52 protein-coding genes and 1 tRNA gene (2 of these 53 cut by a window edge) are annotated in these 57,671 nt (G+C 35.0%); 19 read left to right on the top strand and 34 right to left on the bottom strand.

Features of this window, described 5'->3' with window-relative positions; genetic code table 11:
* The 5 genes from lysS to H3S88_RS02850 form a co-directional block, all read right to left on the bottom strand.
* Nucleotides 1–430, bottom strand: partial view of a lysine--tRNA ligase gene (lysS, locus tag H3S88_RS02830; RefSeq protein WP_198227662.1) — the start only. The gene continues 1,085 nt to the left of window position 1, outside the view; only the first 430 of its 1,515 coding nucleotides appear in the window; the start codon lies at nt 428–430; the stop codon falls past the left edge of the window.
* A 31-nt stretch (nt 431–461) separates the two neighbouring features.
* Nucleotides 462–1,560 (bottom strand): peptide chain release factor 2 gene (gene prfB / locus H3S88_RS02835; protein ID WP_143422390.1). Its coding sequence is split into 2 segments (ribosomal slippage): nt 462–1,484 and nt 1,486–1,560, totalling 1,098 coding nucleotides; the frame shifts between segments, so codons are not numbered across the junction.
* A gap of 296 nt (nt 1,561–1,856) precedes the next feature.
* Complete coding sequence (locus H3S88_RS02840; protein ID WP_198227660.1) at nt 1,857–2,483, bottom strand: Fe-Mn family superoxide dismutase; 627 nt, start codon at nt 2,481–2,483, stop codon at nt 1,857–1,859.
* Between the two features lie 134 nt (nt 2,484–2,617).
* A complete protein-coding gene (locus H3S88_RS02845) occupies nt 2,618–3,442 on the bottom strand; it encodes a VanW family protein (RefSeq protein ID WP_198227658.1) in 825 nt (274 codons plus the stop codon).
* Between the two features lie 27 nt (nt 3,443–3,469).
* A complete protein-coding gene (locus H3S88_RS02850; RefSeq protein ID WP_198227656.1) occupies nt 3,470–4,195 on the bottom strand; it encodes a type 1 glutamine amidotransferase in 726 nt (241 codons plus the stop codon).
* 504 nt (nt 4,196–4,699) lie between these two features.
* On the opposite strand from H3S88_RS02850, the gene H3S88_RS02855 reads away from it, so the two are divergent.
* The 9 genes from H3S88_RS02855 to H3S88_RS13330 all read left to right on the top strand — a co-directional run bounded on the left by H3S88_RS02855 (nt 4,700) and on the right by H3S88_RS13330 (nt 14,615).
* Nucleotides 4,700–4,927 (top strand): hypothetical protein, encoded by a 228-nt coding sequence (locus H3S88_RS02855; protein ID WP_086326255.1) that lies wholly within the window; start codon nt 4,700–4,702, stop codon nt 4,925–4,927.
* Between the two features lie 156 nt (nt 4,928–5,083).
* The gene (locus tag H3S88_RS02860) at nt 5,084–6,004 is read left to right on the top strand and encodes a hypothetical protein (RefSeq protein ID WP_198227654.1); all 921 of its coding nucleotides are present in this window, start codon (nt 5,084–5,086) and stop codon (nt 6,002–6,004) included.
* Between the two features lie 41 nt (nt 6,005–6,045).
* The gene (locus H3S88_RS02865) at nt 6,046–10,080 is read left to right on the top strand and encodes a toxin VasX (RefSeq protein ID WP_198227652.1); all 4,035 of its coding nucleotides are present in this window, start codon (nt 6,046–6,048) and stop codon (nt 10,078–10,080) included.
* Between the two features lie 15 nt (nt 10,081–10,095).
* The gene (locus H3S88_RS02870) at nt 10,096–10,908 is read left to right on the top strand and encodes a DUF6708 domain-containing protein (protein WP_198227650.1); all 813 of its coding nucleotides are present in this window, start codon (nt 10,096–10,098) and stop codon (nt 10,906–10,908) included.
* Between the two features lie 52 nt (nt 10,909–10,960).
* On the top strand, nt 10,961–11,788 hold the full coding sequence (locus tag H3S88_RS02875; protein WP_198227648.1) for a DUF6708 domain-containing protein: 828 nt from the start codon (nt 10,961–10,963) through the stop codon (nt 11,786–11,788).
* Nucleotides 11,789–11,840: 52 nt separating this feature from the next.
* Complete coding sequence (locus H3S88_RS02880; protein WP_198227646.1) at nt 11,841–12,662, top strand: DUF6708 domain-containing protein; 822 nt, start codon at nt 11,841–11,843, stop codon at nt 12,660–12,662.
* Between the two features lie 52 nt (nt 12,663–12,714).
* Complete coding sequence (locus H3S88_RS02885) at nt 12,715–13,539, top strand: DUF6708 domain-containing protein (RefSeq protein WP_198227644.1); 825 nt, start codon at nt 12,715–12,717, stop codon at nt 13,537–13,539.
* Nucleotides 13,540–13,591: 52 nt separating this feature from the next.
* Nucleotides 13,592–14,428, top strand: a complete 837-nt coding sequence (locus H3S88_RS02890) for a DUF6708 domain-containing protein (protein ID WP_198227642.1) — start codon at nt 13,592–13,594, stop codon at nt 14,426–14,428.
* A gap of 52 nt (nt 14,429–14,480) precedes the next feature.
* Complete coding sequence (locus H3S88_RS13330) at nt 14,481–14,615, top strand: hypothetical protein (protein WP_255519009.1); 135 nt, start codon at nt 14,481–14,483, stop codon at nt 14,613–14,615.
* 231 nt (nt 14,616–14,846) lie between these two features.
* On the opposite strand, the gene H3S88_RS02895 is transcribed toward H3S88_RS13330, so the two are convergent.
* From H3S88_RS02895 to tyrA, 18 genes are all read right to left on the bottom strand, one after another.
* Nucleotides 14,847–14,922 (bottom strand) — tRNA-Asn (locus H3S88_RS02895).
* 106 nt (nt 14,923–15,028) lie between these two features.
* On the bottom strand, nt 15,029–15,619 hold the full coding sequence (locus tag H3S88_RS02900; protein ID WP_198227640.1) for a YiiX/YebB-like N1pC/P60 family cysteine hydrolase: 591 nt from the start codon (nt 15,617–15,619) through the stop codon (nt 15,029–15,031).
* Nucleotides 15,589–16,179, bottom strand: coding sequence for a biotin transporter BioY (locus tag H3S88_RS02905; RefSeq protein WP_086326248.1), 591 nt, complete (start codon nt 16,177–16,179; stop codon nt 15,589–15,591). Before H3S88_RS02905 ends, H3S88_RS02900 begins: the two co-directional genes overlap by 31 nt.
* Nucleotides 16,180–16,288: 109 nt before the next feature.
* The gene (locus H3S88_RS02910; protein WP_065738215.1) at nt 16,289–16,921 is read right to left on the bottom strand and encodes an MBL fold metallo-hydrolase; all 633 of its coding nucleotides are present in this window, start codon (nt 16,919–16,921) and stop codon (nt 16,289–16,291) included.
* Nucleotides 16,922–16,941: 20 nt separating this feature from the next.
* A complete protein-coding gene (locus H3S88_RS02915) occupies nt 16,942–18,330 on the bottom strand; it encodes an MFS transporter (RefSeq protein WP_198227638.1) in 1,389 nt (462 codons plus the stop codon).
* Nucleotides 18,331–18,457: 127 nt separating this feature from the next.
* The gene (locus H3S88_RS02920; protein WP_198227636.1) at nt 18,458–19,423 is read right to left on the bottom strand and encodes a bile acid:sodium symporter family protein; all 966 of its coding nucleotides are present in this window, start codon (nt 19,421–19,423) and stop codon (nt 18,458–18,460) included.
* Nucleotides 19,424–19,467: 44 nt separating this feature from the next.
* Nucleotides 19,468–20,265 (bottom strand): TatD family hydrolase, encoded by a 798-nt coding sequence (locus tag H3S88_RS02925; RefSeq protein WP_198227634.1) that lies wholly within the window; start codon nt 20,263–20,265, stop codon nt 19,468–19,470.
* A gap of 8 nt (nt 20,266–20,273) precedes the next feature.
* Nucleotides 20,274–23,474 carry an exodeoxyribonuclease V subunit gamma gene (recC, locus tag H3S88_RS02930; RefSeq protein WP_198227632.1) on the bottom strand — a complete coding sequence of 1,067 codons (3,201 nt, stop codon included), beginning with the start codon at nt 23,472–23,474 and terminating at the stop codon, nt 20,274–20,276.
* Between the two features lie 280 nt (nt 23,475–23,754).
* Complete coding sequence (locus H3S88_RS02935; RefSeq protein ID WP_039128292.1) at nt 23,755–24,180, bottom strand: F0F1 ATP synthase subunit epsilon; 426 nt, start codon at nt 24,178–24,180, stop codon at nt 23,755–23,757.
* 26 nt (nt 24,181–24,206) lie between these two features.
* Nucleotides 24,207–25,589, bottom strand: a complete 1,383-nt coding sequence (atpD, locus tag H3S88_RS02940) for a F0F1 ATP synthase subunit beta (RefSeq protein WP_025314341.1) — start codon at nt 25,587–25,589, stop codon at nt 24,207–24,209.
* 47 nt (nt 25,590–25,636) lie between these two features.
* On the bottom strand, nt 25,637–26,506 hold the full coding sequence (gene atpG / locus H3S88_RS02945; protein ID WP_025314342.1) for a F0F1 ATP synthase subunit gamma: 870 nt from the start codon (nt 26,504–26,506) through the stop codon (nt 25,637–25,639).
* Nucleotides 26,507–26,520: 14 nt separating this feature from the next.
* Nucleotides 26,521–28,062 (bottom strand): F0F1 ATP synthase subunit alpha, encoded by a 1,542-nt coding sequence (gene atpA, locus H3S88_RS02950; protein WP_086325972.1) that lies wholly within the window; start codon nt 28,060–28,062, stop codon nt 26,521–26,523.
* A gap of 11 nt (nt 28,063–28,073) precedes the next feature.
* Nucleotides 28,074–28,607: a F0F1 ATP synthase subunit delta gene (gene atpH / locus H3S88_RS02955; RefSeq protein ID WP_025314344.1), complete on the bottom strand. Its 534-nt coding sequence runs from the start codon at nt 28,605–28,607 to the stop codon at nt 28,074–28,076.
* 13 nt (nt 28,608–28,620) lie between these two features.
* Nucleotides 28,621–29,091, bottom strand: coding sequence for a F0F1 ATP synthase subunit B (gene atpF, locus H3S88_RS02960; protein ID WP_065603189.1), 471 nt, complete (start codon nt 29,089–29,091; stop codon nt 28,621–28,623).
* Nucleotides 29,092–29,115: 24 nt separating this feature from the next.
* Entirely contained in the window at nt 29,116–29,346 is a 231-nt protein-coding gene (atpE, locus tag H3S88_RS02965; protein ID WP_034901511.1) for a F0F1 ATP synthase subunit C, read from the bottom strand.
* Between the two features lie 36 nt (nt 29,347–29,382).
* Nucleotides 29,383–30,165 (bottom strand): F0F1 ATP synthase subunit A, encoded by a 783-nt coding sequence (gene atpB / locus H3S88_RS02970; RefSeq protein WP_065603191.1) that lies wholly within the window; start codon nt 30,163–30,165, stop codon nt 29,383–29,385.
* Between the two features lie 253 nt (nt 30,166–30,418).
* The gene (gene glmM / locus H3S88_RS02975; RefSeq protein ID WP_198227630.1) at nt 30,419–31,756 is read right to left on the bottom strand and encodes a phosphoglucosamine mutase; all 1,338 of its coding nucleotides are present in this window, start codon (nt 31,754–31,756) and stop codon (nt 30,419–30,421) included.
* A 140-nt stretch (nt 31,757–31,896) separates the two neighbouring features.
* Nucleotides 31,897–33,018, bottom strand: coding sequence for a bifunctional chorismate mutase/prephenate dehydrogenase (tyrA, locus tag H3S88_RS02980; protein WP_086325970.1), 1,122 nt, complete (start codon nt 33,016–33,018; stop codon nt 31,897–31,899).
* A 116-nt stretch (nt 33,019–33,134) separates the two neighbouring features.
* Here tyrA and xthA point away from each other — a divergent pair, with 116 nt between their 5' ends.
* The 3 genes from xthA (at nt 33,135) to H3S88_RS02995 (ending at nt 37,214) form a co-directional block, all read left to right on the top strand.
* A complete protein-coding gene (gene xthA / locus H3S88_RS02985; RefSeq protein WP_198227628.1) occupies nt 33,135–33,941 on the top strand; it encodes an exodeoxyribonuclease III in 807 nt (268 codons plus the stop codon).
* Nucleotides 33,942–33,972: 31 nt separating this feature from the next.
* Nucleotides 33,973–35,322, top strand: coding sequence for an exodeoxyribonuclease VII large subunit (xseA, locus tag H3S88_RS02990; RefSeq protein WP_198227626.1), 1,350 nt, complete (start codon nt 33,973–33,975; stop codon nt 35,320–35,322).
* A gap of 221 nt (nt 35,323–35,543) precedes the next feature.
* Complete coding sequence (locus H3S88_RS02995; RefSeq protein WP_086325967.1) at nt 35,544–37,214, top strand: molecular chaperone HscC; 1,671 nt, start codon at nt 35,544–35,546, stop codon at nt 37,212–37,214.
* A 70-nt stretch (nt 37,215–37,284) separates the two neighbouring features.
* On the opposite strand, the gene H3S88_RS03000 is transcribed toward H3S88_RS02995, so the two are convergent.
* Nucleotides 37,285–39,963, bottom strand: a complete 2,679-nt coding sequence (locus H3S88_RS03000) for a hypothetical protein (protein ID WP_144092106.1) — start codon at nt 39,961–39,963, stop codon at nt 37,285–37,287.
* Nucleotides 39,960–40,658, bottom strand: coding sequence for a DUF1266 domain-containing protein (locus H3S88_RS03005; protein WP_086325965.1), 699 nt, complete (start codon nt 40,656–40,658; stop codon nt 39,960–39,962). The genes H3S88_RS03000 and H3S88_RS03005 overlap by 4 nt, the downstream gene beginning before the upstream one ends.
* A gap of 238 nt (nt 40,659–40,896) precedes the next feature.
* Here H3S88_RS03005 and dolP point away from each other — a divergent pair, with 238 nt between their 5' ends.
* Nucleotides 40,897–41,478, top strand: coding sequence for a division/outer membrane stress-associated lipid-binding lipoprotein (gene dolP, locus H3S88_RS03010; protein WP_065738229.1), 582 nt, complete (start codon nt 40,897–40,899; stop codon nt 41,476–41,478).
* 63 nt (nt 41,479–41,541) lie between these two features.
* On the opposite strand, the gene csdE is transcribed toward dolP, so the two are convergent.
* The 4 genes from csdE to H3S88_RS03030 all read right to left on the bottom strand — a co-directional run bounded on the left by csdE (nt 41,542) and on the right by H3S88_RS03030 (nt 45,215).
* A complete protein-coding gene (csdE, locus tag H3S88_RS03015; protein ID WP_144092110.1) occupies nt 41,542–41,937 on the bottom strand; it encodes a cysteine desulfurase sulfur acceptor subunit CsdE in 396 nt (131 codons plus the stop codon).
* A 69-nt stretch (nt 41,938–42,006) separates the two neighbouring features.
* Complete coding sequence (gene csdA, locus H3S88_RS03020; protein WP_198227624.1) at nt 42,007–43,218, bottom strand: cysteine desulfurase CsdA; 1,212 nt, start codon at nt 43,216–43,218, stop codon at nt 42,007–42,009.
* Entirely contained in the window at nt 43,187–44,065 is an 879-nt protein-coding gene (locus tag H3S88_RS03025; protein WP_086325962.1) for a U32 family peptidase, read from the bottom strand. Before H3S88_RS03025 ends, csdA begins: the two co-directional genes overlap by 32 nt.
* A 154-nt stretch (nt 44,066–44,219) precedes the next feature.
* Nucleotides 44,220–45,215, bottom strand: coding sequence for a peptidase U32 family protein (locus tag H3S88_RS03030; RefSeq protein ID WP_065603214.1), 996 nt, complete (start codon nt 45,213–45,215; stop codon nt 44,220–44,222).
* Nucleotides 45,216–45,599: 384 nt separating this feature from the next.
* Between H3S88_RS03030 and suhB the strand changes: the two genes are divergently transcribed.
* Nucleotides 45,600–46,403 carry an inositol-1-monophosphatase gene (suhB, locus tag H3S88_RS03035; protein WP_086325961.1) on the top strand — a complete coding sequence of 268 codons (804 nt, stop codon included), beginning with the start codon at nt 45,600–45,602 and terminating at the stop codon, nt 46,401–46,403.
* Between the two features lie 93 nt (nt 46,404–46,496).
* Here the strand turns inward: suhB and H3S88_RS03040 are convergent, their stop codons facing one another.
* Nucleotides 46,497–46,883, bottom strand: a complete 387-nt coding sequence (locus H3S88_RS03040) for a helix-turn-helix domain-containing protein (protein ID WP_065738234.1) — start codon at nt 46,881–46,883, stop codon at nt 46,497–46,499.
* A 356-nt stretch (nt 46,884–47,239) separates the two neighbouring features.
* Here H3S88_RS03040 and H3S88_RS03045 point away from each other — a divergent pair, with 356 nt between their 5' ends.
* Nucleotides 47,240–49,441 (top strand): cation-translocating P-type ATPase, encoded by a 2,202-nt coding sequence (locus tag H3S88_RS03045; RefSeq protein WP_198227621.1) that lies wholly within the window; start codon nt 47,240–47,242, stop codon nt 49,439–49,441.
* A 54-nt stretch (nt 49,442–49,495) separates the two neighbouring features.
* Here the strand turns inward: H3S88_RS03045 and tilS are convergent, their stop codons facing one another.
* Together tilS and metC are read right to left on the bottom strand one after the other, a co-directional pair.
* Complete coding sequence (gene tilS, locus H3S88_RS03050; protein ID WP_198227619.1) at nt 49,496–50,809, bottom strand: tRNA lysidine(34) synthetase TilS; 1,314 nt, start codon at nt 50,807–50,809, stop codon at nt 49,496–49,498.
* 11 nt (nt 50,810–50,820) lie between these two features.
* A complete protein-coding gene (metC, locus tag H3S88_RS03055; RefSeq protein ID WP_144092120.1) occupies nt 50,821–52,038 on the bottom strand; it encodes a cystathionine beta-lyase in 1,218 nt (405 codons plus the stop codon).
* A gap of 98 nt (nt 52,039–52,136) precedes the next feature.
* Between metC and H3S88_RS03060 the strand changes: the two genes are divergently transcribed.
* Nucleotides 52,137–52,754 carry a 4'-phosphopantetheinyl transferase superfamily protein gene (locus H3S88_RS03060; protein WP_039127752.1) on the top strand — a complete coding sequence of 206 codons (618 nt, stop codon included), beginning with the start codon at nt 52,137–52,139 and terminating at the stop codon, nt 52,752–52,754.
* Nucleotides 52,755–52,898: 144 nt separating this feature from the next.
* Here H3S88_RS03060 and H3S88_RS03065 read toward each other — a convergent pair whose 3' ends face one another.
* Complete coding sequence (locus H3S88_RS03065) at nt 52,899–53,663, bottom strand: tyrosine-protein phosphatase (RefSeq protein ID WP_198227618.1); 765 nt, start codon at nt 53,661–53,663, stop codon at nt 52,899–52,901.
* Nucleotides 53,664–53,764: 101 nt separating this feature from the next.
* Between H3S88_RS03065 and pepB the strand changes: the two genes are divergently transcribed.
* Both pepB and H3S88_RS03075 read left to right on the top strand, forming a co-directional pair.
* Nucleotides 53,765–55,045 (top strand): aminopeptidase PepB, encoded by a 1,281-nt coding sequence (pepB, locus tag H3S88_RS03070; RefSeq protein WP_232352491.1) that lies wholly within the window; start codon nt 53,765–53,767, stop codon nt 55,043–55,045.
* 66 nt (nt 55,046–55,111) lie between these two features.
* Nucleotides 55,112–56,161, top strand: a complete 1,050-nt coding sequence (locus tag H3S88_RS03075) for an SEL1-like repeat protein (protein ID WP_198227616.1) — start codon at nt 55,112–55,114, stop codon at nt 56,159–56,161.
* A 72-nt stretch (nt 56,162–56,233) separates the two neighbouring features.
* Here H3S88_RS03075 and H3S88_RS03080 read toward each other — a convergent pair whose 3' ends face one another.
* Nucleotides 56,234–56,800, bottom strand: a complete 567-nt coding sequence (locus H3S88_RS03080; protein WP_198227613.1) for a peptidylprolyl isomerase — start codon at nt 56,798–56,800, stop codon at nt 56,234–56,236.
* A 290-nt stretch (nt 56,801–57,090) separates the two neighbouring features.
* On the opposite strand from H3S88_RS03080, the gene H3S88_RS03085 reads away from it, so the two are divergent.
* On the top strand, nt 57,091–57,671 hold the 5' portion of the coding sequence (locus H3S88_RS03085; protein ID WP_039127738.1) for a phosphoribosyltransferase family protein. 91 nt of this gene lie beyond the right edge of the window; only the first 581 of its 672 coding nucleotides appear in the window; the start codon lies at nt 57,091–57,093; its stop codon lies off the right edge, out of view.

Raw genomic sequence — 57,671 nt, forward strand, 5'->3', positions numbered from 1 at the left:
GACGAATTTCTTCACAGTGAATTGACAGTTCGCCAGTTTTTGTTTTAAACAAATACCCTTTAGCTCCAATGATATCCCCAAGATCCCACTTTTTAAATTGTTCATTATAAAAGTTTTCAGGTAGATCATCACGAGTAACATAAAGTTGGATTTGCCCAGCAACATCTTGTAATGAAACAAACGATGCTTTCCCCATAATACGGCGCATCATCATTCGACCAGCAACAGTAACGGTAATTTTATTTTCAATTAACTCTTCGTTAGTTTTATCGTCATATAATTTATGAAGATCGCTTGAAATTGCGTCACGGCGAAAGTCATTAGGGAACGCAATACCTTGCTCGCGAATATGTGCAAGCTTTTCACGACGTATTGCAAGCTCGTTATTTAACTCTTCAATATGATTTTGTTGCTCTTGCTGTGTTGACATAATTTTACCTTTTATTTATCACCAAGCAGGGTTATAAACCTGCTTTTAAGCTTTCTTCAATAAATTGATCTAAATCACCGTCTAAAACGGCTTGAGTATTACGTGTTTCTACACCAGTACGTAAATCTTTAATCCTTGAGTCATCAAGGACATAAGAACGAATTTGACTGCCCCAACCAATATCGGATTTATTGTCTTCCATCTGCTGTTTTTCGGCATTCTTTTTCTGCATTTCAAGCTCATACAATTTAGCTTTCAACTGCTTCATGGCTTGATCTTTATTACTGTGCTGAGAACGGTTATTTTGACATTGCGTTACAATGCCTGTTGGAATATGGGTAATACGTACCGCTGATTCAGTTCTATTAACATGCTGACCACCCGCACCGGATGCACGATAAACATCAATACGAAGATCGGCAGGGTTAATATCGATATCAATATTATCATCAATTTCAGGGTAGACAAAGACAGATGCAAATGATGTATGACGACGGTTACCTGAATCAAATGGACTTTTACGTACTAACCTATGAACTCCTGTTTCGGTGCGCAACCAACCATAAGCATAGTCGCCAGATACTTTAATTGTTGCTGATTTTATACCAGCAACATCACCATCTGATACTTCCATAACTTCGGTGGTAAAACCTTTTGATTCAGCCCAACGCAAATACATTCTGAGTAGCATTTCTGCCCAATCTTGCGCTTCAGTACCGCCTGAACCTGATTGAATATCTAAATAACAGTCAGCACTATCGTAATCGCCAGAAAACATACGGCGGAACTCAAGGCCTGCTAATTTTTTTTCTAATTGTTCAAGTTCTAGATTGGTTTCATTAAAGGTATCTTGATCTTCGGCTTCAATAGCAAGCTCAAGTAAACCTTCGACATCGTCAAGTCCTTGCTCTAATGAATTAATGGTATTGATGATATCTTCAAGTGCTACTCGTTCTTTACCTAAAGCTTGTGCTTTTTCAGGATCAGCCCAGACTTCAGATTGCTCTAATTCGGCGTTGACTTCTTCTAGTCGTTCTTTTTTTAGATCATAGTCAAAGATACCCCCGAATCACAGCAGTGCGTTCGGTAAGTTCTGCGATCTTTGATTTAACCGGATTAATTTCAAACATGTTTTAAATTGGATGCTCAGTTTATGATTTTTAAATAAGCATTCATTGTAGCGGATTTAAGTATAATTTAGCAATTACCAATTTAGGCTTGGTGCATTGTGATTCAATAATTTTATCCAACAAAGTGAGGGATAAAGTAACATTATTAAAAAGAGGTGAACATTGATAAAAAAATGGTTCAAATTTTACAAAATAAATTAAACGTAATATAGCCACAATGGTAAAGAATAATTACTCTAAAACGATAATGACGCACAAGGCGCCATTATCAGATAGTTTGGATAAAGTTATTTAAATTATTTTTTAGCTTCTGCGTATAACTCGGCGACTTTATCCCAATTAATAACATTCCAAAATGCCCCAATGTAGTCAGCACGACGGTTTTGATATTTCAAATAGTAAGCATGTTCCCAAACGTCAAGAGCCAAAATTGGTGTGCCAGATACACCAGCAAATTTTTCACCCATAATTGGTGAATCTTGATTAGCGGTGGAAACAACTTCAAGCTTACCATCTTTAAGCACTAACCATGCCCAACCTGAACCAAAACGGGTTGCAGCAGCAGCAGAAAATTTCTCTTTAAATGCATCAATCGAACCAAAATCTTTTTCTATGGCTGTTTTCAGCTCACCTTTAAGTTCAGTTCCAATTTTTAACAATTCCCAGAAAAGAGTGTGATTAACATGACCACCAACATTGTTTTTGATGCCAGTAACTTTGTCTGATGGGACTTTATCTAGGTTTTTTAGTAATGTTTCAGGACAAAAGTCTTTAACTTCAGCAGGTAATGATTCTAATAATGCGTTAGCGTTATTTACATAAGTTTGATGATGTTTATCATGATGAAGATGCATGGTTTCAGTATCAATATAAGGCTCTAAAGCATCATAAGCATAAGGTAGAGGGGGTAATGTATAAGCCATGAAATTGCTCCTTTCATTTATTGGTTTTTTACTTTTTATGTTAAAAGTATACGAGCTATTACTAGTGTCCACAAACTATTATTTAGATAGTTGATGACTATCTAATTAATGTAATTGCTGTACGATTTTTACGGTTAGTTTTGCTGAGTTAAATAAGGTGTATACATCATAATTGCATGATTTTCACTAATAAGATTTTCCTCTATCTGTTTATCAAGCAAATGCGTTTTACGTTGCCATATCTTATTGTGTCTCGTGTATCCACCCCACCATTGTTGCTCAATGACGTGATCAGTTTCGAATATTTCATAGTGATAAGATAGTGGTGTATTGGCTAGCAGTTCACCATGTAAGTATTCATCATCTAACCAAAGGTTAAGTCGGTAGGTTGTATTTGTTTTATTGAGCAATTGTAAATCTATATAGTTATAAGATAATGTTGCACCACAAGCAAATGGAATAGTACGATTAACATCAGGAAAAACATCAAAACTATGTCGCCACCGTTCAATAATTGTTAAATCAGAGTGTAGTACAATCCAGTAAATTAAATTGCCAAGTTGACATAAGCCACCACCAATATCTTTACCGATTTGACCATTATGCAGTGAGAGACCTTCTAAAAAACCACGTTCTTTAGACGGCCGCCCCACTTTTTGCCAAATTGAAAATCGTTGATTGGGCTTAATTATCGAACCGTTAATCTGTTCAATCGCTAAGCGAAGATTAGTGATTTTGTTATATTGCAAATACATATCAACATCTTTTAGTTGTCTTAACAATACAGATTGATGTTTTTTATGAGAATAGCAGCAAGTATTATTATTCTTATCTATTACGCAATAGGCGTGGCGGTTGCGCCACCAATCTAATTTACGCTTAACGATAAAATACTCTTTACCTAATTTTAATCTTAACTGACTGCGTTTTTTAGGTTTTTCTACAATAGTGTTTTGCATACAACTCCATCCTAACCACTGAATTGATTATTTTTTTAGTGATAAATAATTAATGCTTAACTTATCAAGAAAAACAAAAAGCTTTAAATTCATTTGGCTATAATCATGTTCCCGTAACATTTCGGGTGTATCAACAAAACGATAATTTGCAGCTTGATTCAGATCGTTTAGCGAATGAGAAATGAGTTTTTCAACGACTTCATGTGTTAATTCTAAATGACACTGAAAACCATAAACCAATTTACCATAAGCAATAATTTGCCGCGGACAACCTTCACTATACGCAATTATTTGAGCATCTTTTGTTAATCCCGGCATATCATTGTGCCAATGACCTACCGCTAATTGATCACCAAAATGCGTAAATAAAGAGTGATGTTTTCCAACTTCAGTTAATGTAATTGGGAATTTGCCAATTTCTTTTTCTGGGCTATGTTCATGAGTTGCACCTAATGCCTCACCAATCAATTGTGAACCTAAGCAAACACCGATAACGACTTTCCCTGCTTCAATGGCTGACAAAATGACTGCTTGTTCAGCTAATGAATCAAAATGTGCACATTCTTGCTTCGTCGTTGCTGGTGATTGCGGCCCACCCATGATAATTAAAAAGTCAATGTGATTGATATTATCAGGTAGTGCTTCACCAAGATAAACCCGCGAATAACTAATAGTATGTTGATGTATTTTCGCCCATTGCTCATAAGCACCTGGTGCTTCAAATTCTTCGTGGACTATAAAATGTATATGCATGGGTTCCTAATTCCTAATGTATTAAAATTATTATATTAATTGACAATAAACTCAGTATTAATTATCTCAAAAATACTCAACAATATATTAAGCAATAACAGTTATAAAAACAAAATATTTGTATTTCAATAATTATCATTTGCAATGATAAATTCAATTAATACCATTATCGTCATCTTTAATCACATTATTTTAAATAAATGCTAATTTTTAGCATTAAAATTAAATGAATAAGTGTTACAGTTAATTGACATTTTGTATCCATTATTTAGCTTGCTAACAGAGTAATTTTAATCATGCTAATAATGGTTATTTAACTATAACTTGATAAAAAAACACACATAATTAAGTTAAAAAAAATATAATAACAGATTGAAAATCATACAAATAAATTATATCCTTTTATACAAAACGTAATGTACTTATATTAAAGTTAATACTGGGAATATTTCATTTTAAAAAATAATAAATAAAATTTAGCTTGTTAGGATATGTAAGGAAGTAATGGAAACATCTTTTTTAAAAACAACATCAGCCGGTGTTAACGCACTTTCTAAAACGGTTTTAAAAAATCGTGATTCGCTTGAAATTGATATTATAACCAATAGATTAATTTCTATTTTTCCAGTTGCAATAGACGAACAATTAAATCAATCTTGCGATTATTCAATTATTTCCACTTTCAGCTACAAAAAGTTATCGGTCAACCCAATGTTAGATCTAATTGATTGATTTATTAAAATCAACGAAAACAACATTGAGTTGAGAATCATCGATAATGTCTACTTAAAATGTAACGCGATGAAAAAATGAGCGTTAACCAAAAAGAACTATTTTACTAAAAATGAGTGAAATTAATGATAAACGCTGTACGAAAAAAGGTTAAAAATGTTCAATGAACTAAATCGGTACGATAATTTTAGACGATATCGTTATCTTTTAATTGATAATAGGGTTGTACTTCATTGGGCAAATCCGTTATCACTTGAAAAACTAACTCAACAATTTGGCGAAAATAAAGCTTTTGGTGAGAAAAAACTAACAACAGTATTACGTACTGATCTAGATTACGATCCGAGTGTTTGCCCGACATTGATTCAATTGGCAGAGCCAAGTATATTGACCGATGATGTCATTATTGATGACATTAGCCGACAAGCCACATTAGAGCGTTTTTGGTCACAACGTTATATCTGTGCTTATCTGGTTAGTGACCAAAAACCGTCAGCGTTGGCAAAACAATTAATCGATATTGGTAATTCAATTGGTCGAACTTTAAAAGGATCGTATTACCCATTTTTTGAGCCTTTTCGGATGCAATTTTTAGATGAAGTGGGCTCAAATCAAAGTAAAGCGTGGTTAAAAGCGCAATTTTCTCAAATTTACAACTATTATTATCCTTCAATTCATAATGGTAAATTTATTCAATTTACTGCTAATAAAGAAACTATACCAGAAAATAGTTGGGATGTTGATGACAATCTGCCTATTAAAAATATTCGAATAATCCGTACTTTGGTTAATGCTTGGGCAAATAACCGATTACAATTTGAAGAGCAACAATCTTTACCATTATCAAAAGATGTTATCACTGAGGCGACACAATTGGTTGAGCAAGCCAAGCAATTAGGTTTAGTTGATGCTGGTGATATCTTATTTTGGGGAATTTGTGGCTTAAGGTACCATCAAGCCTTTACCCAAAATCCAAAAGTTTTAATGCTAACTGAGCTTGCTAAAAAAACACCTGGAACACTATCAACACAAGTTAATAATGCCAATATTATTATTGAAAGTACAAACATTAAGTAAATTAGATAAATAAAACAATAAAATAATAAGGAATAGCCAACATGCAAAAAGAAATAAATACCGCCAATCAAAATAAAAAACAAGCGGCTGGTAAATGTCCTGTATGTGAGCGGAAAGGGATTCCGGTGTTTTTACTGCGTCAGGCGGTAATTAAGTTAGCTCCGTTTGACGGCGCAAAAAGTGATCTTGATTATCAATCGTTAGCTAATTATGCACAAAAAATAAACTTTAAAAATCGCATGCCTGACGAACAGTTAAAAGATTATGGCTATATTTTGCGTACCCTGCGCAATGGTTATGTTTATGTGATGCAACAAAAAGGGGATGATATTAATACACGAATGCTTGAAGCTTATGAGTGTATTGATGGTGCATTACGTTTAAAAGATGCTTATAGTTTAAGTGGTACAGAACCAAGACCATTATCAAAAGCGTGTTACAATGCCTGTCACTCCATTCCAGCTTCATTTATTAATTTAGATGATCGAGTCTATACCAATGCATGGGTAGCGTATGTATCACAACCTTGGTCTAGCGAAACAATTAATCAATATATTAAAGAACAAGACAAACTGGCGCTGTCTCGTTTTACCCATATTGATATAACCAAATTGAAAGACGATCCCGATCAAGCAACTAACAATCGAGCAGTACCTTTTGCGGATATTTTTGGTAAAGCGGATGATACCGAAAGTGTCAGTAACGTACTTGAATTTAGAATAAAAAAAGACCCATTGACAAACTTCAAATCGGCACATCCATTTGTCAGTCTTTATAATCAAAAACGTTTATTTGCCTACCATGTCAATCAATTATCAGATTCCTCATGTGGTGTCGTTGTGGAAGACACCTTTGGTATTGCTGAAGAGTTAAACTCTCAGCGGCTTTCGCATTTGCATATATTCAATGAAAAACCGCTGACCGATGACGAATTAAAACTTGCTGAAGAAAGTATTGATAATTTGGATGACATCGATAAAGAAACCAAAATTTATGAACAACGTGCCAAAAATATGCTCAAAACAATCAATCCAGATTTGCAACAACGCTTTAAATATTATGAAGCTGGAATGTTAAAAAAACGAATGATATTTGAATTGATGACTCAGTACCGTCAGTCAATTGTAACGTCTTATGATCGTGAAATTGCTAAAGTAGAGGAAGAGATTGAAAAAGTTGTAAATTCTGGTAATGATCATGTTGGCTATAACGGTATTCCCGTATCAGCAGGAATGCGAGCTAGAATAGGCAGACTATCGTCAGACAAAAAGCAAGCATTAGACGATTTTGATGATTGTGTTAATCAAGATACAATTCAGAATTTTACTAGCGAATTAGAGTCAGCTTATAACGAAGTCGTTAATTATTGTCGAGAATGGTCACAAGATTATTATACTTATGTTCGCTGGTTGTTTGGTAAGCAAGAGTTTATATCGGACTATGGTGAATCAAAACCAAGCAGTTTTAACCTAGTCCATTTTTGGCAACGTGAATTTGATTTTTCGGTTGAAACAGCCTTGATGGCGCATGTAACAGAAGTTACGCAAATACTATTAGATTCAACCCATTCAGAAATAAAATTTGCTAATGATAGTGCCTTGTGGGATGAGCTGCTTAGCAATCCAGAAAGTATCTATTACATTATTGACTATAATAATCCTAAAGGTATTGATCGTGATGAAGAAGTGTATGTTGAACTGACGGATAATCGACTGCTCAAACCTAACGATATAATATCAAATGTATTGAATTTTACACCTGTTGTAAATAAAGTAATTGAAGAAGTAAACAAAGAAGCACTAAAAAGAAAACAATATATATTAGAACAGAATAAAGCACAGTTAGAAGCTGAAATTAAAATCAATCAGCAAAAAATAGAACAACTGGAAAGCAAAAAAAAGAGTATTCCAGTCCATAATCAAACTGAAATTCAAGAATTGATAAAGGCAAAAAGAAAGTACAATGCTGAAATTCAAACATTAAATAAAGAGCTTGAAAAGGTTAATCAACAAATGTCAGAAATGGCTCAACCAAATGTGTCAAACTTAGGGCAGAGCGCTAATAGAAATGATTTATTAAATAATACCGCTCTTAAAAAGCAGGCTGTACTAATTAAAGATAAATTACATATACCTATAAAATCACAGTGGATGCGACTTAACGCTTTTGATCAACTAGCCAGAATCGGGGCGATGCCCGTTGAAATTAATATACAGATAAAACCTGAGAATATCGCTAAAATCCAAAATTTAATTACTCAAATGCAGCGAGGTTTTTTTAATCGAGGTCTTTATCATCCACACGAACAGGAATTTTTGCAAAATTTTGACATTGATGAAAAGGTAACCAAAACAGGTACAACTAAAACCAGAAAAGCCAAATTTACGCTCTGTTTTCCAGACAAAGTAACAAGAAGTTTATTTGTCGAGTTTATTAAGAAAACCAATGGGATATTAAAACCCTACGAATTAAAAAAATTTATTGAAAGTGCGTATAAAGACTATTTTAAGCTAATTTATAAACAAAAAAATCTTCAAGCACAGCTTGAGAATGCAACCAAAAATAAAACGTCAATCAATGAAAAAATAAATCAAGGTAGTAGCAAAAATACTAGCAATAAAACCACAAAAATCAACCATAAAATAGAAAAGATAGGAGATCTTTCAAACAAAAATAAAATTGATTTAGAAACAGTCATTAATAAAATTGAGCTAGAAGGCGTTAATAGCGAAATTAAAATTGGAAAAATAACATTTGCCATTAATCTGGCAGTGGATGCAATATCATGTGTTGTCACTTTGATGAATATAAAAGACACTCTCAAAGAGTGGGGAGTTGCTAAAGAGGGCAGTGGCGAACAAAAAGTAAAAGTACAACTAATAAAAGATGTGGTATCACTAGCTTTAATGAGTATTGATTTAACCAATCAATACCAAAATATTAAACTCAATAAGCAGTTAGAAAATGCTATTGATACCAATAAGAATAAGCAAGCCATTCGTAGTCAATTAAAATTAAATACTCTAATTAGTAAAACAGTTTCCAGAGTAACAACAGTAATCACCGTTCTTGAAGCCATTGGTGAGTTAAAAAGTGCCTTTGATATGGTGGATATGGAAGATCAAGATTATTTTCAAGCAAGATTTTATGGATCACTTGCTTTAGTTTTTGGGGTTATCGTAGCATTAGCAGGGACATTATTAACCATTATTATTGGTGCTATTTTTATGATTGCGGGCGGAATTGCCATTTTGTTTAGTAAAAAATATGATAAATACACGCCTATTCAGCATTGGTTAAATCGTTGCTATTTTGGCAAACAAGCAGAGCTAGAATATTTAGGTTATGATGCTTACCATGAAGAAGATCGCTATTCACACAGTGGTTTTGGTTTAGCGCTCAATGACTATACAGTTATGATCTATGGCATTCAAACCTTTATCCGTTTGCAATCGCTTTATAATGGTGCCCCTGTAGTACCAATGCCTGATTCATCCAATATCTTTCAACGTCACATCTATTTTTATGTGGATATTCCCGATTTTGCCAAAGCCAATCCTAACGAAGCGCTAACGGCTTCCATTCGTTTATATCTTTATAACTGGGAACATCTTGATAACCAATCAAGTGTTGTAACCGATAAATATATCGATTTAAAATGCCGCGTAACAACCAACGGTATTGAAGTTTTAGAGATTAAAAGTGATCCAGTAACCGACAAATATATTTGCACCGATAAAAAAATGTTTTTCAATAAATATGAACTGCCGTCATTGATAAGCAAGTTTCCTTCTTCAATTGGGGAGCGTTATATCGATGAACCGGCTGAATTTCAATTAACGCAAACTCTAGCAAATGGAACAAAAGTGATCGAAAGCAAACCAAAATTTAGTGATATTAAAAATGTTATGGTTAAACAGGGTGATAGTATTGAAAGTGATGGGTTAATTATTAACAAATGGATTGCAGGCACAATTGCCGCTAATAGTATTAAAAAATACCATATAATCATTGAGTATAATAACCGTGAAGCAGTCCCATTAATCATTACCAAAAAGTCTAACAAAATTAATTAACGAAAAGGAGCAACAATGCCATCACAATATCGTCCACAAATATTAGGTTGGATAGGGGATTTAGATAAAGGGTCAAAAAATATTTCAGGTGCCGATGATCGTTTACTGTATGCTAACGATAATTATTGTGCTTTTCTTCGCAAAACATCTTCTGATCAGGTTTTTTATTTTTGTATAAGTTTTATTTGTACAATTGCAAGTATTTTTTTAATACCCTCGTTAAGTTATGCGCTTTCAAGTTGTAATAGTAAAACAGTTTACTTTTTATTATTAACATTTTTATTTTGTTTTATTTTAGTTTTATATCTAATGATTCCTGAACTATATCAAAATCTTTTTACACGTCGAGGATGTCCAATAATCTTTAATCGTAAAACTAATAAAGTGTATATTAATGAAAGTTATTTCTTTAATTTTACTTCGTTTAAAAATCCCATTCATTTTTTACAGCCTAATAAAAAACGAATAAAAGAGTATGATTGGGCCGATTTACATGGGGTTGTGGTGCATAACTTTTCCACCTATTCACTCAATACTACTATTTTAATGGTGTGTGAGCCGGGTACGCATAAAACTATTGACCATGTGCTATTAGATCCACTGCGTTATGGTATTGGTAGTTATCAGGTCTGGGGATGGGTTAATAATTTTATGTGCTTTAACGATCTAATCAGTTTAAACGACGGAAAATATACGTGGGAGCAAGAAACGCCTTTTAAAAAGGACATCATCCAAGATCAAGGTTGGCCGGAATGGATGGTGGAAGCGTTTAACGCCCTGTCGCCCGAACACCTTACTGAGATTAAGCAAAAATATCATGTGCAATAACTAGATTACTCAAGAAATAAAAATAAAGAAAAAGGAATAATTAGGAATAACAATGCCATCACAATATCGTCCACAAATATTAGGCTGGATAGGGGATTTAGATAAAGGCTCAAAAAATATTTCAGGAGCCGATGATCGTTTACTGTATGCCAACGATAATTATTGTGCTTTTCTTCGCAAAACGTCATCTGATCAGATTTTTTATTTATGTGTTTTTACTATTGCTTTTATTCTTTCAATACCTTTAATTTATTTATCTATAACTATAATTTTAGATTTAGATTTAGATTCTGATGAAGATACTTTAATATTTATCACTTTTATTGTTATGTTAATTGCTTCTTTTGTTGGATTATACCTATCTATACCCGAAATTTATCAAAATCTTTTTACACGTCGAGGATGCCCAATAATCTTTAATCGTAAAACCAATAAAGTGTATATTAATGAAAGTTATTTCTTTAATTTTACTTCGTTTAAAAATCCGATTCATTTTTTACAGCCTAATAAAAAACGAATAAAAGAGTATGATTGGGCCGATTTACATGGGGTTGTGGTGCATAACTTTTCCACCTATTCACTCAATACTACTATTTTAATGGTGTGTGAGCCGGGTACGCATAAAACTATTGACCATGTGCTATTAGATCCACTGCGTTATGGTATTGGTAGTTATCAAGTCTGGGGATGGGTTAATAATTTTATGTGCTTTAACGATTTAATCAGTTTAAACGACGGAAAATATACGTGGGAGCAAGAAACACCTTTTAAAAAGGATATCATTCAAGATCAAGGTTGGCCGGAATGGATGGTGGAAGCGTTTAACGCCCTATCGCCCGAACACCTTACTGAGATTAAGCAAAAATATCATGTGCAATAACTAGATTGCTCAAGAAATAAAAATAAAGAAAAAGGAATAATTAGGAGCAACAATGCCATCACAATATCGTCCACAAATATTAGGCTGGATAGGGGATTTAGATAAAGGCTCAAAAAATATTTCAGGTGCCGATGATCGTTTACTGTATGCTAACGATAACTATTGCGCTTTCCTTCGCAAAACATCTTCTGATCAGGTATTTTATTTATGCATTTTTACTATAGTTTTTATTGGATTAATACCGACAATTTATTTAATTTTTTCATTACTATCTGATTTACTATATAAAAATGAAAGTTTAATGTCACTTATTATTATTATCGCACAAATTGCTTGCTTTCTTGCTATATATATATCCATACCCGAAATTTATCAAAATCTTTTTACACGTCGAGGATGCCCAATAATCTTTAATCGTAAAACCAATAAAGTATATATTAATGAAAGTTATTTCTTTAATTTTACTTCGTTTAAAAATCCGATTCACTTTTTAAAGCCTAACAAAAAACGAATAAAAGAGTATGATTGGGCCGATTTACATGGGGTTGTGGTGCATAACTTTTCCACCTATTCACTCAATACTACTATTTTAATGGTGTGTGAGCCTGGCACGCATAAAACTATTGACCATGTGCTATTAGATCCACTGCGTTATGGTATTGGTAGTTATCAGGTCTGGGGATGGGTCAATAATTTTATGTGCTTTAACGATCTAATCAGTTTAAACGACGGAAAATATACGTGGGAGCAAGAAACACCTTTTAAAAAGGATATCATCCAAGATCAAGGCTGGCCGGAATGGATGGTTGAAGCGTTTAACGCCCTGTCGCCCGAGCACCTTACTGAAATTAAGCAAAAATATCATGTGCAATAACTAGATTGCTCAAGAAATAAAAATAAAGAAAAAGGAATAATTAGGAGCAACAATGCCATCACAATATCGTCCACAAATATTAGGCTGGATAGGGGATTTAGATAAAGGCTCAAAAAATATTTCAGGAGCCGATGATCGTTTACTGTATGCTAACGATAACTATTGCGCTTTTCTTCGTAAAACATCTTCTGATCAGATATTTTATTTATGTATTAGTGGTATTATTACATTTTTATTGATTTTCATTATACCAGTATCAATATATTTACTTACACTAATAAAAATAGATTCTAATAGTCATAAAGCTATATTTCTGATTCCGTTAATTATTATTTTGTTTGTTATTACTCTATATTTAATGATTCCCGAATTATACCAAAATCTTTTTACACGAAAAGGTAGTCCAATAATCTTTAATCGTAAAACCAATAAAGTGTATATTAATGAAAGCTATTTTTTTAATTTTACTTCGTTTAAAAATCCGATTCATTTTTTACAGCCTAATAAAAAACGAATAAAAGAGTATGATTGGACCAATTTACATGGGGTTGTGGTGCATAACTTTTCCACCTATTCACTCAATACCACTATTTTAATGGTGTGTGAGCCGGGCACGCATAAAACTATTGACCATGTGCTATTAGATCCACTGCGTAATGGTATTGGTAGTTATCAGGTGTGGGGATGGGTCAATAATTTTATGTGCTTTAACGATCTAATCAGTTTAAACGACGGAAAATATACGTGGGAGCAAGAAACACCTTTTAAAAAGGATATCATTCAAGATCAAGGCTGGCCGGAATGGATGGTGGAAGCGTTTAACGCCCTGTCGCCCGAACACCTTACTGAAATTAAGCAAAAATATCATGTGCAATAACTAAATTACTCAAGAAATAAAAATAAAGCAAAAGGAATAATTAGGAGCAACAATGCCATCACAATATCGCCCACAATTATTAGGCTGGATAGATGATTTAGATAAAGGTACGAATTACCTTTCAGGAGCCGATGATCGTTTACTGTATACCAACGATAACTATTGCGCTTTTCTTCGTAAAACGTCATCTGATCAGATTTTTTATTTATTTATTTCCTTAATATCAATATTATCCCTTACTTTTTATATAATTTTTTATTTTTCATTTAATTTTAGTTTTAGTTTTGAAATCTCAATTGATAATGATGAAAAAATTATAGATATTTTATTATCATTAGGCGTTATTGTCAGTTTGTTTGCCATATATCTAATGATTCCCGAATTATACCAAAATCTTTTTACACGAAAAGGTAGTCCAATAATCTTTAATCGTAAAACCAATAAAGTGTATATTAATGAAAGTTATTTCTTTAATTTTACTTCGTTTAAAAATCCCATTCATTTTTTACAGCCTAATAAAAAACGAATAAAAGAGTATGATTGGGCTGATTTACATGGGGTTGTGGTGCATAACTTTTCCACCTATTCACTCAATACTACTATTTTAATGGTGTGTGAGCCGGGCACACATAAAACTATTGACCATGTGCTATTAGATCCACTGCGTTATGGTATTGGTAGTTATCAGGTGTGGGGATGGGTCAATAATTTTATGTGCTTTAACGATTTAATCAGTTTAAACGACGGAAAATATACATGGGAGCAAGAAACACCTTTTAAAAAGGATATCATTCAAGATCAAGGTTGGCCGGAATGGATGGTGGAAGCGTTTAACGCCCTGTCGCCCGAGCATCTGAATGAGATTAAGCAAAAATATCATGTGCAATAACTAGATCCCCCAAGAAATAAAAATAAAGCAAAAGGAATAATTAGGAATAACAATGCCATCACAATATCGCCCACAAATATTAGGTTGGATAGGGGATTTAGATAAAGGCTCAAAAAATATTTCAGGAGCCGATGATCGTTTACTGTATGCCAACGATAATTATTGTGCTTTTCTGCGTAAAATGTAATGGCTATATCTAAGATTTGCTTAGTGATCTGCTAAGATAACAAAAAAGCGTGATTGATAATTTTATTTTTTAACATATTGAATAAATTTAATTGTAGTATGGAGTAAGTAATTTTTATTTACTCGTTTATTTATGATTTTTAAAAAATAGATTAATAATGAAAAGTTAGAATAATAGCAAATGATAATTGAAATTTAGTGTTTTTATGGCATATAAAATGATGTGAGAAGTTGGCTCCTCCAACAGGACTTGAACCTGTGACATACGGATTAACAGTCCGCCGTTCTACCGACTGAACTATGGAGGAACCGAAATGTAGCGCGCATATTATAGATTTAATGTCGTTATGTCAATAGTTAATTATCTGAAATTTCTTTTTTGTTCAATTTTTAACTTATTATCGTTATTTAATATTATTTAAGTGTCAGGATTGTCTTAAATAGTTCTTTTTGTCTTAATAGCTGTTGTGGATGTGAGCCGAGCTCTCCTTGAGGGATCGGTTGTTTTAATTCTCGATAATAATTGATCCAATAAGGGAGAATCTGGTCAGTGGTTAAATTCTTAAAATTCATAGGATAGAGTTTAAAATAATCTTTACCTGATTCATACTTAAAAGCATAAGTAATAAGTTGACTACAGTAAAACCCTTTAGCATCCGAACGAAAACTGTGGTTATAGGGCAATCCTAAACAGTCTTGAACACGAATTAATGCATTTTTAATGATAGTTTTATTGCCAATCGTTGCAACCACATTATATTGGGCGGAGTCTAAAAAAGATTTAAGTGGTTGCTTGATTACTCCATGCTTTTGGGTCGCCTCAATCACCAGATCATTGCCGATATATAAGCCGACATGGCTTATTTGATTAATTATATCGTTTGAACTAGGCAGGAAACCAGAATGAGTAATTGCCTTATTAAATTCGCTTTCCTCATTCTGAGATTGAAAAATGATATCGCCAACTTGCATCTTTATTGATGTTTTTTCGCGTGATAACGCCATAATGAAAACATAACACAAGTCGCAATGATAAACTTGAGCGCATCAACACCAACGAAAGGTAAATAACCCACTTGTAATGCTTCGGTAAGTGAAATATGAAAATAACCCATTAAATAAGTTACACCAAATACAAAGATTAATTGATGAGCGCAAGCAAAGGCGATTAATCCTAAAAGGAAGCGACGATCATAACCTTTTTCGGCAGCAAATCCAGCGATATAAGCACTAAATGCATACCCATATAGGTAACCAGCAGAAGGTGATACTAGCGCCATAAATCCACCACTACCATTAGCAAACATTGGTAAACCGAGCGCACCTAAAAACAGATATTGGAGAATCGCTAATGCACCTAGTTTACGACCTAGACAAGCACCAATCAGTAAAACACCTAAAGATTGTAAGCTAAAAGGTACTGGGTACGTGGGAATGCTGATATTCGCCGCAAGGCCTAGCAATAGTGCTGCACTGGTGGTTGTACATAATTTGCGTTGCCAAGATGATAAATTGAACAGCGTGTTAATGAATGTAGGGTAATATGTTGTTAATTGTTGTTTCATTATTTTCTACCATTAAAAAATAAACAGTAGTGCCATAATAATACAAAAATTTATAATGTAAACTATTTTTGAATAAAAAAGTTTACATTATTGTTTTCAACATTTTTAATTAAACTAAGAAAGGATTGGTCATTCGTTCATTTCCAAAACTTGACATTGGACCATGACCAGGAACAAATATAAAGTCATCGCCAAGAGGAAATAGTTTATGGGTAATTGATGAGATGAGATCGGCATGATTCCCGCGAGGAAAGTCTGTTCGTCCAATACTGTTTTTGAAAAGTACATCCCCAACAAAAGCAATTTTATCTTTTACATTGATAAATACAATATGCCCAGGAGTGTGACCAGGGCAAAACAGGACATCAAGCGAGATATTGCCAATCTGAATTTTATCGTTCTCTTTTAACCAACGATCAGGTAAAAAACTTTCGGTATAAGGAAAACCAAATTGCATAGATTGTTGAGGTAAGGCTGTAAATAAGAACTCATCTTCTTGGCTAGGACCAATGATTTTGACATCATAGTGTTTAGCTAATTCAGCAGCTACGCCAACATGATCTAAATGCCCGTGTGTTAATAAAATTTGTTTAATATTAACCCCAAGTTTTTCAACTGCTTTTTTGAGTAATTCTGGCTCGCCACCGGGATCAATAAAGGCAGCCTCATTTGTTTCATCACACCAAATAATACTGCAGTTTTCTTGAAAATCCGTTACTGGAATGATTTGATATTGAAACATAATTGTTATCTCCTTGTCGCTTAATGCCGAGCCGTTAAATTCTCACCATCTTGTTTTTTCAATTGAGCAAAAATCATGCTTGATAGCATGGTTACAATACCCAGTATAACAAAGGTTAGTTGAAATGCGTGAATAGTCGTTGTTGTGTAACCAAATAATCTTACCAACAAAGCACCAAAACCAGTACCAAAACTGATCGCTAACTGTTGATTGACGGCCATCAAACTATTGCCACTACTTGTGCTTTCTCCTTGTAAGTTTGCTAACGTTATACTGTTCATTGAAGTAAATTGCATTGAATTGACGCCACCAATACAAAATAGCAAAATCCCTAATATCAAAAGTGGAGTACTTAAGTTTAATAACGACATTAAAAGGATTAAAATTCCTGCCAAAATGGTATTTGCTATTAACACGAAACGATAGCCTAAACGACCAAGAATCCGAGTAATAAAGAACCTTGTACAAATTGATGCAATTGCCATTGGCATTAGCATCATTCCTGCAAAAATTGCCGAATAACCGAATCCAACTTGTAGAAATAAAGGAATTAGAAAGGGCACACCAGAAATACCTAATCGACAAACTAAATTACCAATAATTCCTATTTTAAATGTTCTTATATCAAATAAAGAGAGTGGAAATAAGGGGGCTTGTTTCTTTTTCGCATAGCTGCGATAAATAAATAAAAAAGCAAGGCTAATGACAGCGAGAGCCAGAGGTAAATAATATTGTTGACCTTGATTTAAACATTCAACACTAAGGGTTGCACTAATAAAAGTAATAACGATAAATATAAATCCAAATGAATCAAAAGGCATATGTTCGCCTTTTATGTTCGGCATATATCTTAAGCTAATCATTACCCCAATAATACCAATTGGTAAATTAATAAAAAAGATCCAGTGCCAACTTACCATATCAACAAGGTAGCCGCCTAAAACTGGTCCTAGTACTGGGCCGATTAAACCCGGAATTGTTGCTGTGTTTAACGCTGCTAAGAACTCATTACGTTTGAATGCTTTAATCAAAACCAAGCGTGAAACAGGTACCATCATTGAACCACCAATACCTTGAATCACCCTTGATATATCTAAAAAAACTAATGAATTGGACAAAGCACAAAGCAATGATCCTAAGGTAAAAAGTGATACGGCCATCACAAAAATATTTCGTGTGCCGAATTTATCCGATAAAAAACCACTTACTGGAATAAATAATGCCAATGTTAGCGCATAACATATTACTGCTGATTGCATGTTCAAAGGTGATTCATTAAGGTCTTTAGCCATCGTTGGCAGAGCAGTATTTAAAATTGAGGTATCAAGTGATTGCATAAAAAATGCAAATGCGGCAATCCAAGGTAATATTCGATAAACAAAGGGCGGTAACTGTAATTCGCTATTCATTTTTTCAGCCTAAAATTGATTGATATGCTGGGGGAGAGATGGATCATAGTAAATCCTAAAGTTATACTCTCTTACGTGTGATTAGTGAGTAAGAGAGTGAATGAATTCTATTTTACAATATTCACGATTAATTTTTAGATTTTTTCTTATTTTTAACGGGTTTTCCTTGCCAATAACCAGCCAGAATCGAACCTGAAATATTGTGCCAAACAGAAAATACAGCAGCGGGTAATGCTGATAGAGCTGAAAAATAAGTTGTGCCTAAAGTAGCGGCTAATGCGGAGTTTTGCATACCCACTTCTAATGACATAGTTCGACAAGTTGATTCATCGAAGCCAAATAATTTTCCTCCCCAATAACCACCAAGTAAACCAATACCATTATGAATAATCACAGCAAAAATAACCGTTATACCAACTTGGCCAATTAGATCATGACTACCAGCGACAACAATACAGATAATTAATAAAATACAGATCATTGACATCAATGGTAAAAATGGTTCGCATTTTTTTACTATTGAATATAAGAAGTGGTGGACAATCAAGCCTAGAATAATAGGAATTAGAACAATTTGGATAATATGCACTAACATATTCCAAACCGGAACTTCAACAGTTGTACCAACGAGTAAAAGCGTAAGAATCGGGGTAACCACTACACCAACAAGGGTTGAAACCGACGAAATGGTCACTGACAGTGCTACATCACCTTTAGCTAGATAAATCATCACGTTGGAGGCAGTTCCACTCGCTACGCTACCAACTAGAACCATCCCTACTAATAACTCTGGTCGCATAGTAAATAACTTAGATAAGATTAAAGCGGTAAGTGGCATAACAATGTAATGCAGTAGGGTACAAATTATAACTGCTTTAGGCTTAGTCACAACTCTTTTAAAGTCATTAATACTTAACGTTACCCCCATAGTAAACATTACAAACATCAATAAGTGTGATGTATGTGGTTGTACTGGAACGAATGTATTTGGTGAAAAATAGGCGATTATTGCACAAAGAATTGCCCATAACGGAAATAATCGAGTAAGTGAAATGATGGATTGCACAAAAAGCTGACTATGACGTTGAGACATAAAGCACCACCTTGTGGCTTATTAAACTATTAATAATTAAATGGTTAATAGTGTATTTGGTTTTGGATTTTCATTTTATTAATTCTATTAAATAGCGTCAAGGTATTTGTTAGGATCGTTCTAGCGATTTGTTTAGAATTTTCAGTACGTAATTGACAAAGAATATTAAAAATATCGACAATGTTTTCTGGTCGATTTATTTGCCCTTGTCGACCACTTAAAGGCATATCGGGGGCATCGGTTTCTAATACTAGGCTTTCGAGAGGTAACTTTGCAATGGTATGGCAAGTTTTATTTGCTCTAGCGTAACTTATTACGCCACCTACACCAATATAATAGCCTAATTTAATAAATTGCATTGCTTGTTGATAGCTACCAGAAAAACCATGGATCACCCCACGACAAGGTAAATTAGCTTGATGTAATTCATGATAGATAACATCATGAGTTTTGCGAGAATGAATTAAAACAGGTAATTCATAACGTTTAGCTAAAGCCAGTTGAGCTCGAAAAAAAATAAGTTGCTGTTGCCAATCAACAGAAATGTCATATCGGTCTAAGCCGATTTCGCCAATGGCAACTAATTTGTTAGGAGAAGTACTAACGATATCCGATAATTTTTCAAGATCAGCATGGGAATGTTGATAGATAGGGTGTAAGCCCAGCGCAGCATAAAGCTCATCATACTGTTCAGTTAGTTTCAGAATTTGACTGAAATGATCTACTGATACAGCAGGTATAATTAAACTGGCAATTTTAGCTTGTTGAATACGACTTATTGAGTTGTCTAAATCTGTAACAAAAGCAGGGAAATTGAAATGGCAATGCGTATCTATAAACATAATGCCTCCTATTCTACTGTTACTTGATGTAATAAAATTGGTAGTAAAAATTGTTTAGCAAAATGGATGATCTGTTCTATCAGTTCATCGGTTAATTCAGGATACAAACGTTCATAGTAACTGTCGCACTCGGGTGATTGAAATGCGCCACCTTGCCAAGTATTTATAAGCTGACTTTTAGCTCTATCATTAGCAACAATTTCACCAGTTTTTTTATTATAAGCCGAAGTTAACCAACTCCATGCACTTTGGATTGGCATTAATAAAGGTTGATTGATACCTTGCAAAAATCCTTCAACTAATGAGGTTAAGTAAGTTAATGCCTCGTTGGCTTCTAAATGCGAAAATCGCCATTCTTGCTCATCACGACCGTAAATGCGACTTTGGTTATCAACTTTCTCAGGGTATAAAATACAATAAACTAAATGATCTATCCATAATGAGATACCATCACGAATTGAGAGTTTTGAGGGGCGCCAAGTTAAAATGCCATCGGCTTGTACATGTGTTAACCACCCCTGAAGTGGGTAATATTGCTTATCTGTGTTAATTGTTAAATTGACTTCCTCGCTGGTCATCTCTAACCGTTCTTGACGGATTTTATCTGCTAAAGATTGCATTGCTTCAGTTTGTTCATCATAAATGATCTCACCAAAAGCGCCATCAGGTAATTCACCCGTTAATCTTAATTGTTGATACAGAGCCTCTGAATCTTGGGCGGTTTGAGTAATTAAATGATTTAAAATTTGCACATTAAGTTGATAACGTTTTAAGCTATCAAGATTAAAGTTTTCTGCATCAGGTAAAGTATCATCAAGGTAACTGACATAAAAATTAAATCGTTTTTGTAAAAATAACCGAATAGAGTGCTGAAAGAATCGTTTTAATTCATCAAGATTAATATAATCAACACTTATAGCGGGTATTTGACTAATAAATGTTTGGCTTTCCCCTTTTTTCAATGCAGCAGGTAACCACTCATCAGCATAACTTTTCGGCTCTTGTAAAAAATTTAGAGGATTAAATGGCGTTCTGGTATGCAAAACCCTTAAAAAATTGAGATTTTTTTCTAAATTTTTGGTTGATTTACCATAATATTGAACAATATATTCCCAAAGTTCATCAACCAGTACTGACGGGTAACGTTCGCTATTATCTTTTATATCCCGCCCGACATAACTGATGTATAGTTGATATTGTGTGGATAAAATAGCTTCTAAAAATAGATAGCGATCATCGGTTCGACGGCTACGATCGCCTCGTCTTGGGTATTTGGCGATTAAATCAAAATCCAGCGGTAGTGATGTTCTTGGATAGTCACCATCATTCATACCTAGCAAACAAACTACTTTAAATGGAATGGATCGCATAGGCATCATAGTACAAAAATTGATTTTACCCACTAAAAAACGGTGTGCTAAATGATTTTGTTCTAAACGTGCCTGCATTGCATCATGTAAAACAGTGATTGAAATAAGGTCGGTAAACTGAGCTGTTAAACCACTATTAATTAATTGTTGCCATTCATCTTCTATCATTAATAAAATAGCATCGCGTTGCTGATTGTGCATAAAAAAATCATTAATTAATTCAAGGCAACAACCTTGCCAATCAGACAATGATTTTTCTTCATTTAAAATCGTAAACCATTTACGGACAACTTTAATAAACTCAGCTAATTGACCAATAAGTTCCGCATCTAATCCTGTTGCACCATCATAAGGTAAAATTTGTAACCATCCACCTTGTTCACTATTCATGGTATAACCCAGCAATAACCGTTCAAGGCCAAATAACCAGCTGTGTGCACTTTCAAGACCAAAGCGGATACCAGACTCAATAATCCAAGTTCGCAGTAATATTAATTGTGATTCATTTATGGAAAATTTTTCAGCTACGGCTGGAATTTCCAGTAAATTAAATAACTCTTCTGCGGTGAATCGACTATTTGGGAAGTTTAAAATAGCAAAAAAACCTTGTACGATGGGATCAATATTTCGAGCTTTTTGATCAGAAATGGTAAAAGGTAAATAGCGTTCATTACTGGCATTGCCAAAGACAGCACGAATATAAGGTACATAGCGATCAATATCTGAAACCATAACAATACAGTCGCGTAGTTCAAGATCGGGGTTTTCATCAAAAACAGATAATAGATAATCGTATAATACTTCGACTTCCCGTTGTTCACTATGGCAAGCATGGAATGAGATAGATTTATCAGAATCATCAATTTGTTTATCGTTTAAATCATTTTGATAAAGCTCTAAAATGTCTTGCTGAATTGCGTGCAATAGACATGTCCGTTCTTGATCAACAAATGCCTCAATATCCTGTTTACTATTAAATTCTTGCAATAAAAATAAATTGTCGCGGCCTAGTTTTCCCCACGAAGTTAATAGTGGATTAGGAATTTTATCGGGAGTATTTAAAATATCGGATAGTTGTTTTTCAACAATATCGCCCCAGTACCATTTACAAGGATTGTTAAACATCAAATGCACATCGATGTGTTGACCAAGTGCTGAGAGTAATGACAGATAAATAGGTGGAAGAGAAGTGATCCCAAAAATATAAACTCGTTTAGGTAAAGAATTTAACCGTAAACGATCAAAGTCTTTATCTAACAAAATATCTAATATTTGCTGATAAATATTGGCTCGGTGATAGGGTAGGCTGATTGAAATCAGTTGCCGCCATAATTCTGCTTGCCAAATTTCATCAGGATGATGATTTAATTCACTTACGGTTTGATTGGCTTCCCATTTTGCTAACCAATCTGGACGATATACCAAATATTGGTCAAATAATCGTGCTATCCGCGTTGCTAATTGATAGTTTTTGCGTTCTTCTTTATCAATATTTAGATAATGTTTGATTGTCTCAAATTCAGGTCGTTCAATGATCTTAGGCAATAAATAGTATAAACGCCAAGTCATTGATTCAACGTCATAGTTATTTTCAGTTGGTGAATCCGGTAAAAGGCTTTGATATATTTGCCAAATAAATTGACTGGGAAAGGGAAAATCAACATTGGCAAGAATACCAAGATCGTTGGCCAATTCAATTTGTAACCACTGTGCCATACCTTGGCTTTGTACAATTATCATGTCGGGCGTAAAAACCTGTTCTATGGGGTCTCTGCGCATTAATTCACTGACTAGGGACTTGAGTAAATCGACTTGATTTGAATGATAAATAGTAAACATAGTTACATTAATATTAATATAATTAGTCAGATTATCGCTGATTGTTATAAATAAATCTAGCTACGATTAGGTTGTGCATTTTTACAGCTAAATAATTTTATAAAATCCAAATAGATTTTAAAAAAATGTTAAAGAATATTTTTGAGATAAAAAATCGTGATTTTTAGATAGAATTATTTTTCAAATAAGTAGTTAAAAAAACAGTTAAGTAAAAATTAAAAAGGTTACAATTTATTAAGTTGTAACCTTTTATGGGTTTATCTAGTGATTAACGTATTTTTTATTGACCCATGCGACGAGTTAATTCAATAACACGAATTTTTGCCAAAGCTTTTGATAGTTCAGCCGATGCTTGAGCAAATGTCATATCATCACTTGGGTGATTAATATGTTCTTTTGCTTGTCTGACTGCTTCTTGTGCCCTGGCTTCGTCTAAGTCTTCACCACGAATTGCCGTATCGGCTAAGATTGTGACGATGTTGGGTTGAACTTCTAAGACGCCACCAGAAAGGTAGATAAACTCTTCTTCACCATCCGCTTTTACAATACCTACCATACCCGGTTTAATCATTGTAAGTAGAGGAGTGTGACCTGGATAGATCCCAAGTTCACCTTCTTGACCTGTGACTCTGATTCGCTGAACATCACCCGAAAACAGGTGAGATTCAGCACTAACAACTTCTAATTGATAGGAAGTTAGTGCCATAATACTATCTCCGTTCAATGAATCTCTTAGAGAGATTTAGCTTTCTCAATTGCTTCGTCGATTGAACCAACCATATAGAATGCTTGTTCAGGAATGTGGTCGTAGTCACCGTTCATAATTCCTTTAAAAGCACTGATGGTATCTTTCAATGGTACATATTTACCAGGAGATCCTGTAAATACTTCTGCAACGAAGAATGGTTGAGATAAGAATCGTTGAATTTTACGTGCACGAGCAACGGTTAATTTATCATCTTCTGATAATTCATCCATACCAAGAATTGCAATAATATCTTTTAATTCTTGATAGCGTTGTAAAATTGACTGAACGCCACGAGCACAATCATAGTGTTCTTGACCAACAACAAGTGGATCTAATTGACGGCTGGTTGAATCTAATGGATCCACCGCAGGATAGATACCTAATGAGGCGATTTGACGACTCAATACGATTGTTGCATCTAAGTGAGCAAAGGTGGTTGCTGGCGACGGGTCAGTCAAGTCATCGGCAGGTACATATACCGCCTGAATTGAGGTGATTGAACCTGTTTTAGTTGAAGTGATACGTTCTTGTAATAAGCCCATCTCTTCTGCTAATGTTGGTTGGTAACCTACCGCAGATGGCATACGACCTAATAATGCAGATACTTCAGTACCCGCTAAGGTGTAACGGTAAATATTATCGATGAATAATAATACGTCTTTACCTTCGTCTCGGAATTTTTCAGCCATGGTTAAACCAGTTAACGCTACGCGTAGACGGTTTCCTGGTGGCTCATTCATCTGACCGTATACTAACGATACTTTATCAAGTACGTTTGATTCTTTCATCTCATGATAGAAGTCATTACCTTCACGGGTACGTTCACCCACCCCAGTAAACACTGAGTAACCAGAGTGTTCAATAGCGATGTTACGGATTAATTCCATCATATTAACGGTTTTACCCACACCCGCACCGCCGAATAGACCAACTTTACCACCTTTAGCAAATGGACAAATTAAGTCGATAACTTTGATACCTGTTTCAAGTAACTCAGTTGAGTTAGCGAGTTCTTCATAAGTTGGTGCTGCGCGGTGAATTGCCCAACGCTCTTCCTCACCAATTGGACCTGCTTTATCAACAGGATCACCTAGTACGTTCATAATACGACCAAGTGTTTTAGTACCTACGGGTACTTCAATACCGTGACCTGTGTTTACTACTTTAAGTCCACGTCTTAAACCATCAGATGATCCCATTGCGATACAACAGACAACGCCACCACCTAATTGTTGCTGAACTTCCAGAACTAATTTTTCAGTGCCAGTTTCCACTTCTAATGCATCATATACCTTCGGTACTGCATCTTCTGGGAATTCGACATCAACCACCGCACCGATGATCTGGACAATCTTTCCAGTAGCCATTTTTAATCCTCTACGTCTTTTTCTTAACTATAAGCCAATATTTAGCACTAACCTGAAACAGCGGCTGCACCGGATACAATATCAATCAATTCATTTGTGATAGCACCTTGACGTGCTTTGTTATACACAATTTGTAATTCATTAATTAGGTTTGCACCGTTATCTGTTGCTGCTTTCATGGCCACCATTCTTGCCGCTTGTTCACTCGCTAGATTGTCAACCACAGCTTGATAGACTTGTGATTCAATATAACGACGTAAAATCACATCTAATAGTGATTTAGCATCTGGCTCATAAATATAATCCCACGATGAAGCTTTAAGTGCTTTATCTTCTGATGGTGGTAATGGTAATAATTGCTGTATTGTTGGTTTTTGCGACATAGTATTAATAAATTTATTAGTAACAATATATAATTTATCAATATTACCTTTGTCATATGCCTCAAGCATTGTTTTTACCGGTCCAATTAAATCGGATAAAGTTGGTTCATCACCTAAATTCGTGACTTGTGTTAAGATGTTTGTTTTTACTGATGAGAAAAATGAAACACCCCGAGAACCAATTAAAGCAACATCTGCTTCAACATTTTTTTCCTGCCATGCTGACATATCAGCAATGACAGTTTTGAAAAGATTGATATTTAAACCACCGCATAAACCACGATCGGTTGAAATGATAAGATAGCCAACTCGCTTTACATCTCTTTCTTCTAAATAAGGATGCTTGGCGCCTATCTGAGCTAACGCTAAATGTCCAATTACTTCACGAATCATTTCAGCATATGGACGACTTGCTGCCATTCTATCTTGTGTTTTACGCATTTTAGAATTGGCAACCATTTCCATCGCTTTAGTGATCTTTTGCGTACTTTGGATACTGGCAATTTTTGTTCTAATCTCTTTTGCATTAGCCATTTTTTACCTCACCCTTACCAAGTTTGAGTTGATTTAAAGCTTTCAAGTAATTCTTTTAACTTACTTTCAATCTCATCATTGTAATTACCCGTTTCGTCGATTTGTTTGACAAAATCAGCATATTGACTATGGGCATAAGCAAGGAGTGCCGTTTCAAATGGTAATACTTTAGCGAGTTCTACATCTTCAAGATAACCACGTTCAGCAGCGTAAAGTACAATTGATTGCTCAGCAACAGTCATAGGAGAGTATTGCTTTTGTTTCAATAATTCAGTTACTTTTTCACCATGACTTAATTGGTTTCTTGTTGCTTCATCTAAGTCAGAAGCAAATTGTGAGAACGCAGCTAATTCACGATATTGTGCAAGTGCCGTACGAATACCACCTGATAATTTTTTCATTATTTTGGTTTGCGCAGCACCACCAACACGAGAAACCGAAATACCCGGGTTAACCGCAGGGCGAATACCTGAGTTAAATAGGCTTGTTTCAAGGAAGATCTGACCATCAGTAATTGAAATTACGTTAGTTGGTACGAATGCCGATACGTCACCAGCTTGTGTTTCGATAATTGGTAATGCTGTTAATGAACCTGTTTTACCTTTTACTTCACCTTTAGTAAATTCTTCAACATAAGCTTCGTTAACACGAGCTGCACGTTCAAGTAAACGAGAATGAAGATAGAATACATCACCAGGATATGCTTCACGTCCAGGTGGGCGACGAAGTAATAACGAAATTTGACGGTAAGCAACCGCTTGTTTAGATAGATCATCATAAACAATTAATGCATCTTGACCACGATCGCGGAAGTATTCACCCATGGCACAACCCGCGTAAGGTGCTAAATATTGTAATGCAGCTGATTCAGATGCTGAAGCTACAACAACGATAGTATTTTTTAATGCACCATGTTCTTCAAGTTTACGTACTACGTTTGCAATAGTTGACTGTTTTTGCCCAATTGCTACATAGATACATTTTACACCCGAATCACGTTGGTTAATGATTGCATCGATTGCTAATGCTGTTTTACCTGTTTGACGGTCACCGATAATAAGTTCACGCTGACCACGACCAATTGGAATCATTGAGTCGACGGCTTTATAACCTGTTTGTAATGCTTGATCGACTGATTGACGCTCGATAACACCTGGTGCGACAACTTCAACCGGCGAAAATCCATCATGTTGAATTGAGCCTTTGCCATCGATAGGTTCACCAAGTGTATTGATAACACGACCTAATAAGCCTTCACCAACGGGTACCTGTAAAATACGGCCAGTACATTGTACTTTCATCCCTTCCGATAAGTCTTCGTATGGTCCCATAACCACCGCACCGACTGAGTCTCGTTCTAGGTTTAATGCCATTGCATATCGATTACCAGGTAATGCAATCATTTCGCCTTGCATTACATCGGTTAATCCGTGAATTCGAAGAATACCATCACTTACTGAGATGATTGTTCCTTCATTGTGAGCATCACTCACAATATTGAACTGAGCTATCCGCTCTTTAATTAGTTCACTTATTTCAGTTGAATTTAGCTGCATTATCAGTCCCCTTAAGACTGTAGAGCGTCATTTAAACGATTTAAACGCCCTCTGATACTACTATCAATAACCATATCGCCCGTACGAATAATAAAACCAGAAATGAGCGATTTATCTATATGACATTTTAGTTTTACTTTTCGTGATAAACGTTTTTCGACAGCGATAGAAATTTTATTAAGTTGTTCGCTAGTTAGCTCATTAGCCGAAATGACATCAACATCTGCTTGAGCATCTTTATCTAAACAATATTGTTCAAACAAAGTTAAAACTTCAGGAAGAAGTGATAATCGTTTGTTTTCAGCCATAACTTTAATAAAATTAGTGCTAAACTCATCTAATACATCTTTACAGATGTTGATGAGTAAATTAGCCACCGAATCAGTTTTCATATCAGATGTTAGGATACTTCTTACTTGTGCATCTTTGCTTACTTGAGAAGTTAATACCAACATTTTATGCCATGATTCGATACTGTTTCTTTCTACCGCAAAATCAAAAGCGGCTTTAGCATAAGGACGAGCAATTGTAATTAAGTCAGCCATTGCTCTATTCTCCTTATAATTCAGCTACGAGTTTATCAATGATGTCGCTATTTGCGGCTTCATTAACAGAACGTTCAATAATTTTTTCTGCACCGGCAATAGCGAGTGTAGCGACTTGTTGTTTAAGCTCTTCTCTAGCGCGTTTGCGTTCAGCTTCTACTTCGGCAAGTCCTTGAGCAACAATACGTTCTTTTTCGCGGATCGCTTCTTGTTGTGCTTCTTCAAGAATGATAGCTTTGCGTTTGTTTGCTTGCTCAATAATTGCATTAGCCTCTACCTTAGCCTGTTGCATTATGTCAGATGTATTTGCTTTGGCTAATTCCAAATCTTTTTTTGCTGTTTCTGCTGAAGCAAGACCGTCTGCTATCTCTTTTTGGCGTTTTTCAATCGCATTAATAACAGGTGGCCAAATAAACTTCATGCAGAACCAAACAAACAATACAAATGTAATTGCTTGGCCGAGGAGAGTTGCGTTCATATTCATGAGACGATTCCTCTTAAAAGTTTATTAACCGGCAACAGCAAAAATAACATAAAGTGCAATACCCACACAGATCATTGGAATTGCATCAACTAAGCCCATAACGATAAAGAATTGGGTACGTAACATAGGCATTAATTCAGGTTGACGAGCGGCACCTTCTAGGAATTTACCACCTAGTAATCCAATACCAACTGCACCACCAATTGCAGCTAATCCCATCATTATGCCCGCGGCTACAAATAACATACTATCCATTATATACTCCAGTTTATTATCAAAAAAATATTGAAATTAGTGATCTTCCGTTGCCGATGCCATTGCTAAATAGACGATCGTCAACACCATAAAAATAAAAGCTTGTAACGTAATAATTAAAATATGGAATATGGCCCAAGGTAATGAGAGTATCCATTGTGACCACCAAGGTAATAGTGCAGCAATTAAGATAAAGATAAGTTCACCAGCATACATATTACCGAAAAGTCGAAGTCCTAAAGAAACTGGTTTAGCTAATAAGCTAACAAGTTCAAGGATTAAATTGATTGGCGCAAATGCCCAATGATTAAAAGGATGAAGTGTATATTCTTTAATAAATCCAGAAATACCTTTGTATTTAATTGAATAGATTATGATAAGAATAAATACGCCTAATGACATTGACATTGTGATACTGACATCTGCAGAAGGGACGACTCTTAAATGCGAAAGACCTAAATATTGTGCAGCGTAAGGTAAAAAGTCTACTGGAATGAGATCCATTAAGTTCATCAAAAATACCCAAGTAAACACAGTTAAGGCTAACGGCGCAATGAGTTTATTTTGACCAGTGAACATGTCTTTAACGGTGTTATTAACAAATTCAAAGAGCATTTCTACTGCACATTGCAATTTACTTGGTACACCACTGGTAGCTTTTTTAGCTACGCGATGAAATATCCATAAAAAGATAACACCAAGTACAATTGAAAAGAACAACGAGTCCAGATTAAAGGTCCAAAAACCAGAACCTACTTGCAAGTTCTCAAGATGATGCTTGATATAAGCTTGTGGTGAAGCTGGAGAGGAAACTGACATAAAACCCTCTTACCTTATTCCTAAAATTTAAAAATACTGCTTACATTCCTTTCAATAAAGATATAAGCAATCGCTGTAATAATTCGAAGCTACTATTTTAAACCTAATTGCCTATAATAAGTCAACCTTTGATTAACTAAATTAAGAATTTAGACACTTTTTACTAAATTTGTGTAAAGAATAGCAACTTTATAATGTCACTTTAGTAGAAATAATCCCCTATTAATCGCCAAATTAATAGGGATAAAATAAGCTAATTTGATGCTTTAACTGCTTCAGCGATTTGTTCTGCCAGTTTTTGTACTTCAGCAGCATCAATACCTTCAACCATGACGCGAATAAGTGGTTCTGTTCCTGATTTACGAATCAAAACACGTCCATGAATACCAAGTTGTTTTTCGGCTTGTTCAATGGCTAATTTGACATCGGGGTTTGTTAATGGATCGTGTTTTTCAGCAAATCGAACATTGATTAATACTTGTGGCATCATGGTCATACCACTACATAAATCAGCTAATGACATGTTATTGCGTACCATTGCGGCTAATACTTGTAAACCCGCAATAATACCATCGCCAGTGGTGGTTTTATCTAATAATAAAACGTGACCAGAGTTTTCAGCGCCTAAGCGCCAATTTTTTTCAAGCATTTTTTCAAGTACATAACGATCACCAACTTTAGCGCGTACAAATTGAATACTCAAATTTTTAAGTGCGATTTCAAGTCCCATATTACTCATTAATGTGCCAACAACGCCACCTTTTAATTGACCTTGTCTTAATGCTTCACGAGCAATAATATAAATAATTAAATCACCATCAATTTTACGCCCTTTATGATCAACCATGATAATGCGATCACCATCGCCATCTAAGGCAAATCCTAAATCGGCTTTTTCATCAATAACGCATTTGGCCAATGCTCTAATATCTGTTGCACCACAATTATCATTGATGTTAACGCCATCGGGGTCACAGCCTATCTTTATCACATCTGCACCAAGTTCACGTAAAACTTTAGGAGCGATGTGATAAGTGGCGCCGTTAGCACAATCGACGACTATTTTTAAACTGGCTAAACTCAAATCATGATCAAAGGTGCTTTTACAGAATTCAATGTAACGACCTGCCGCATCGGTAATTCGGCTTGCACGTCCGAGTTGTATGGATTCAACGCAGTCGATCTCTTTTTCAAGCTGAGCTTCAATTTCTAATTCGATTGCATCATCGAGTTTCTTGCCTTCGGTCGAAAAAAATTTAATACCATTATCATAAAATGGATTATGTGATGCTGAAATAACAACGCCGGCATCAGCTCTAAATGTTCGTGTTAAATACGCAATAGCTGGCGTTGGCATGGGACCAGTAAATGCAGTAGCAACACCCGCCGAAGCAAATCCGGCTTCAAGTGCTGATTCAAGCATATAACCAGAAATACGGGTATCTTTACCAATTAATACTTTTTTTACCCCATCTTTAGCAAGTATACGACCTGCTGCCCACCCTAGCTTAAGCGCAAAATCTGGTGTGATAGGGTACTCTCCAACTTTGCCTCGAATCCCATCAGTGCCAAAATATTTCCGATTAGACATTTTATTCCCTCACACTAAATTTTATTGTGGTCTACTTCTTAAGTATAAAATCGTAATTTAAAAATTATTTTAACTAGACGTATTGTTTATAAGCTTTTTTGTAAAAAAGTTTGAGGTTAACTATACGTTTGAGTATAAAATCATTCCCGATTATCATTAGCAAATTTTAGTAAAACCTGACTTTCTTTAATAAAGCGCTGAGCATAATTACCAAACCACTCGGTGACATTATTAAAATTCTCAATAAATTTTACTTTGTCGCGTTGCTCAATTAATTTCACCATTTCTCCGAAGCATTGATAATAACGTTTGATTAGTTCAATGTTATCATCAGATGCCATAATAATATCGGCATAAAGTACCGGATCTTGTGCAAACAATCGACCTACCATCATTAATTCTAATCGATAAATAGGGGAGGATAACGCAATCAGTTGTTCTAAATCGGCTTGTTCTCGCTGTAAATTTACGCCATATGAAAAAGAGGTAAAATGGCGTAAAGCTTGAATAAATGACATGCATTTATCATGCTCTTTGGCATCAATTGCACATAAATTGGCTCCCCAAATGCGCATTTGTTCAATTAACCATTGATATTTATCTGGCTCACGCCCTTCACAATAGACAATAATCTGTTTTGCTAAATTTGGTACATCAGGACCAAACATTGGGTGCAATCCAACGACAGGGCCAGGATGCTTTTTGAGCATAGCTTCAAGAGGTTTGACTTTTATTGAGGTAAAATCGGTTAAGATACAATCCTTAGGCAATGGCGGTAATTGATCGATGATTTCGCAAGTTTTGTTAATTGGTACTGTCACAATCACGGCCGCTGCATCAGCAACTATTTCGGCTGCTTGATGCATAGTTTTAGAACCTAAAGTTTTAACATGGTAACCAGATAGGGTGAACAGACGAGCAAACAATTTACCCATTTGTCCATTACCTCCAACGATAACGATAGAGCCTGAACCGGTATAGACCTTTTTAAAACCTTTGTCATTTTCACTTATGTATGATTCACGCATTAAACGGCGTAATATATCTTCAATTAAAGCAGATGATACACCAATATTTTCAGCCTCTTTTCGTCTTTGGGCTAACATTTCTGCTTCACGCTTAGGATCGTAAATAGGAATACCGTGTTTGCTTTTTACATCGCCAACTTCGGCGACTAAAGCTAATCGTTTATTAATTAAAGATAAAATTGATTTATCGACTTCATCAATTTTATCGCGCAAGGCAAGTAATTCCGTAGACATATTCGGTTATTCCTTTTCTCACAAATGATAACTGTTTCTGTAATAGCTTAACAGTATAACGTATTTTTGGTAGGATGGGACTATTGCAACCTTAATTCCAATACAATAAATTCATCATGAAAGTTATTTCTTTTAATATTAATAGTCTTCGGGCTCGAATCCATCAATTAGCCGCCATTATCGATAAGCACCAACCAGATGTGATAGGTCTGCAAGAAACCAAAGTTCATAATGATCAGTTTCCAGTCGAGGAGCTTGAGCAGTTTGGTTATTACTTAAATTATCATGGGCAAAAAGGGCATTATGGTGTGGCTCTGTTAACTAAGCAAAAGCCACTTTCAGTACAATGTGGTTTTCCAACTGATAGCGATGATGCCCAATGCCGATTAATTATCGCTCAGTTGCCAACCAAGCAAGGTGAGTTAACCATAATTAATGGTTATTTTCCGCAGGGTGAAAGTTTGCATCATGAAATCAAATACCCTGCAAAACGTAAATTTTATCAAGATTTGATTGATTATTTAAAGCAACAACAATTAAGTGATCAGCTTTGCTTGATTATGGGCGATATGAATATTAGTCCAACCGATTTAGATATCGGCATTTCGGACGACAGCCGTAAACGTTGGTTGCGTACTGGTAAATGTTCATTTTTACCTGAAGAGCGAGAGTGGATGAACAATTTAATGTCACTTGGGTTTGTTGATACTTATCGTAATGAGCATCCAACAAAACAGGAATATTCCTGGTTTGATTATCGTTCTAAAGGCTTTGATACCCATACTGGATTAAGAATTGATTTGATTTTAGCAAGTGAAAAGTTGATGGCGCATTGCCAACAAACTGGCATTGATTATGATATCCGCGCTATGGAAAAACCGTCTGATCATGCGCCAATTTGGGCTCAATTTGATTTAGCTTAAATAGGTAACAGTATAATAATAGAGGAATAGTATGCAGCACAATAGTTCGATTCTATCGGTTAAAGATCTTAACCAAATGGTGAAAGATATTCTTGCTGATGCTATTGGTCAAATTTGGCTGATGGGCGAAATTTCTAATTTTTCTCGCCCCGCTTCTGGGCATTGGTATTTCACCTTAAAAGATGATACCGCTCAAGTTCGTTGTGCCATGTTTCGCAATAGTAATTTTCGCGCTGGTTTTACACCACAAAATGGCCAGCAAGTATTGGTTAGAGCAACGGTTACGCTTTATGAAGCACGGGGTGAATATCAACTTGTTATTGATAAAATCCAACCTGCTGGTGCAGGATTGTTGCAACAAAAGTTTGAACAATTAAAGCAAAAATTATTTGAAGAGGGATTATTTGAATCTACTTATAAACAATCATTGCCTGAAAATATTCGTACTGTTGGCATTATTACTTCTTCAACTGGGGCGGCATTACATGATATTTGTCAGATCTTAAAACGTCGTGATCCAAGTTTGCATTTAATTATCTATCCAACGCAAGTACAAGGCACAGAAGCTGCTGCACAAATCGCTAAAATGATTCAAATAGCTAATACTCGTCAAGAATGTGATGTGTTAATTGTTGGTCGAGGAGGTGGTTCACTCGAAGATTTATGGTCATTTAATGAAGAAGTAGTCGCAAGAGCGATTTTTGCTAGCCAATTGCCAATTGTCAGTGCAGTGGGGCATGAAATTGATTTTACCATAGCCGATTTTGTCGCTGATGTCAGAGCAGCTACTCCATCCGCGGCTGCGGAATTAGTTAGTCGCGATTGCTTAGATCAGATTAGACGGATTCAAGTTCAAGAACAGCATTTATCTATGGCAATGGATTATTATTTGACTCGACGTCGTGAAATGCTCAATAAGTGGCGTCACCAATTGCAAACCCAACATCCACAAGCCAAACTAGCAAAAAACTTAAATCGATTACTATCTTACCAGCATGCTTTATATGAAAATATGCAGCAATATTTACTCAAACAGTCAAATCGCCATAACTTTTTAGATAAACAACTGTTACGGCTATCTCCACAAAATAATATTACCTACTTAAGTCAGATGATTCGCCAGAAACGTCAGCAACTTATTAATTTAATTCAGCAAAAAATAACTCAGTCACGACATCAATTTGTTTTACAAACCTCGCAACTTAATAGTGTTAGTCCACTTGCGACATTAGAAAGAGGATATTCTGTAACGACCAATCAACAAAATACGGTAGTGCGTCGTGTTGAACAAGTAAACGTAGGTGAGTTTATCACAACCAGATTAGCTAACGGTCAGTTAACTAGTCAAATTATTGATATACAAAATAAAGATAATTATTAGTGTCAATTTTTAAATGACGATTGATTTAATGGTTATTTATTGAGAATAATCGATACAGATAGTAATTATAATTTTTGGCGGTCTAATTTTTAGACATATATAAAATAATGAGTTAAGGTAAATTGAATATTTTAGTGTTTGATAAAATTGTACCTTGAGCAGTATTAACTATATAATATTGTTGATATTAACTTTAATAATAAGAAGAGAACAAACCAATTATGCATCACCCCATAGGAATTGATTTAGGTACTACTAATAGTTTAATTTGTGTTTGGCAAGATGGTAAGCCAATACTTATCCCCAACTCAATCGGCGAAGTTGTCACTCCATCAGTAGTAAGTGTTGATGATGATGATTCTATTTTAGTTGGGCGTGCTGCATTGTCTCGCTTAACAACGCATCCAAGTCGAAGTGCAGCTGCATTCAAACGCTTTCTTGGCTCTAATAAAGTATTTGAATTAGGTGACAAGAAATTTACGCCAACCGAACTTTCTGCCATGGTGTTAAAATCTCTTAAGGCCGATGCCGAAGCGTTTTTAAAACAAGAAATACACGATGTAGTGATTTCTGTTCCTGCTTATTTTAATGATGAACAACGCAAACAGACACGTTTTGCTGCGGAATTAGCTGGTTTAAATGCTGTACGTTTAATTAATGAACCAACTGCAGCCGCTATGGCATATGGATTACATGAAGAGCAATCAGGTAATACTTTAGTTTTTGACTTAGGTGGCGGTACCTTTGATGTGACTGTACTGGAATATGCTTTGCCAATTATTGAAGTACATGCATCTGCCGGAGATAACTATTTAGGTGGTGAAGATTTTACCGATGAACTGGTTAAAGCCTGCTTAAGTGATTGGAATCTTAAACAACAGGATATACCCGTTGACGACTATGCACGTTTATTAGATTTAGCGGAGCAATTAAAGTGTAAGTTAAGCGGTGATGAATTACACAAATTAACTTGGTTTTGGCAAGATAAGCAGTGGGAGTTTTCCTTAAATGAAAATCGAGCCAAAACGCTATGGTTACCACTTCTTAATCGTTTACGTTCGCCTATTGAACAAGCCTTAAATGATGCGCGCTTAAAGCCTAACCAGCTTGAACATATTGTGTTAGTCGGTGGCTCATCACAACTCGGTGTGGTGCGTGAGCTGGTAACGAAATTATTTGGCAAATTGCCTTATCGTCATATTAATCCTACCACGATTGTGGCACAAGGCGCTGCTGTTCAAGCTGCTTGTCGGTTACGTAATGCTGATATAGAAGAGGTTATTTTAACTGATGTATGTCCTTATACGTTAGGTATTGAAAGTAGTTCAGGTAATGTCGGTGGATTATTTGCACCGATTATTGAGCGAAATACCATTGTGCCGACCTCGAAAGTAAAAACTTTTTATACGGTGCATCCGCAACAGAAGATTATTGGCATTTCGGTTTATCAAGGCGAAAGTCCACGCGTAGAAAATAATGTGCTGATAGATCAGTTTGAAGTGCCTGTAACTCCGATGGAGAAAACACAAGGTATTGATGTTCGTTTTAGTTATGATTTGAATGGTTTGTTAGAAGTTGATGTAGTTGTTCTTGAAACCGGTATTAAACATGGAAAAGTCATTGATCATAGTCCAATAGGTTTAACTGATAAACAAAAACAAGAGAGCCATGAACGATTAAAATCACTCAAAGTTCATCCTCGTGATGAGATGCCAAATCGGACTTTATTAGCGAGATTAGAGCGAGCATGGGCACAATCATTAGGTGATGAAAGAGCATTAATTGGGTCGTACATTGAAGCTTTTATTGAGGTATTAGATCAGCAAAATTCAGAAGAAATTGATGAAATGCGCTGTGAAATTGAAGCAAATCTACAAGAACTCAATCGTTAACCATTATAGATTTTTATTCGATCACATTTCCCCCTTTTTATACGAATCAAAAGGGGGATTTTTGTGTAGTTTACTTTTCCTTAGTCTTTTTTTCTATTGGTGGTCCATAGCGATTGATTTTTTTTAATTCTGGAAGCCAACATGGTGATAACAATAGTGGTAGCAAAAATATTGTTGCAATAAAATATAAAGGTTGTCCTTTATCTGTGTCGTTGATACGTCGTTTGATAGCAAAAAGAGTATTAATTGCTACTAATGTCAAAATGACATAATTTGTTATATTATCAAAATTATTTTTATCTAAAAACATAAGCATCGTAATTGATAAAATTAACTGTACTATAAAGCCCTGTATATTGGTACGTCCATTCCAACGCCAAAATTGCCACCATTTATTTTGAGGTAGAGATTGTGACTCAAGCCATTTTTGATTTTCAGTATTTTTTGCCAAAAGTAATGCTGCACAGAGTCGTAATACTAAATCGTTATCGCTATCATTTTTAAATTTATCTAACATTTTTAGTTCATCATCATCGCATACGCTGTATTGATTAGATAAGCGTTCAGCAAGTGAGGTGATTTCGTCTACCTGTTTGGTATAGTGGTATCTATTTTTGTTAACCGATAAAGGAAAACTCCAATTATCTTTTAAACTATTTGCTATTTTTTTCAGATCTTTATTATCACCAACCAGTTTTTGTAACGTTTGATCTAATTTGGCTTTTTGTTCGGGTTTGTTTAATACAATCAGGTATAGCAATATCACATAAACTGGATTTTTTTTAGCTAATTTTGGTGCCCATAATTGTTCTATTTTTTGTTCGAAATTATTAAAATCGATGTAGTCAGGATCATCAATAAACCATTCCATGGAATCTGGATAATTGTTTAAAATACAATTAATGAGCTTGCTGTCATTATCAATTAGGTTGTAAAGTTCAGTTTCATTTTGCCAATTGCCATGTTTAAATATTTCTATTAATGGTTTAAGTTTGTCATCATCCTTAATAGTAAAATTATTATTTTCTTGCTGTAGATATATAGCGACATTAATCGGTTGGTTAACGGTAGCTAAAACTAATAAACAATGATGAAACCATTGCCAATACGCATTTTTATTATTCATTTTTGTTGATGCATTTGGTGGTTCGGGTAACAAGTAATATTTCATGAATTGTAAATACATAGCCCAATCAAACATTTCCATATTTGAATAATGAAAACTATGATATAAATGTAATTTAGCAACCTCAGGGAGCTCTTGAAATCTATCTAACCATAAACGACCATATAAAACCAGCTCACCCTCTTCATCTGGATCGAATTTTTTTGGTAACAGGGCATTTTTATCATCATCAAATAGCCAGGCTTTAAACTCTTGTATTGGTGAGAGTTGTTTAAGCCATGTAAGATGTTGTCGTGCTTGGCGTTTTAAATGATGCAAAATAAATTGTTCAAATGGATCATTACTTTGCTCATCTAAAATTTCTTGTAACAGAATTTCGTTACCATGGCGCAACATCACAGCATGCCGATATAATCGATATAATCGATGTGAACCGTCATCGCGTAATAATATCGATAGAACTTGTCGGTAACTCCAATTTACGCTTAGAGCCCAATTGACAAAATCAACAATTTCTTTTGGATAGCTTTCGATATCATCTATTCCTGCTAATCGTGCTGTTGTGGTTGTGGTTAATTGCGGAATAGTGTGCAGATAAATTTCTGTTTTATCGGTGTCAATACAGTGGCTGTTATTTAACGCCATAATTAATAAAGGGAAGTAATCTTTTTCAAAATAGACGCACCAACCTGCTATCCAACTTTCTGCTTTTTCTTGATAATGCCCAGAATAATATAGATCTAACCAAAATTGTAATGCATTATGTTTGTCTTCAAGCAAGGTATATTGAATGGCGGCAATATATTTCCAATCGATAATAGTTTGTTCATCTTGATCATTTTCAGCAATGCATTTTAAAGCATAATCCAAGATAAATTGATTTTTCATATTTGCTTCACTATGCCAAAAAGCAAATTCAAGCATAAGTTTTTTATCATCAGGAAGATAAAAGACAGTATCTTGTGATAGGAATATATAAACATCGTCAGGTCTACGTTCCCAATATACCCATTTAATAGAATAAATATAATCAATGGTAGCATTTTGTAATGCTTTGTTGGTTGTAGGCAAACACGTGTAATCAAATAAATCACCATGATCGATGTGATTTAAATAACTATCATATATTTGAAAGTCATCGGTGAACTGTGTCATTAATTGCTGACGCCAACGTAAATTATCAGCTAGAATTTTGACACATGATTCTGAGATATTTGTTGTTTCATAGCTTAAAGTTAGTAATCGCCACTTGACTGAATCAATAACCGACATTGGGTAATCATAAAATGAACCAATAAATTTCTGCCATTCATCTACTTTATAACAGCGTTGGGGATCTTCTAATAGAGCTTGGTAAGCGTTGTAAATTTCATTTGCTTGAATTTGTTCTTCTGTTAGTTGTGATACTGATTCTTTTTCCGATTGTTGAGTTGTTGTATCAACAGCTGTTTCAGGCGACTTTGCATAACTTATTGCTGATTCGTAAGCTTCGCGCAATGCTTTAAACCCATCAGGATCCGTTTCTGGATGATATGAGGGTAGTTTTTCACGATATGCTTGGCGAATAAGCGCGGTATCTGTAGTTTGTTCAATGCCTAATAATTCCCAAAAATTTGTACTCATGACCAATCATACTCCCTTAATGATTCAGGTTTTTCGAGTTCTTCAATATCAATGTACCAAGGTAGGCGATTGCAAGGTGAATCTTCGTCATTAATTAATATTTTCATGGTGCGCGTTTGCGATGCCCTAGTTAATTCACAACGTAAAGCTTCAAGATCTTCCTTATTGTTAATTGATTCCCAAAATTGAAATCCAACTGACCAAGCAGCAAAGTAGTTATGCCAAGATTTATAAAAATATTGAGAACGTGAAGCAATTCTTGTAAAAATCCATAGTGCTTCCTCTTCGGTAATAAATTTGTTGGTTGTGCCATTTCGTAGTATATATCCCATCCGTGCATAATCCCAACTACGAATGCCACCAATACCGCATACACAAAAAGTTTGTTCAACAAATTTCATTAGGACTTTTTGATAATCGTTTTGATCTTGGCAGTAATTACGCCAATCAGCTTCGGAAGATCGACAGTATCTTGAATAATAGCGAGATAATAATGTTGCATGTCCATCATCAACCATATCAAAGACACAATTAAGTAGAGTTTCGCGAGAATTAATCCCCCAACTTTCGTTCAAATCGACAAAATCCCGTTCGGGAATAAAGTATGCTGAAGTATAACTTGCACCATTATCTTTGTTTAAAGCAACCATTGGCGCGGACAATCCATATAGCCAATCAATACTATCTTGATTCATATTTTAATTCCGATAATTCCATATATTCCACCATATTGATGAATTAGATTGTATCAAAAAAAGTAACCGTTATTAGTGATAAAATAACACAATTTTTAAATAATTTATGTTCGATTATTGTTATTGGTTTTTATCATCGTGTAAAACACAAAATTGTTTTGCAAATCATTATCAAAAAGGCATAATAACAGCGATTTTTAGTATTTGATTACAATGTTATAAATTGTAAGGAGTAATAATGAAGAGAGCTGCCTTAATAGCTATGTTAATAACAGGCGCATTAATGTTACAAGGCTGTATTACTGCCGCAGTAATTGGCGCAGGTGCTACAGCTACTGCAAAAGTTGCTACCGACCCTCGTACTGCGGGCACACAAGTTGACGATACTACCTTAAATTCACGTATGGGGATGAAAATTAAAAATAATGGTCCTCAATTTATTGGAGCACGTATCGTTTCCAGTACGTATAGCGGTGATATTATCTTAACGGGTCAAGCCAGTCGTGAGCAAATTGAAAAGGCCGAAAGCCTAGCTTATGAAGTTGAAGGTGTAAAAAAAGTCTACAATCAAATTCGAGTTGGTCAACCCGTTAGTGCAGGCACAATCACCAATGATACATGGATCACAACGAAAGTTAAATCTCAGCTAATATTGAATGCGAAAACCAAAGCACGCAACATTAAAGTCGTAACTGAAAATAGGGAAGTATTTTTGATTGGTATTGTGACACCAGAAGATGGTAAAGCTGCTGCACAGCTTGCTAGTAAAGTCGATGGCGTTAAAAAAGTGATCACACTTTTTACCTATATTGAAAATTAATCAACAACGTTATCAGTTAGCAACAATCTTAGTAAAATAGGGGGAAGATAACCCCCTCTTTTTTTATACAACGGATTGAATACGCTCAATTAGTTTAGTCAAGCCTTGTAAACGCGATTGACTTAGCTCATCCGTAATTTTTAACTGGTTTAATAAAGATTGAAAATCGATAGCGGCAATTTCTTTTGCTGTTTTGTGGTTAGCAATAATAATTAAAATTGCCAGTAAGCCTTTAACGATGCGTCCTTCACTGTCACCTTGAAATATAAAGGTATTATCGTTTTGCTTTTGATAAGTTAGCCAAACGCGATTTTCACAACCATTGACTTGGTTTTCATCCGTTTTTAAATCTTCAGGCATTGGTGGCAATTGTTTTGCTAATACAATTAACTGTCGATAGCGATCTTGCCAATTATGTTGCTGTAAAAATAATTTGGTTAAGTCTTGCTGTGATAGCATAATATTGACCTATAAATAATTAACTATTTGTAAAAAAGTTTCAGGTTAACTATACGTTTCAGTATAAAATTAGGCTAAAATTTCAATTGCATTTTGTAATGCCAAAATAAAAGCATTTACATCTTGCTCATTATTATATGGCATTAATGATAGACGAATAACCCCATGACAACCCAATTTATTCATTAAAGGTTGAGCACACAGCTCGCCAGTACGAATCGCAATATTTTGCTCGCTAAGTAAAATCGCTACATCATTATGATGAATATCATTAATATTAAATGTGATAATTGGGCTGTTTTCAACACTGTAGAATTGTAGATTAGCCAGTTTGCTTAGCTGTGATTTAGTATAATGGGCCAATTGTTCAGTGTAATTTTCTGCTTTCTTAAGATCCCAATTGTTTAACCAATCAAGTGTTGCATTAAAGCCAACAATGCCAGCTATATTGGGTGTGCCTGCTTCAAATTTATAAGGTGTATCTTCTTGAATAAAATCATCAAATGAGGTGCTTTTTAGCATTTTTCCACCGCCATGCCAAACTGACATTTGCTCAAGTAATGTTTGTTTACCATATAAAACACCCAGTCCCGTAGGACCATACAATTTATGAGCTGAAAAAACATAAAAGTCGATATCAAGCGTTGTCACATCAATATCATGATGGACAATTCCTTGGGCACCATCTACTACTAAAATAGCATTATATTGATGAACTATGTGGCTAATTGTAGCTAAATTTGGGCAAAATCCAGTGACATTTGACATATGGGTTATTGCTACGATTTTAGTTCTTGATGATATTAGCGATGATAACTCATCTATATTGGCAGACCATTTAATGACTTTTGCCCCAGTTTGTTTAGCCACAATTAACCAAGGTATTAAATTACTGTGATGCTCTAATTCGCTGACAATAATCTCATCATTAGGTTGTAATATACCGCGAGCATAACTTTGAGCAATTAAATTAATTGATTCGGTAGCACCACGTGTCCAGATAATTTCAGTGTTATTGCTTGCATGAAGCAAATTAGCAACATGTTGTCGTGCTTTATCGATAGCCACTGTTACTTGCAACGCACCATGGTGCAAACTGCGTTTGGCGGTCGCGGTGTTGTGTGCATAATAGGCCACTGTGGCATCCACCATTACCTGAGGTTTAAGAGCAGTTGCCGCGGAATCAAGATATACACTATTACTGTTTAGTGCTGGAAAATCAGCCCTAAACTGCTTTGGTGTAAAATCTTTATTGGCTAAGTTCGAGTCCAGCAATACCATTCCAGTAACCATTACAGTCGCGTTTATGTTCAATATGCAGTGGATTAGAGCCATCTTCATTGGCTTTAAATTGTTTTACAATATCGAGTGTTTCGAGTCCTAACGGCGATATTCGTACAATATCAACTAATCCTTTCATCTCTTTTAAATTATTACCTAAATTATAACAATAGCCGCTTTGTGTTTGGATACCGTTTAGTACAAAAACTTTTTGCTGTTCTTGAGAAAATACTTCACGGCCAACAGGATATTTGATGCAGCAAGTTTCACATTTATCTTTTGGTCTATCTTCTGAACGAGCGGTAAAACAACGTGCGGAATAAGCTAAAGGTAAATAACCATAACTAAAGACTTCCACTTCAAAGTTTTTTTCAATATTTAAACTCTCAAATTGTTTAAGAACATTATTTAGCCAATCACGTGAAAGTTCAACCGGCATACACCAACGTACCATACCTTGCTTTTGTAATAATTTTAAAGTCAAGGCGTTATAGCAGTTAATAGCAGGACCAGCAACGAATGGTAATTTATTTTCTTGAGCAATATTGATGGCCGCTAAATCATTGGCTTCCACCAAAAAGTCACCATTATTGACTAGTTGTCGTAAATCGTTTAATTCTGACGGAGCTTCAAGCAAAGCCAATGTTGAAAGCACCACTTGTTTGCCAGATTTAGCGATTTCCTTAGCTAATTCTAGCCAATTGGGAACTTTCATTTCTCGGCGTTTGGTACAAACCGTTTCACCCATATAAATAATGTCAGCTTCACTCTCTTTTGCTGCGTGATAAAAGGCTTCGGTTTCAGTTTTAGGCCAATAATAAAGCACTGGTCCTAATGAATATTTCATAGTTTTGCTCACTATAATTTATTTATCTTAAATTTGATTTCATTTAATAAAAATGGCATAACCTAAGTTGTACAGTACATACAAAATCAAGATGTGATATCTTTTATAATCAATATTTCTTGATAATTAATATAACAGTAGACTTAGTATTATGTTATTGCCATTTGCGGTGGTAAGCACCTAACGTGGTTTGTGTTCCTTCTGAAACAGAACCCAGCGTATCCATCCAGCTTTTTTCCGCCTGGAATGATTGTGGATTTGCTTTATAGCGATCGATTGCTTGACGCCATACTTTAGTTACTTGTTCAACATAGGCAGGGCTACGCTGACGGCCTTCAATTTTGACTGATGCAATATTGGCTGCAAACAGTTCAGGCAGTAGTTCAATTGTGTTTAAACTGGTTGGTTCTTCAATAGGGTGATAAAGCTCATCGCCTACATAATAACGACCTTTACACAAGGTTGGATAACCAGCATTTTCACCTTTTTTATGGCAATCAATTAACACGTTATTTAAGCGAGACTCAAGACCTTTTTCAGTTTCTTCCCAGCGAACAAATTTTGCTGGTGAACAAGCACCAACGGTATTAGGAGATTCGCCGGTAAGATAGGAAGATAAATAACAACGTCCTTCCGCCATGATACATAAACTACCAAAAGCAAATACTTCAAGTGGAACTGGTGAAACTTGCGAAAGTTGCTTTACTTGATGCATAGAGAGTACACGTGGTAACACGATACGATGTACATGAAAATTGTTATAGTAGAACTTAATTGATTCTTCATTGGTTGATGATGCTTGCACTGAGACATGACGCTCTAGGTTTGGATATTTTTCAGCAGCATAATCTAGCATTGCTAAGTCCGCAATAATAAGTGCATCAGCACCAATATTGGCGGCTGTATCAACTGCATATTGCCAACGCTGGAAGTTTTCAGGATGCGCAAAAGTATTAATTGCAATATGTAGTTTTTTACCGCGTTTATGCACATAGTCAGATGCTTCAATTAAGCGCTTCTCGTTAAAATTCAAACCAGCAAAATGACGGGCATTAGTATCATCTTTCAAACCAATATAAACAGCATCAGCGCCATTATCGATGGCTACTTTAAGTGATGGTAAAGATCCGGCTGGACAAAGAAGTTCCATAATTATTCCTAACTTAAGTTCGCTATTTTATACGCTAGGTATTATGCAATAATTCTTAATTTATTGCGAATGGAAAGCCAATCATGCGATGAAAAAAGTTACGATAGATTGATTTAGTCATTTTTTTACCCTAATTGATCAGTAATTAACTGAACCGTTACCAATAAAATTTTCACTTAGATGCAACATATAGATGGAATAAATTTAGTAATAAGGTAAGCAATAAGGCTAGCGTTACGAGAATATGGCTATTTTAGCCATTAATCCTAACATAGTCTGGCAATGAAGTGGTAAAACCTTTATACTATGCCGTAAATTTTAGTATAACTGTGTAAGTTTTACTAAAACTATCCGTTCTTTAACATCATCAATTGGAAGAAATTTATGCATCCGATGCTTAATATTGCTATTCGCGCTGCTCGTAAAGCAGGTAATGTGGCCATAAAGGCTTATGAAAACCCTAGTTCAATCGAAATTGACACTAAAGGCGCCAACGATTTTGCTACTAATGCTGATCGCGCTGCTGAAGCTTTGATTATTGAGACAATCAAAAAAGCGTATCCTGATCATACGATTATTGCCGAAGAAAGTGGTTTGGCTAAAGGTAATGATGCTGAAACACAGTGGATAATCGATCCAATTGATGGTACGACCAATTTTATTAAAAATATTCCGCATTTTGCTGTTTCTATTGCTGCTCGTGTTAAGGGCAAAACTGAAGTTGCTGTGGTTTATAATCCAATGAGTAATGAATTATTTACTGCTGCGCGTGGTAAAGGTGCTCAGCTTAATGGTTATCGTATTCGTGTTAGTAACGCTAAAGATTTAGATGGTAGCGTACTCGCGACGGCATTTCCATTCAAGGCTAAACAACATAGTGATAGCTATTTTGCGGTTTTACAAAAGTTATTTACTCGATGTGGCGATTTTCGTCGTAGCGGCTCGGCAGCTTTAGATTTGGCTTATGTTGCAGCTGGTCGATTAGATGGCTTTTTTGAGATTGGTTTAAAACCATGGGATATCGCTGGTGGTGAATTGATTTTGCGTGAAGCTGGCGGTGTGATGACCGATTTTGCTGGTAATAATAATTATATGGTTTCTGGTAATGTGGTAGCTGGAAATCCTAGAATTGTTAAAGATCTATTAGTTTCAACTCAAAACGATTGGCCAGAAAAATTACGTAACTAATTTTTAGATTAAAATAGCAGGGTTACTCACACCCTGTTATTTTTCATATAGTTTTTGAGTATGTATCTAACTTATTGAGTTAAATTTTCATAATTAATCTGTTAGCTCAACCATTGAACAATTAACCTCTAATCCTTGGCTATCCAAGCAGTGGTTACCCCATTTATACATTGCTTTTAATACGGGTTTAATACTTTTACCAAAATCGGTTAATGAGTACTCGACTTTTGGTGGGACAACTGGAAATACTCTGCGATGAATTAAGCCACTTGTTTCAAGTTCGCGTAGTTGCTGGGTGAGCATTTTAGGTGTGGCACTTGGAATCTCTTTACGTAATTGAGAATATCTCAGTGTTTTTGTTGTCATCAATTTCCATAAAATTAAAGATTTATATTTTCCTCCAATGATATTTATTGTTGTCTCAACAGGGCAGCGGATAGTAGGTTTATAATCTTCATTAGAATCTGATTTATTCTTCATTTTAATGCCTCAATAGTACCTTTTTGGGAAGTATATATCAAAAAAGTGCATTCTTGCTAAAAGAATGATAAACATTAGAATAGTCATTAAATAGGTTAGTAGTCGCGTTTGTGTTGCTATTCTTACAGAAGCATAACCTTTGAAGTTATGGTTATTATTAATGAGGTATAAAAAGAGTTTTTTGTAAATGCCTATAAGCTATTTGATATCAATTAATATAACAAGCCTTTTTAATAAAGACAAAAAGTAACCTGTCTCTATTTGTTAAAACAACAGTATACTTTGTTGGAAAATAGTTTCTTAATATTCAGCCAATACTAAATCCAAACAACATCGGCAATTAAGGGATGCATCAAATGAAAACAGTTGAATACAATTTTTTTGTTGAGGATATGAGCTGCGCATCATGCGTTAGTCGAGTTGAGAAAGCACTAAAGAAGATTGATGGTGTGATTGACGTCAGTGTTAATCTTGCTACAGAAAAAGCAACCGTTAACGCTAATGCCAATGTTAAATTAGAAACATTAATGTCGGCAGTAGACAAAGCAGGTTATCATGCAGTTAAAATTAACGATCAACAAACTCATATTAAGGATGCTGAGAAACAAGCATCGCTTTGGCCGATTATTATCTCTGTTTTATTAGCGATACCTTTTGTTCTGCCTATGTTACTTGAACCCTTCGGGATACATTTGATGATGCCCGCTTGGTTACAATTAATAATTGCGTCGATTGTACAATTTGGGTTAGGTGCTAAATTTTATCGCAGCGGTTTCAATGCCGCTAAAGCGTTGTCCGGTAATATGGATTTACTGGTCGCTATTGGTACTAGTGCTGCTTATGGCTTATCACTGTATCAGTGGATGATCGGTAATAATGATCACCTTTATTTTGAGTCATCAGTTGTTATTATTACCTTAATCTTGATTGGTAAATGGTTAGAGTCAAGAGCGAAACATCAAACAACCCAAGCTATCGAAGCACTGTCTGCCTTACGACCTGATATTGCTTTAGTTAGGCGGGGCGATCAAGAGATAAGTTTGCCCATTAACCAAGTTGTTGTTGGTGATGTAGTGATAGTGAAGCCTGGTGAACGTATTCCTGTTGACGGTATCGTGATTGAAGGTGCATCAAGTAGTGATGAGTCGATGTTAACTGGTGAAAGTTTTCCAGTCAACAAAGCAGTCAATGATATTGTCACAGGTGGTACTATCAATGGTGAAGGATTGTTAATGGTAAAAACAACGGCAATTCAAGCTGATTCTACCTTATCAAAGATTATTAACATGGTAGAGTCTGCTCAAGCTAAAAAAGCACCCATTCAGCGAATTGTAGATCGAATTAGCGCGATTTTTGTACCTGTGATTTTATTGATTGCGCTTATTACATTACTTGCATGGGGCGTGATTTCTCAGGATTGGCAACAAGCTTTACTTCATGCTGTCGCGGTGTTAGTGATTGCTTGCCCATGTGCTTTAGGACTAGCAACACCAACGGCAATTATGGTGGGTACTGGCGTTGCGGCTCGTCATGGTATTTTGATTAAAGATGCCGAAGCCCTTGAAACATTACACAACGTTAATACCGTAGCGTTCGATAAAACAGGAACTTTAACCATTGGTAAACCTGAATTGGTTGAAATGGATGTGATAGGGACACAAACCCCTGAGCAAATATTAGCGATCGCTGCATCGTTACAAGCAGGTAGTGAGCACCCACTAGCAAAAGCAATTCTAAAAAAAGCAAAACAGCATAGTTATGCTCAAAATATTACTTCTGTAACAGGTTCGGGTGTCATGGCAACGATTGATAACACTGAATACTATTTAGGTAGTTTGCGTTGGATGAAATCATTAAACGCCCATTTTGTGGATATGGACGATAAAATCAATGAGCTAACTAATAAAGGTTATACAATTTCATTTTTAGCAAAACAACAGTTAGAAGCAAACGTTGTGATATTAGCTCTATTTGGCTTTTCAGATGTCATAAAAGAAGAAGCAAAAACTGCGATTACAGCACTGCATCAGCTAAATGTTAAAACGGTAATGTTAACCGGAGATAATCAACAAGCTGCTAATTATGTAGGACAGCAATTAAATTTAGATAAGGTTATTGCTGAGGTTTTACCGCAAGATAAAGCGAATTATATTTATCAATTACAAAAAGAAAGTCAAAACACTAACAATAGTGATAGCAATCATAAGGTTGCGATGGTGGGTGACGGTATTAATGATGCGCCAGCTTTAGCTGCGGCTGATATTGGTATTGCAATGGGTACGGGAACCGATGTGGCAATGCATGCGGCCAGTATTACTTTAATGCGTGGCAATCTGTTTTTAATTGCTGATGCTATTGATATCTCTCGAAGAACCTATAATAAAATTAAACAAAATTTATTTTGGGCATTTTTCTATAACTTAATTGGCATTCCACTGGCTGCCTTAGGTTTCTTAAATCCAATGATAGCCGGCGCTGCTATGGCACTTAGCAGTGTAAGTGTGGTGACTAATGCTTTATTGTTAAAACGATGGAAAGCTCGTTCTGAGTCAAAATAATTTGATATTTTATAATTTAAATTAAGGAGATGTATTGTCTCCTTATTTTTTAAATTATAGAGTATTACTCAGATTAAACCCAACTTGTGAACCCTTACCTTGTTCGGTCACAAATACCCCAACGGCAGTAATTAATTGTTCATTATAATAAATTAAAGGAATACGGGTACGCATCCAAGGTGGAATATGATGCTCTTGCCACAATTTTTTTATCGATCGAGATCCTTTGCGCTGAACAATTTGAAATTGACCTTGTGCATGAAAACGAACTGAAACAGTTTCCTCTTTTTGCGGTAAACGGCAAATTAAATCGGTTTGATAATTGGGCTGTAATACGCCTAAATTATCCGGCAAGGTTAGCGATGTACTTAGATCCCAAGGCAAGATTTGCTGTTCGATATCTTGATATAAAGGCAACAAATAGAGCCGGTTTTGATATCGGCGAATTTGCCAATTATGCAAAATAAATTGTGGATTAGCGTCTTCTTTTGCTAAAGCCACTGTTTGCCAAATTAGTGATAACTGTTTTTGGCTTGGCATATTAATCTGTTTAGATCGAAACCACATGCGCAATATAGCATTACGTTTGTAGTCCGAATAGTTATATAACGGTGTTAAACATAACTGCCCTTCAGGTGTTGTAATGAGTTTAAAATCAGCTAACAGTAGCTCGTTAAGTAGTATTTCTTGCTGTTGACATAATTCGGCACTGCGAGCAACCATTTGTGAAAAATGAGGCCAACGTTGGTTAAGTGTTGGTAGAACATTTAAACGTAAAAAGTTGCGATCGTAATGGTCATCTTGATTACTTTCATCTTCTATCCAACTTAATTGGTGCTGATTGGCGTACTGTTCAATCTCTTGACGAGATATCGTTAGTAATGGTCTAAGATGCTGACCATTTTCAAGTGGCATAGCGGATAAGCCCGCTGGACCACTTCCACGCTTTAACGCTAAAAAGAACGTTTCACATTGATCATCAAGGTGCTGGGCTGTACATAAAAACTCATTATTTTTTAAATGTCGATAGATAGCTTGGTATCGAGCTTCTCTAGCTTGTTCTTCAATATTGCCCGCCGATCTATCAAGTTTGACTTTTTCAATAATCAAAGGAACTTGCCAAGTATGGCATTGTTGCTGGCAATGTTCAGCCCAACTATCAGCGTTTTCGCTTAAACCATGGTGAATATAAATGGCTCTAAATTGTAAATTTTGCAATTGTTGCTTTAGGGTGACTAATGCATGCATTAATACGGTCGAATCAACGCCACCACTAAAAGCAACGAGTAGCGATTGCCGACCGTTTAGGTGTTGTAAAATGGTTTGTTCTATAATACTTTTAGTCTTAGCTTGGTTTTGATGGTTCATCCGCTATCCATTTACACTAAACTTTGTAACGCATTAACTTTGTTTTTATGTAATTTGATTCTATCTAAGCCTGCAGCAAGATCGGCAATTAAATCATCAGGATCTTCAAGACCAATATGTAACCGGATTAGTGTACCTGTGAAATCAACACCGGATACTGGTCGTATTTTTACTAGATCTTCAGGTTGATTGGCTAAAATTAATGATTCAAATCCACCCCATGAATAAGCCATTGAAAAGTGAGTCATATTATCTAAAAAATCAGATAATTGAATATCACTTAAATGATCTTTAAGTACAAATGAAAATAAGCCACTAGCACCGCTAAAATCGCGTTTAAAAAACTCATGCCCTTTACAACTTGCTAATGCAGGGTGATTAACGGTTGCAACTTTAGGATGATTGGCTAACCAGTTTGCCACTTTTAAACTGCTTTCGTGATGTTGCTTGAGTCTAACCGCTAGAGTTCGTAATCCACGAGCTGCCATATAGGCGGTATCTGCATCACACATTTGTCCCATTAAATAAGAACGTTCACGTAAGGTATCCCAACAACGTTGATTGGCAACGGCTGTGCCTAGCATTGCGTCGGAATGTCCGATTAGATATTTTGTACCAGATTGAATTGAAATATCAACATCATGCTCTAAGGCTTTAAATAAAACACCTGCTCCCCATGTATTATCCATCATAATAACAATTTCTGGATTAACACTGCGAATCGCTTTAACTATAGCTGGTACATCATGTACTTCCATAGTAATGGAACTTGGTGATTCAAGAAACACGACTTTTGTATTCGGTTGGATATAATTGGTAATATACCGTCCAATCAAAGGTGAAAAATAATCCGTTTCAACCCCAAAATCTTTTAATATATGTTCACAAAATTCTTGTGTTGGTTCGTAACTGGCTTCTGACACAAGGATATGATCGCCTTTTTTTACAAAAGCTAAAATGGTATTAGCAATGGCTGCTGCACCACATGGATAAAGGTAACAACCTGCGCCACCTTCAATTTCGGCCATTGCATCTTGCAAGGCAAAATGAGTTAGTGTGCCACGACGACCATAAAATAGCGCTCCTTTAGCTCGATTTTCCATTGCCTCTTTTTTGGCTTCTAATGAGTCAAAGACCAGAGATGATGCTCGCTGAATAACTGAGTTGACTGCTCCTTGGGTATAACGTTTTTTTCGACCGGCATGAACTAATTCTGTTTGTAATGACATGATGCATCCTTAGTGATCTAATAAATTTCGATAACAGTTAGCATAGCATGCTGTTAAAATAGTAAAAAATAATTTTTGTTTAAAATGGCTTATATAAAATGTTAATTGTCCAACTTGCCCATTTAGACACGGTGGAAGTCAACTATTCACTATTATCAAAACAGATCATTCACGATGCTGAATTATTCAATGGCAGACGTAAAAAACAGTTTTTAGTCTGTCGTTCAATCTTAGCTAGCTTGCTTAATCAGTATTGTCAAATTGCTATTTTGCCAACTATGGTCATAGGTGATAATAATCGACCTTGTTTTTTAGATCGCAATCTTCCTGATTTTAATATCAGTCATAGTCAAGATTGGGTAGCGGTTGCAATATCGTTAGATGGTAGAGTTGGACTTGATATAGAAGTTGCTCGCCCACGTAAAAATTACTTAGATGTAGCCAAAAACTTTTTTGCGGATGCTGAGTATCAGTGGATGATGCAACAAGCAGATACCTTAACGGCCTTTTGGCAGCTTTGGACTTTAAAAGAATCAGCACTTAAATTATATGCTAAAGGCGTCTGGCAAATAAAATCAGTAAAAGTAGATATTGAAAAGCAGTTGATCAGCGCACCATTTGGGCAACATTTTTATTATCAATATCAGCAAGTTGCATCAGTTCATCTTGCTGTTAATCATAATAAACCTATCACCGAATTTATCTTACAATCTTAGTAAATAAATACGCTGTTCGATATTGATCCTGTAATAGGATTAATGAAATGAGTTTATTCTATACTTGTAATAAGTAATCCCAACTTACTTATAATAAAGGTAAAATGATTGTTAATAAGGGGATAGTAAACCCCCTTATTTTATTTAAATTAGGTAAATATCTTGAAGAATTTTCCTGTTTTTATCATCTAATTGATATTCTTTAATTAACCAATTGTCGATTGTGTCATATCGTTTTTTGATTTCATCAATAGCCGCACTTAAAAACTCTTCTTTAGCTGCGAAAATAGTTTTTTGTTTTTCAAATTCTTCTGGTGATAATTTATTTTTATTTTGACTAAGTATGGCTTCACGATAATCATTTAAATAGCGTTCCGTGAGTAAATAATCTTGCATAACCACTTCTTCACTCACACCCAATGCAAATAGGGTTAAGGCAACACCTACACCTGTTCTATCTTTACCTACTGCACAGTGTTGCACTAACGGTTTACCGTTGGCATTGAGTAGCAGCGATATTAGCTTTTTATATGCTACATTATTAAATGGTAATAATTGATAAAGTTTAACCATAAAATCAAAAGGTGAGTATTTTTTCATAATGAAAATATCATCACTGGTTAGGCTTGCTGTAATTTCATCACTTAATGGGTTTGCAGGCACATTAATATATTGACTGTTATTCCAAAGATTATCGGGATTACGATCAATTTCATGTTGATCTCGATAATCTAATACATAATGCAAATTAAGCTCATCAGATAAAAAGTTTTTTTCACTATCATTAAGGCGTGAAAACTCACCTGAACGATACAACATTCCTGAGCGGATTTGACGACCATCACTGGTTTTAATGCCACCTAAGTCACGAAAATTGATTCCATTTTTGATTTGTACAACTGATGTCATTATAGGTCCTTATTTATGCTTAACTTTGCTTGCTATATTAACATGTTTCTGATTAGAATTGATTCATCGTTTTTGCATTATTATTGTTTGAGGAATTTATTATGTCGACTTTATCTATATTACTTTCGGAAAAACCTGCTCCATCAAAGTGGGGTAAAGATGCATTACTCAGTTTTTCAGAAGATGCTGTTACCATTCATTATCAACCCGAGCATCGACATGGTGCCATTCAGCGAGCTGCACGAAAATTAGATAATCAAGGTATTAAATCAGTTAAACTTAGTGGTGACAATTGGGATTTAGAGTCATGTTGGCATTTTTGGATTGGTTATCGTAATGCTAAAAACAATAATAAAGTCAGTTGGGCAAAATTAAATAAGAAAGATAAGCAAGAACTAAAAAATCGCTTAGCCATCATTGATTGGTGTCGAGATATTGTTAATCAACAAGCAGAAACATTAAGTCCTTTAGAATTAGCAACACAAAGTGCAAAATTAATTAGCAATTATTCTTCTGATATTTCCTATAATATTATTTCAGGAGAAGCACTTAAAGAACAAGATTATATGGGCATCTACACAGTTGGTAAAGGTTCTGACAGACCAGCTGCCTTACTTGAGCTTGATTATAATCCGACTAAAAATCCAAAAGCACCAATTATTGCTTGCCTAGTCGGGAAAGGGATTACTTTCGATTCTGGAGGTTATAGTTTAAAACCAAGTAGTTTTATGGAATCAATGCGATCGGATATGGGTGGCGCGGCATTGGTGACTGGTGCTTTGGCTCTTGCTATTGCTCGCGGAGTCAATCATCGCATCAAACTTTATTTATGCTGTGCTGATAATTTGGTAAGTGGTAATGCATTCAAACTAGGTGATATTATTCGTTATCGTAATGGTAAAACAGTTGAAGTTGATAATACCGACGCCGAGGGTCGCTTGGTTTTAGCTGATGGATTAATTAGTGCAGATAATGATAATCCTCATTATATCATTGATTGCGCAACGCTTACTGGTGCCGCAAAAATTGCTGTAGGTAACGATTATCAATCATTACTCTCATTTGATGACAAATTTGCTAATCAGTTATTAGCAAGTAGCCAAGCTGAACATGAGGCATTTTGGCGATTACCATTAGCTGATTTTCACCGTTCTCAATTTCCATCCTCGTTTGCTGATATGGCAAATTCTGGATTACCGAATACCGCGGGTGCAAGCACTGCCGCCGCATTTCTGTCCCATTTTATAAAAAATTATAAACAAAATTGGCTACACATTGACTGTTCAGCTACATTCCGCAAAAGCGCAACCGCTTTATGGGCAACTGGAGCAACAGGCATTGGGATAAGAACGCTTGCTAATTTGTTAAATGTATTAAAATGATTTTTAATAACTTCATGATTAATTGAATAAAATTTTAAAAAAGTTTATAAATATATAAGGAATATCATGAAAATAAAAAAATTACTATTAGTTATGCCTATCTTATTTTCTTTTGCTGCTTATGCGGGGGATTGTACAACAGAATTTGAAAATAAAAATTATGAAAAGGCACTTATTGAATGTACACAAGAAGCAGAAAAAGGTAGTTCAGAAGCGCAGTATCTTTTAGGTCACTTATATTTTCAGGCTACAACAGGAGTTGAGCAAGATGAGGCACTATATCAAAAGGCTATTTATTGGTTTACAAAATCAGCCGAACAAGGTTATGTAGATGCACAATATGCTCTAGGCGAATTGTATCATAAAAGTGATAGTGAATTACAAGATTACCAAAAAGCGTTATTTTGGTATGAGAAAGCTGTAGAACAAAATGACCCCCCATCGCAACATAATTTAGCTATTATGTATGAATATGGTCATGGCGTTGAACAAAATATACAAAAAGCTTTAACTTTGTATATAAAATCAGCTGAACAAGGTTATATAGATGCACAATACGCGTTAGGAGTTATGTATAATCAAGGTGATAGAATAGAACAAGATAAACAAAAAGCGATATTTTGGTATGAAAAAGCTGCAGAACAAAATGACTTCAACTCACAATTTAATTTAGCTCTTATGTATGATGAAGGTGATGGCGTTGAACAAAATAAACAAAAAGCAGCATTTTGGTATACTAAAGCAGCCGAACAAGATGTACCAAATGCACAATACAAGTTAGGACTTATGTATGATAAAGGTGATGGAATAGAACAAGATAAACAAAAAGCGGTATTTTGGTATGAAAAAGCTGCAGAACAAAATAACTTCAACGCACAATATAATTTAGCTCTTATGTATGATGAAGGTGATGGAGTTGAACAAAATAAACAAAAAGCAGCATTTTGGTTTACTAAAGCAGCCGTACTAGATGTATCATCAGTACAATACAAGTTAGGAATTATGTATGATAAAGGTGATGGGGTTGAGCAAAACAAATTATTAGCTAATAGGTATTTTAAACAGTCCTGTGAGCGGGGTTTTGACAAAGCTTGTGATAAATTAAAAAATAATTAAATTTTTGAGGAAAACCATCTTAAATGATTAAGATGGTTTTTTTTAGGTTTTCATCTCATTTTAAATAATTTATTATTTTTCTTCAATAACAGTTGCCTTTTTAATATAAACCGGCTCAACAGGTACATTTTGATGAGGTCCTACACGGTGAGTTGCTACATTTACAATCTTATCAACAATATCCATTCCTTTAATCACTTTACCAAAAACGGCATAACCGTAATTTTCAGGTGATTGGTAATTAAGAAATTCGTTGTTTACAGTGTTGATAAAGAATTGGCTAGTTGCACTATCCACATCGCTCGTTCTTGCCATGGCTATTGTGCCTCGATTGTTCTTTAAACCATTATTTGCTTCATTTTTTATCGGAGCATTACCATCTTTAAATTTTAATTGATCATCGGCACCACCACCTTGAATCATAAAACCAGGTATAACGCGATGGAACGTTAAATTTTCATAAAATCCACTGTTAACATACTCAAGAAAGTTTTTAGTGGTTATTGGCGCATGTTCGCTATCTAATTCAATTTCAATATCACCCTGACTTGTTTGTAATAAAACTTTAGTGTCAGCGAAAGCAACACTAGTAAAAAGAGTTAATAGCAATGATATAAATAATAATTTGATTTTTTTCATTTATTATTTCCTTAATCCGATATAGTTGGTTGATTATACCTAATATTTGATTATTTTAAATAATTTTTATGTAAAATCCGATGAAATTATGTGTCATAGATCGCAATTTTATTTTTTGTTAATTATAAGTTTTATAAAACATTTATATAAATAAACTTATTTGATTGTGATATTGGTATAACGTTTTAATTCGTATCCATATTAATTTTGATATTGAGCGAAATGAATAAGCCATTTTTATATTGAAACGTTATGTTAACCTGAAACTTTTTTACAAAAAAGTAAACTATATGCGTTGTATTTTATGTAATATGCCTTTATTTTTATCTCATCATGGTATTTGCAGTCAATGTGTTAAAAATCTACCTAAATTCAATAAAATTTGTTGCCAATGTTGTCTACCCCATTCATTATCAACGAATGTATGCTATCGATGCCGAGAACATAAACCTTATTGGGACGAACTTATTGCTGTTAGTGAATATATTCATCCATTGAAAAACTTAATTCATCAATTAAAATTTTATAAAAAAGTTGAATTAAACCTAGCATTAGCGAGATTAATGTTTTTAGCATGGTATCAACGACGAGAAACAGAAGGTTTAGCTAAACCAGATTTGGTTACATGTGTGCCTTTGCATCATCTTCGATATTGGTCACGAGGCTATAATCAAGCCGAATTGTTGGCAAAGCCTATTGCTAAATGGTTAAATTGTGATTTTTATCCTCATCTGTTATCAAGAAAGAAAAATGCAACAGATCAAAAGAAATTATCACTTAAACAAAGAATGAGCAATGTTGAGACACTTTTTGTTTGTAACCAAAATGTTGCTAATAAATCAGTGATGCTTATTGATGATATTGTTACTAC

Origin of the sequence: Gilliamella sp. B14448G11 (assembly GCF_016101765.1) — a bacterium.
Taxonomy (GTDB): domain Bacteria; phylum Pseudomonadota; class Gammaproteobacteria; order Enterobacterales; family Orbaceae; genus Gilliamella; species Gilliamella apicola_N.

What these genes read in the sequence shown, in the direction of transcription:
- H3S88_RS02875 (WP_198227648.1), top strand. Translation starts at nt 10,961, where the DNA reads ATGCCATCACAATATCGTCCACAAATATTAGGCTGGATAGGGGATTTA.
- atpA (WP_086325972.1), bottom strand. Translation starts at nt 28,062, where the DNA reads ATGCAGCTAAATTCAACTGAAATAAGTGAACTAATTAAAGAGCGGATA.
- H3S88_RS02860 (WP_198227654.1), top strand. Translation starts at nt 5,084, where the DNA reads ATGTTCAATGAACTAAATCGGTACGATAATTTTAGACGATATCGTTAT.
- H3S88_RS03045 (WP_198227621.1), top strand. Translation starts at nt 47,240, where the DNA reads ATGAAAACAGTTGAATACAATTTTTTTGTTGAGGATATGAGCTGCGCA.
- H3S88_RS02915 (WP_198227638.1), bottom strand. Translation starts at nt 18,330, where the DNA reads ATGAATAGCGAATTACAGTTACCGCCCTTTGTTTATCGAATATTACCT.
- H3S88_RS03060 (WP_039127752.1), top strand. Translation starts at nt 52,137, where the DNA reads ATGTTAATTGTCCAACTTGCCCATTTAGACACGGTGGAAGTCAACTAT.
- xseA (WP_198227626.1), top strand. Translation starts at nt 33,973, where the DNA reads ATGCAGCACAATAGTTCGATTCTATCGGTTAAAGATCTTAACCAAATG.
- glmM (WP_198227630.1), bottom strand. Translation starts at nt 31,756, where the DNA reads ATGTCTAATCGGAAATATTTTGGCACTGATGGGATTCGAGGCAAAGTT.
- H3S88_RS02840 (WP_198227660.1), bottom strand. Translation starts at nt 2,483, where the DNA reads ATGGCTTATACATTACCCCCTCTACCTTATGCTTATGATGCTTTAGAG.
- H3S88_RS03025 (WP_086325962.1), bottom strand. Translation starts at nt 44,065, where the DNA reads ATGAAATATTCATTAGGACCAGTGCTTTATTATTGGCCTAAAACTGAA.
- metC (WP_144092120.1), bottom strand. Translation starts at nt 52,038, where the DNA reads ATGTCATTACAAACAGAATTAGTTCATGCCGGTCGAAAAAAACGTTAT.
- tilS (WP_198227619.1), bottom strand. Translation starts at nt 50,809, where the DNA reads ATGAACCATCAAAACCAAGCTAAGACTAAAAGTATTATAGAACAAACC.
- H3S88_RS02865 (WP_198227652.1), top strand. Translation starts at nt 6,046, where the DNA reads ATGCAAAAAGAAATAAATACCGCCAATCAAAATAAAAAACAAGCGGCT.
- atpF (WP_065603189.1), bottom strand. Translation starts at nt 29,091, where the DNA reads ATGAATATGAACGCAACTCTCCTCGGCCAAGCAATTACATTTGTATTG.
- H3S88_RS02935 (WP_039128292.1), bottom strand. Translation starts at nt 24,180, where the DNA reads ATGGCACTAACTTCCTATCAATTAGAAGTTGTTAGTGCTGAATCTCAC.
- H3S88_RS13330 (WP_255519009.1), top strand. Translation starts at nt 14,481, where the DNA reads ATGCCATCACAATATCGCCCACAAATATTAGGTTGGATAGGGGATTTA.
- H3S88_RS02890 (WP_198227642.1), top strand. Translation starts at nt 13,592, where the DNA reads ATGCCATCACAATATCGCCCACAATTATTAGGCTGGATAGATGATTTA.
- xthA (WP_198227628.1), top strand. Translation starts at nt 33,135, where the DNA reads ATGAAAGTTATTTCTTTTAATATTAATAGTCTTCGGGCTCGAATCCAT.
- H3S88_RS03030 (WP_065603214.1), bottom strand. Translation starts at nt 45,215, where the DNA reads ATGGAACTTCTTTGTCCAGCCGGATCTTTACCATCACTTAAAGTAGCC.
- csdE (WP_144092110.1), bottom strand. Translation starts at nt 41,937, where the DNA reads ATGCTATCACAGCAAGACTTAACCAAATTATTTTTACAGCAACATAAT.
- H3S88_RS02910 (WP_065738215.1), bottom strand. Translation starts at nt 16,921, where the DNA reads ATGTTTCAATATCAAATCATTCCAGTAACGGATTTTCAAGAAAACTGC.
- suhB (WP_086325961.1), top strand. Translation starts at nt 45,600, where the DNA reads ATGCATCCGATGCTTAATATTGCTATTCGCGCTGCTCGTAAAGCAGGT.
- H3S88_RS02845 (WP_198227658.1), bottom strand. Translation starts at nt 3,442, where the DNA reads ATGCAAAACACTATTGTAGAAAAACCTAAAAAACGCAGTCAGTTAAGA.
- H3S88_RS03065 (WP_198227618.1), bottom strand. Translation starts at nt 53,663, where the DNA reads ATGACATCAGTTGTACAAATCAAAAATGGAATCAATTTTCGTGACTTA.
- csdA (WP_198227624.1), bottom strand. Translation starts at nt 43,218, where the DNA reads ATGGTATTGCTGGACTCGAACTTAGCCAATAAAGATTTTACACCAAAG.
- atpD (WP_025314341.1), bottom strand. Translation starts at nt 25,589, where the DNA reads ATGGCTACTGGAAAGATTGTCCAGATCATCGGTGCGGTGGTTGATGTC.
- recC (WP_198227632.1), bottom strand. Translation starts at nt 23,474, where the DNA reads ATGTTTACTATTTATCATTCAAATCAAGTCGATTTACTCAAGTCCCTA.
- pepB (WP_232352491.1), top strand. Translation starts at nt 53,765, where the DNA reads ATGTCGACTTTATCTATATTACTTTCGGAAAAACCTGCTCCATCAAAG.
- H3S88_RS03040 (WP_065738234.1), bottom strand. Translation starts at nt 46,883, where the DNA reads ATGAAGAATAAATCAGATTCTAATGAAGATTATAAACCTACTATCCGC.
- H3S88_RS02885 (WP_198227644.1), top strand. Translation starts at nt 12,715, where the DNA reads ATGCCATCACAATATCGTCCACAAATATTAGGCTGGATAGGGGATTTA.
- H3S88_RS02900 (WP_198227640.1), bottom strand. Translation starts at nt 15,619, where the DNA reads ATGGCGTTATCACGCGAAAAAACATCAATAAAGATGCAAGTTGGCGAT.
- H3S88_RS02905 (WP_086326248.1), bottom strand. Translation starts at nt 16,179, where the DNA reads ATGAAACAACAATTAACAACATATTACCCTACATTCATTAACACGCTG.
- atpE (WP_034901511.1), bottom strand. Translation starts at nt 29,346, where the DNA reads ATGGATAGTATGTTATTTGTAGCCGCGGGCATAATGATGGGATTAGCT.
- H3S88_RS02920 (WP_198227636.1), bottom strand. Translation starts at nt 19,423, where the DNA reads ATGTCTCAACGTCATAGTCAGCTTTTTGTGCAATCCATCATTTCACTT.
- atpG (WP_025314342.1), bottom strand. Translation starts at nt 26,506, where the DNA reads ATGGCTAATGCAAAAGAGATTAGAACAAAAATTGCCAGTATCCAAAGT.
- atpH (WP_025314344.1), bottom strand. Translation starts at nt 28,607, where the DNA reads ATGGCTGACTTAATTACAATTGCTCGTCCTTATGCTAAAGCCGCTTTT.
- H3S88_RS02925 (WP_198227634.1), bottom strand. Translation starts at nt 20,265, where the DNA reads ATGTTTATAGATACGCATTGCCATTTCAATTTCCCTGCTTTTGTTACA.
- atpB (WP_065603191.1), bottom strand. Translation starts at nt 30,165, where the DNA reads ATGTCAGTTTCCTCTCCAGCTTCACCACAAGCTTATATCAAGCATCAT.
- H3S88_RS02995 (WP_086325967.1), top strand. Translation starts at nt 35,544, where the DNA reads ATGCATCACCCCATAGGAATTGATTTAGGTACTACTAATAGTTTAATT.
- H3S88_RS02855 (WP_086326255.1), top strand. Translation starts at nt 4,700, where the DNA reads ATGGAAACATCTTTTTTAAAAACAACATCAGCCGGTGTTAACGCACTT.
- H3S88_RS03080 (WP_198227613.1), bottom strand. Translation starts at nt 56,800, where the DNA reads ATGAAAAAAATCAAATTATTATTTATATCATTGCTATTAACTCTTTTT.
- H3S88_RS03075 (WP_198227616.1), top strand. Translation starts at nt 55,112, where the DNA reads ATGAAAATAAAAAAATTACTATTAGTTATGCCTATCTTATTTTCTTTT.
- tyrA (WP_086325970.1), bottom strand. Translation starts at nt 33,018, where the DNA reads ATGTCTACGGAATTACTTGCCTTGCGCGATAAAATTGATGAAGTCGAT.
- dolP (WP_065738229.1), top strand. Translation starts at nt 40,897, where the DNA reads ATGAAGAGAGCTGCCTTAATAGCTATGTTAATAACAGGCGCATTAATG.
- H3S88_RS02850 (WP_198227656.1), bottom strand. Translation starts at nt 4,195, where the DNA reads ATGCATATACATTTTATAGTCCACGAAGAATTTGAAGCACCAGGTGCT.
- H3S88_RS03005 (WP_086325965.1), bottom strand. Translation starts at nt 40,658, where the DNA reads ATGAATCAAGATAGTATTGATTGGCTATATGGATTGTCCGCGCCAATG.
- H3S88_RS03000 (WP_144092106.1), bottom strand. Translation starts at nt 39,963, where the DNA reads ATGAGTACAAATTTTTGGGAATTATTAGGCATTGAACAAACTACAGAT.
- H3S88_RS02880 (WP_198227646.1), top strand. Translation starts at nt 11,841, where the DNA reads ATGCCATCACAATATCGTCCACAAATATTAGGCTGGATAGGGGATTTA.
- H3S88_RS02870 (WP_198227650.1), top strand. Translation starts at nt 10,096, where the DNA reads ATGCCATCACAATATCGTCCACAAATATTAGGTTGGATAGGGGATTTA.